This is a genomic window from Pseudalkalibacillus sp. NRS-1564 (assembly GCF_050467905.1).
GTDB lineage: Bacteria > Bacillota > Bacilli > Bacillales > Guptibacillaceae > Guptibacillus > Guptibacillus hwajinpoensis_B.
This window is the reverse complement of the sequence record NZ_JBITPM010000012.1, coordinates 1-57,671: the sequence shown is the minus strand read 5'-3', so window position 1 is coordinate 57,671 and position 57,671 is coordinate 1. Positions and strand designations below refer to the sequence as shown.

Annotated in this window: 54 protein-coding genes, 1 other RNA gene and 1 pseudogene (1 of these 56 running past the window's edge); 48 read left to right on the top strand and 8 right to left on the bottom strand. The window is 40.2% G+C overall.

The genetic code is table 11. The features are described from left to right. Positions 1 to 783, top strand: the 3' portion of a protein-coding gene (locus ACIFPW_RS06295; protein WP_430242930.1) for a helix-turn-helix domain-containing protein. The gene continues 708 nt to the left of window position 1, outside the view; the window shows 783 of its 1,491 coding nt (coding positions 709-1,491); its start codon lies beyond the left edge, outside the window; its stop codon occupies positions 781 to 783. Between the two features lie 79 nt (positions 784 to 862). On the opposite strand, the gene ACIFPW_RS06290 is transcribed toward ACIFPW_RS06295, so the two are convergent. Beyond that, positions 863 to 1,753, bottom strand: coding sequence for a fructose bisphosphate aldolase (locus ACIFPW_RS06290; protein WP_430242929.1), 891 nt, complete (start codon positions 1,751 to 1,753; stop codon positions 863 to 865). Between the two features lie 387 nt (positions 1,754 to 2,140). Between ACIFPW_RS06290 and hutU the strand changes: the two genes are divergently transcribed. From hutU to ACIFPW_RS06205, 17 genes are all read left to right on the top strand, one after another. After that, entirely contained in the window at positions 2,141 to 3,808 is a 1,668-nt protein-coding gene (gene hutU / locus ACIFPW_RS06285; RefSeq protein WP_430242927.1) for a urocanate hydratase, read from the top strand. Positions 3,809 to 3,821: 13 nt separating this feature from the next. After that, positions 3,822 to 5,096 carry an imidazolonepropionase gene (gene hutI, locus ACIFPW_RS06280; RefSeq protein WP_430242925.1) on the top strand — a complete coding sequence of 425 codons (1,275 nt, stop codon included), beginning with the start codon at positions 3,822 to 3,824 and terminating at the stop codon, positions 5,094 to 5,096. Then, a complete protein-coding gene (locus ACIFPW_RS06275; RefSeq protein WP_430242923.1) occupies positions 5,093 to 6,079 on the top strand; it encodes an agmatinase family protein in 987 nt (328 codons plus the stop codon). The genes hutI and ACIFPW_RS06275 overlap by 4 nt, the downstream gene beginning before the upstream one ends. A gap of 101 nt (positions 6,080 to 6,180) precedes the next feature. Further along, positions 6,181 to 6,621, top strand: coding sequence for a hut operon transcriptional regulator HutP (gene hutP / locus ACIFPW_RS06270; RefSeq protein WP_226613503.1), 441 nt, complete (start codon positions 6,181 to 6,183; stop codon positions 6,619 to 6,621). A 105-nt stretch (positions 6,622 to 6,726) separates the two neighbouring features. Then, a complete protein-coding gene (gene hutH, locus ACIFPW_RS06265; protein ID WP_430242921.1) occupies positions 6,727 to 8,244 on the top strand; it encodes a histidine ammonia-lyase in 1,518 nt (505 codons plus the stop codon). Between the two features lie 151 nt (positions 8,245 to 8,395). After that, positions 8,396 to 8,662 carry a hypothetical protein gene (locus ACIFPW_RS06260; protein ID WP_430242918.1) on the top strand — a complete coding sequence of 89 codons (267 nt, stop codon included), beginning with the start codon at positions 8,396 to 8,398 and terminating at the stop codon, positions 8,660 to 8,662. A 163-nt stretch (positions 8,663 to 8,825) separates the two neighbouring features. Continuing rightward, positions 8,826 to 9,389: a DUF6241 domain-containing protein gene (locus ACIFPW_RS06255; RefSeq protein WP_430242915.1), complete on the top strand. Its 564-nt coding sequence runs from the start codon at positions 8,826 to 8,828 to the stop codon at positions 9,387 to 9,389. An 83-nt stretch (positions 9,390 to 9,472) separates the two neighbouring features. After that, entirely contained in the window at positions 9,473 to 11,536 is a 2,064-nt protein-coding gene (locus tag ACIFPW_RS06250; protein ID WP_430242912.1) for a thioredoxin domain-containing protein, read from the top strand. 334 nt (positions 11,537 to 11,870) lie between these two features. Beyond that, a complete protein-coding gene (locus ACIFPW_RS06245) occupies positions 11,871 to 14,168 on the top strand; it encodes a DEAD/DEAH box helicase (RefSeq protein ID WP_430242909.1) in 2,298 nt (765 codons plus the stop codon). After that, positions 14,152 to 15,393 (top strand): ribonuclease H-like domain-containing protein, encoded by a 1,242-nt coding sequence (locus tag ACIFPW_RS06240; RefSeq protein WP_430242906.1) that lies wholly within the window; start codon positions 14,152 to 14,154, stop codon positions 15,391 to 15,393. The genes ACIFPW_RS06245 and ACIFPW_RS06240 overlap by 17 nt, the downstream gene beginning before the upstream one ends. Before the next feature lie 15 nt (positions 15,394 to 15,408). Then, positions 15,409 to 17,313: a DUF294 nucleotidyltransferase-like domain-containing protein gene (locus ACIFPW_RS06235; protein WP_194221821.1), complete on the top strand. Its 1,905-nt coding sequence runs from the start codon at positions 15,409 to 15,411 to the stop codon at positions 17,311 to 17,313. 2 nt (positions 17,314 to 17,315) lie between these two features. After that, positions 17,316 to 18,038 carry a 3'-5' exonuclease gene (locus ACIFPW_RS06230; RefSeq protein WP_283154155.1) on the top strand — a complete coding sequence of 241 codons (723 nt, stop codon included), beginning with the start codon at positions 17,316 to 17,318 and terminating at the stop codon, positions 18,036 to 18,038. A 416-nt stretch (positions 18,039 to 18,454) separates the two neighbouring features. Next, a complete protein-coding gene (locus ACIFPW_RS06225; RefSeq protein ID WP_194221819.1) occupies positions 18,455 to 18,985 on the top strand; it encodes a CotD family spore coat protein in 531 nt (176 codons plus the stop codon). A 55-nt stretch (positions 18,986 to 19,040) separates the two neighbouring features. Next, positions 19,041 to 19,616 carry an SLOG family protein gene (locus ACIFPW_RS06220; protein ID WP_430242902.1) on the top strand — a complete coding sequence of 192 codons (576 nt, stop codon included), beginning with the start codon at positions 19,041 to 19,043 and terminating at the stop codon, positions 19,614 to 19,616. A gap of 90 nt (positions 19,617 to 19,706) precedes the next feature. Continuing rightward, positions 19,707 to 20,027 carry a cell division regulator GpsB gene (gpsB, locus tag ACIFPW_RS06215; RefSeq protein ID WP_048309322.1) on the top strand — a complete coding sequence of 107 codons (321 nt, stop codon included), beginning with the start codon at positions 19,707 to 19,709 and terminating at the stop codon, positions 20,025 to 20,027. A 147-nt stretch (positions 20,028 to 20,174) separates the two neighbouring features. Next, positions 20,175 to 20,570, top strand: an RNA gene (gene rnpB, locus ACIFPW_RS06210) — RNase P RNA component class B. Between the two features lie 208 nt (positions 20,571 to 20,778). Continuing rightward, a complete protein-coding gene (locus tag ACIFPW_RS06205) occupies positions 20,779 to 21,921 on the top strand; it encodes a THUMP domain-containing class I SAM-dependent RNA methyltransferase (protein WP_430242898.1) in 1,143 nt (380 codons plus the stop codon). Positions 21,922 to 22,010: 89 nt separating this feature from the next. Here the strand turns inward: ACIFPW_RS06205 and ACIFPW_RS06200 are convergent, their stop codons facing one another. Next, positions 22,011 to 22,250 carry a hypothetical protein gene (locus tag ACIFPW_RS06200; RefSeq protein WP_194221816.1) on the bottom strand — a complete coding sequence of 80 codons (240 nt, stop codon included), beginning with the start codon at positions 22,248 to 22,250 and terminating at the stop codon, positions 22,011 to 22,013. A 135-nt stretch (positions 22,251 to 22,385) separates the two neighbouring features. Between ACIFPW_RS06200 and ACIFPW_RS06195 the strand changes: the two genes are divergently transcribed. Next, positions 22,386 to 22,682 (top strand): hypothetical protein, encoded by a 297-nt coding sequence (locus tag ACIFPW_RS06195; protein WP_430242895.1) that lies wholly within the window; start codon positions 22,386 to 22,388, stop codon positions 22,680 to 22,682. Between the two features lie 28 nt (positions 22,683 to 22,710). Next, complete coding sequence (locus ACIFPW_RS06190; RefSeq protein WP_430242892.1) at positions 22,711 to 22,986, top strand: hypothetical protein; 276 nt, start codon at positions 22,711 to 22,713, stop codon at positions 22,984 to 22,986. Positions 22,987 to 23,082: 96 nt separating this feature from the next. Here the strand turns inward: ACIFPW_RS06190 and yppF are convergent, their stop codons facing one another. Further along, positions 23,083 to 23,289: a YppF family protein gene (gene yppF, locus ACIFPW_RS06185; RefSeq protein ID WP_194221813.1), complete on the bottom strand. Its 207-nt coding sequence runs from the start codon at positions 23,287 to 23,289 to the stop codon at positions 23,083 to 23,085. A 164-nt stretch (positions 23,290 to 23,453) separates the two neighbouring features. Between yppF and ACIFPW_RS06180 the strand changes: the two are divergent. Continuing rightward, positions 23,454 to 24,976: pseudogene (locus ACIFPW_RS06180) on the top strand (carboxypeptidase M32). A 40-nt stretch (positions 24,977 to 25,016) separates the two neighbouring features. Here ACIFPW_RS06180 and ACIFPW_RS06175 read toward each other — a convergent pair. Further along, positions 25,017 to 25,463 carry a hypothetical protein gene (locus ACIFPW_RS06175; RefSeq protein ID WP_430242888.1) on the bottom strand — a complete coding sequence of 149 codons (447 nt, stop codon included), beginning with the start codon at positions 25,461 to 25,463 and terminating at the stop codon, positions 25,017 to 25,019. A gap of 142 nt (positions 25,464 to 25,605) precedes the next feature. On the opposite strand from ACIFPW_RS06175, the gene ACIFPW_RS06170 reads away from it, so the two are divergent. The 23 genes from ACIFPW_RS06170 to ACIFPW_RS06060 all read left to right on the top strand — a co-directional run bounded on the left by ACIFPW_RS06170 (position 25,606) and on the right by ACIFPW_RS06060 (position 49,911). After that, entirely contained in the window at positions 25,606 to 27,237 is a 1,632-nt protein-coding gene (locus ACIFPW_RS06170; RefSeq protein ID WP_430242885.1) for a class I adenylate-forming enzyme family protein, read from the top strand. 13 nt (positions 27,238 to 27,250) lie between these two features. Continuing rightward, positions 27,251 to 28,789: an acyl-CoA carboxylase subunit beta gene (locus ACIFPW_RS06165; protein WP_430242882.1), complete on the top strand. Its 1,539-nt coding sequence runs from the start codon at positions 27,251 to 27,253 to the stop codon at positions 28,787 to 28,789. 102 nt (positions 28,790 to 28,891) lie between these two features. After that, positions 28,892 to 30,100: an acyl-CoA dehydrogenase gene (locus ACIFPW_RS06160; RefSeq protein WP_430242879.1), complete on the top strand. Its 1,209-nt coding sequence runs from the start codon at positions 28,892 to 28,894 to the stop codon at positions 30,098 to 30,100. A 15-nt stretch (positions 30,101 to 30,115) separates the two neighbouring features. Continuing rightward, positions 30,116 to 30,889: an SDR family oxidoreductase gene (locus tag ACIFPW_RS06155; RefSeq protein WP_430242877.1), complete on the top strand. Its 774-nt coding sequence runs from the start codon at positions 30,116 to 30,118 to the stop codon at positions 30,887 to 30,889. Positions 30,890 to 30,906: 17 nt separating this feature from the next. Next, on the top strand, positions 30,907 to 32,076 hold the full coding sequence (locus ACIFPW_RS06150) for a thiolase family protein (RefSeq protein WP_430242874.1): 1,170 nt from the start codon (positions 30,907 to 30,909) through the stop codon (positions 32,074 to 32,076). A gap of 12 nt (positions 32,077 to 32,088) precedes the next feature. After that, a complete protein-coding gene (locus tag ACIFPW_RS06145; RefSeq protein WP_430242872.1) occupies positions 32,089 to 32,841 on the top strand; it encodes an SDR family NAD(P)-dependent oxidoreductase in 753 nt (250 codons plus the stop codon). A gap of 18 nt (positions 32,842 to 32,859) precedes the next feature. After that, positions 32,860 to 34,476: a long-chain-fatty-acid--CoA ligase gene (locus ACIFPW_RS06140; RefSeq protein ID WP_430242870.1), complete on the top strand. Its 1,617-nt coding sequence runs from the start codon at positions 32,860 to 32,862 to the stop codon at positions 34,474 to 34,476. A gap of 76 nt (positions 34,477 to 34,552) precedes the next feature. Further along, positions 34,553 to 35,122, top strand: a complete 570-nt coding sequence (locus ACIFPW_RS06135) for a TetR/AcrR family transcriptional regulator (protein ID WP_430242867.1) — start codon at positions 34,553 to 34,555, stop codon at positions 35,120 to 35,122. Positions 35,123 to 35,204: 82 nt separating this feature from the next. Then, positions 35,205 to 36,089 (top strand): 3-hydroxyacyl-CoA dehydrogenase family protein, encoded by an 885-nt coding sequence (locus tag ACIFPW_RS06130; RefSeq protein WP_430242866.1) that lies wholly within the window; start codon positions 35,205 to 35,207, stop codon positions 36,087 to 36,089. Continuing rightward, positions 36,089 to 36,865 carry an enoyl-CoA hydratase gene (locus ACIFPW_RS06125; protein ID WP_430242864.1) on the top strand — a complete coding sequence of 259 codons (777 nt, stop codon included), beginning with the start codon at positions 36,089 to 36,091 and terminating at the stop codon, positions 36,863 to 36,865. The genes ACIFPW_RS06130 and ACIFPW_RS06125 overlap by 1 nt, the downstream gene beginning before the upstream one ends. 18 nt (positions 36,866 to 36,883) lie before the next feature. After that, entirely contained in the window at positions 36,884 to 37,288 is a 405-nt protein-coding gene (locus ACIFPW_RS06120; RefSeq protein ID WP_430242862.1) for an acyl-CoA thioesterase, read from the top strand. A gap of 56 nt (positions 37,289 to 37,344) precedes the next feature. Continuing rightward, a complete protein-coding gene (locus tag ACIFPW_RS06115) occupies positions 37,345 to 38,409 on the top strand; it encodes a phosphotransferase family protein (protein ID WP_430242860.1) in 1,065 nt (354 codons plus the stop codon). Between the two features lie 8 nt (positions 38,410 to 38,417). Beyond that, positions 38,418 to 39,170: a 2-phosphosulfolactate phosphatase gene (locus ACIFPW_RS06110; RefSeq protein ID WP_430242859.1), complete on the top strand. Its 753-nt coding sequence runs from the start codon at positions 38,418 to 38,420 to the stop codon at positions 39,168 to 39,170. Continuing rightward, positions 39,151 to 40,899 (top strand): acyl-CoA dehydrogenase family protein, encoded by a 1,749-nt coding sequence (locus tag ACIFPW_RS06105; protein ID WP_430242857.1) that lies wholly within the window; start codon positions 39,151 to 39,153, stop codon positions 40,897 to 40,899. The genes ACIFPW_RS06110 and ACIFPW_RS06105 overlap by 20 nt, the downstream gene beginning before the upstream one ends. A gap of 15 nt (positions 40,900 to 40,914) precedes the next feature. Beyond that, positions 40,915 to 41,685, top strand: a complete 771-nt coding sequence (locus ACIFPW_RS06100; protein ID WP_194221796.1) for an SDR family NAD(P)-dependent oxidoreductase — start codon at positions 40,915 to 40,917, stop codon at positions 41,683 to 41,685. Between the two features lie 22 nt (positions 41,686 to 41,707). Continuing rightward, positions 41,708 to 42,499: an enoyl-CoA hydratase/isomerase family protein gene (locus ACIFPW_RS06095; protein ID WP_430242853.1), complete on the top strand. Its 792-nt coding sequence runs from the start codon at positions 41,708 to 41,710 to the stop codon at positions 42,497 to 42,499. Positions 42,500 to 42,615: 116 nt separating this feature from the next. Further along, the gene (locus tag ACIFPW_RS06090) at positions 42,616 to 43,479 is read left to right on the top strand and encodes a branched-chain amino acid ABC transporter permease (protein WP_430242851.1); all 864 of its coding nucleotides are present in this window, start codon (positions 42,616 to 42,618) and stop codon (positions 43,477 to 43,479) included. Next, on the top strand, positions 43,479 to 44,486 hold the full coding sequence (locus ACIFPW_RS06085; protein WP_430242848.1) for a branched-chain amino acid ABC transporter permease: 1,008 nt from the start codon (positions 43,479 to 43,481) through the stop codon (positions 44,484 to 44,486). The genes ACIFPW_RS06090 and ACIFPW_RS06085 overlap by 1 nt, the downstream gene beginning before the upstream one ends. Then, positions 44,486 to 45,265 (top strand): ABC transporter ATP-binding protein, encoded by a 780-nt coding sequence (locus ACIFPW_RS06080; RefSeq protein WP_430242845.1) that lies wholly within the window; start codon positions 44,486 to 44,488, stop codon positions 45,263 to 45,265. The genes ACIFPW_RS06085 and ACIFPW_RS06080 overlap by 1 nt, the downstream gene beginning before the upstream one ends. Next, entirely contained in the window at positions 45,243 to 45,950 is a 708-nt protein-coding gene (locus ACIFPW_RS06075) for an ABC transporter ATP-binding protein (protein ID WP_430242843.1), read from the top strand. Before ACIFPW_RS06080 ends, ACIFPW_RS06075 begins: the two co-directional genes overlap by 23 nt. Positions 45,951 to 45,979: 29 nt before the next feature. Next, complete coding sequence (locus ACIFPW_RS06070; protein WP_430242841.1) at positions 45,980 to 47,218, top strand: ABC transporter substrate-binding protein; 1,239 nt, start codon at positions 45,980 to 45,982, stop codon at positions 47,216 to 47,218. A gap of 25 nt (positions 47,219 to 47,243) precedes the next feature. Next, the gene (locus ACIFPW_RS06065; RefSeq protein ID WP_430242840.1) at positions 47,244 to 48,911 is read left to right on the top strand and encodes a long-chain fatty acid--CoA ligase; all 1,668 of its coding nucleotides are present in this window, start codon (positions 47,244 to 47,246) and stop codon (positions 48,909 to 48,911) included. Between the two features lies 1 nt (position 48,912). Next, positions 48,913 to 49,911, top strand: a complete 999-nt coding sequence (locus ACIFPW_RS06060; RefSeq protein ID WP_430242839.1) for a phosphotriesterase family protein — start codon at positions 48,913 to 48,915, stop codon at positions 49,909 to 49,911. Positions 49,912 to 49,952: 41 nt separating this feature from the next. Here the strand turns inward: ACIFPW_RS06060 and ACIFPW_RS06055 are convergent, their stop codons facing one another. Further along, positions 49,953 to 50,873, bottom strand: coding sequence for a ketopantoate reductase family protein (locus tag ACIFPW_RS06055; protein ID WP_430242837.1), 921 nt, complete (start codon positions 50,871 to 50,873; stop codon positions 49,953 to 49,955). A gap of 142 nt (positions 50,874 to 51,015) precedes the next feature. Between ACIFPW_RS06055 and ACIFPW_RS06050 the strand changes: the two genes are divergently transcribed. Together ACIFPW_RS06050 and ACIFPW_RS06045 are read left to right on the top strand one after the other, a co-directional pair. Then, positions 51,016 to 51,909, top strand: coding sequence for a hypothetical protein (locus ACIFPW_RS06050; RefSeq protein WP_430242835.1), 894 nt, complete (start codon positions 51,016 to 51,018; stop codon positions 51,907 to 51,909). A gap of 67 nt (positions 51,910 to 51,976) precedes the next feature. Beyond that, a complete protein-coding gene (locus ACIFPW_RS06045) occupies positions 51,977 to 52,918 on the top strand; it encodes an NADP-dependent oxidoreductase (protein ID WP_430242833.1) in 942 nt (313 codons plus the stop codon). Positions 52,919 to 53,083: 165 nt separating this feature from the next. Here the strand turns inward: ACIFPW_RS06045 and ACIFPW_RS06040 are convergent, their stop codons facing one another. Together ACIFPW_RS06040 and ACIFPW_RS06035 are read right to left on the bottom strand one after the other, a co-directional pair. Next, on the bottom strand, positions 53,084 to 54,451 hold the full coding sequence (locus ACIFPW_RS06040; RefSeq protein ID WP_430242832.1) for a YjiH family protein: 1,368 nt from the start codon (positions 54,449 to 54,451) through the stop codon (positions 53,084 to 53,086). 351 nt (positions 54,452 to 54,802) lie between these two features. Next, entirely contained in the window at positions 54,803 to 55,021 is a 219-nt protein-coding gene (locus ACIFPW_RS06035) for a hypothetical protein (RefSeq protein WP_430242829.1), read from the bottom strand. A 259-nt stretch (positions 55,022 to 55,280) separates the two neighbouring features. Between ACIFPW_RS06035 and ACIFPW_RS06030 the strand changes: the two genes are divergently transcribed. Both ACIFPW_RS06030 and ACIFPW_RS06025 read left to right on the top strand, forming a co-directional pair. Next, a complete protein-coding gene (locus tag ACIFPW_RS06030; RefSeq protein WP_430242827.1) occupies positions 55,281 to 56,306 on the top strand; it encodes a GNAT family N-acetyltransferase in 1,026 nt (341 codons plus the stop codon). Positions 56,307 to 56,336: 30 nt separating this feature from the next. Continuing rightward, positions 56,337 to 57,239: a hypothetical protein gene (locus tag ACIFPW_RS06025; protein WP_430242824.1), complete on the top strand. Its 903-nt coding sequence runs from the start codon at positions 56,337 to 56,339 to the stop codon at positions 57,237 to 57,239. Between the two features lie 42 nt (positions 57,240 to 57,281). Here ACIFPW_RS06025 and cspD read toward each other — a convergent pair whose 3' ends face one another. After that, positions 57,282 to 57,482: a cold-shock protein CspD gene (gene cspD, locus ACIFPW_RS06020; protein ID WP_048309367.1), complete on the bottom strand. Its 201-nt coding sequence runs from the start codon at positions 57,480 to 57,482 to the stop codon at positions 57,282 to 57,284. Between the last annotated feature and the right edge of the window lie 189 nt (positions 57,483 to 57,671).

Here is a 57,671-nt window from a genome sequence, read left to right as displayed (position 1 = left end):
ATTTATATGAAGTTAAAGAAAGTTATGGAAATGGTGTTCTTCACTGGCTACCAACAAATTCTTCGTGCTGATCAAGATGAAGCCTGGGAGGAGATAGATCCATTTTTGACGATTACAGAACAGCGGAAGTGGGTTTTCATGCTTGATGAATCTTGTGTAGATGAAATGAAAAAGTGGATGTATGAGCAATTTTATGGAATGGAACCTCCATATCCAGACCCAGGATTGCTTCGAACACGTTTAACAAGCATTCTTGCTCAAATTCGAAGATTTATGGTTCGAAAAGGGTTGACGGATGTCCGTGATGAAACTTTGTATAAAGAAGTGTTTGAATCGATATTATATAGTTCTGTACTCTACCGAATTGTACAGGACTTAATATTATTCATCACACAACTTCTTCATCAATTAGCCGATAACCCACCTTTAAAAAGAAATATCATTGAGGAAACGCTCGCTTACATTGATGATCATTCCAATGATCCTAATCTATCATTAGAAGAAGTAGCTAATCATGTCCTTCGCAATCCAGCTTACCTAAGCCATACATTAACACAAAAATATGGACGGTCGTTTCGTGAAATATTAACGTATACCCGTATTCAAAAAGCAAAAGAGTTGCTCATGACTACACAAGAAACTATTCAATTCATTGCGCGTGAATCAGGCTTTAAGAGCCCGAACTATTTTAGTCGAGTTTTTAAAGAAGTCGCAGGGCAAACTCCAGGAGAGTATCGACGGTTTCAGTCGAATGAACCGAAAGTCAAGAAATTCTCCACATAACAAACGGGTGCGAATACATTCTCGTATTCGCACCCGTTTCATATTGATAAAAGAAATACACTACTATATCTTCTTGTTACTATTTTTTATTAACTGAAGCATCATAAATGGAATCAACCGCACTTTGCAACGCTTCATTAAATTCTGCATCAGACTGATTCGCATTTAAATCAGCTGCTAATGCTCTCGAAAAGCTTGCAATCAGACCATCATTTTCTTTCAGTTTTTCATTGGCTTCATCACGAGAATAGCCGCCTGAAAGTGCTACAACGCGAAGAACGCGTGGATGCTCAATCAATTCTTTGTAAGCATTTGCTCGCGTTGGAATTGAAAGCTTTAGCATGACATTTTGATCTTCAGATAAATCATTGAGTTGCTTCAAAATTTCATCGCGCAAAATCTCTTCAGATTTCTCTTTGTTTTCACTATGAATATTAACTTCTGGTTCAATAATTGGCATAATATCAGTCGCTAAAATTCGTTTGGCGATTTCAAACTGCTGATCTACGACTGCTTTAATGCCACTTGGATTAGGCTCATGGATGACAGAGCGCATTTTAGTTCCAAAAATCTTTCGCTCAGATGCACGACCTAGCGTCTCATCTAAATCATGAATTGGTTTCATAAGCTGTACGCCATTCTCTTGATCTGCTAGTCCTTTATCCACTTTTAGGAAGGGAACGATCCCTTTGTCTGCAAGAAAGTCTGCTGTATACTTTCCTTCGATTTCCCGGTCCATTGTTTGTTCGAATAAGATAGCGCCTAGAATTTGGTCTCCACTAAAAGCGGGTGAAGTAATAATTCTTGTACGCATCTGATGTACTCGGTCAAACATTTCATCTTCGTTAGAGTAGGAATCTTCAGGAACGCCATATTCTGCGAGCGCCTTAGGAGTACTACCACCACTTTGGTCTAACGCTGCGATAAATCCTTTTCCGTTCTTGATTTTGTCAAATTGACTGTTATTCATGTTCTCCACTCCTTTTTGATTCTAAACTTTAATAAAGCAACCACCTATACTCTTCCCAATATTACGTCATACATAACACGGAATTTCTTAGATAACAGAATACTAATAAAACCGATATAAAATATCGCTTTTTCTATTTTCATAGACGTTCTTAAACAGATGGTTCCCTACATTCATGAAACTTACCCGACTCGGCTTACTTTTAATCATGTGATGGAAATAGCTTAATTACTCTTTATAAAATAATTACTATTTGTTTTGATAGCAGCTTAAACTGATATCGTTTTTTATAAATAATGTGCTATTATTCGAAAATTGGTCATCTATTTCCATAGTGATTGTCATGCTACGATTTCAATATGAACGCATTTCGAAAGGATGGGGAGTATGTCGGATATCAAATCAAAGAGAGTGACGCAGTATAGAGGCACAGAGCTTCATACAAAAGGCTGGGTTCAGGAGGCAGCTTTACGGATGCTTAGTAATAATCTACATTCTGATGTGGCAGAAAATCCAGATGAACTTGTTGTATATGGAGGAATAGGAAAAGCGGCACGTAACTGGGATTGTTATGAGGCGATCGTGAATTCGTTAAAAGAGTTGGAAAATGATGAAACGTTGTTAATACAGTCTGGAAAGCCGGTTGCTGTTTTCAGAACTCATAAAGATGCTCCGAAGGTATTAATTGCTAACTCTAATTTAGTTCCGGCATGGGCCAATTGGGAGCACTTTCATGAGCTTGATCGAAAAGGGTTAATGATGTATGGCCAGATGACGGCTGGCAGCTGGATCTACATTGGAAGTCAGGGAATTGTACAGGGGACATATGAGACGTTTGGTGAATGCGCCAAACAGCATTTCAATGGAACTTTAAAGAATACGATTACCCTAACAGCTGGCTTAGGCGGGATGGGGGCTGCTCAACCGCTAGCTGTAACTCTTAATGGTGGGGTTTGTATTGCGATAGAAATGGATCCAAAGCGAATGGAGCGGAGAATTGAAACAAACTATCTTGATACTTCCACTACGAGTCTTGCTAAAGCGATTGAAATGGCGAAGAATGCAAGTGACAAAGGAGAAGCGCTTTCGATTGGTTTACTTGGTAATGCAGCAGAGATGTTACCTAAAATGATCGAAAAGGGTTTTATTCCAGATATTCTAACAGATCAGACTTCGGCACATGATCCCCTTAATGGATATATTCCAGTGAAATTAGATCTAATAGAAGCGAATAAGTTAAGGATAGAAAATCCAACCCAATATAATAAGCTGGCAAAGAAAAGTATCGCTACACACGTTCAAGCTATGCTTGATATGCAAAAACTCGGAGCCATCACCTTTGATTATGGAAATAACATTCGTCAAGTGGCAAAAGACGAAGGGATTCAAAATGCATTCGATTTTCCAGGTTTTGTACCGGCTTATATTCGCCCGCAATTTTGTGAAGGAAAGGGTCCATTTCGCTGGGTAGCTTTGTCGGGAAATCCAGAAGATATTTATAAAACAGATGAAGTGATTTTAAAAGAGTTTAGTCATAATGAACACTTGTGCAATTGGATTCGAATGGCAAGGAAGAAAATTAGTTTCCAGGGACTTCCCTCACGTATTTGTTGGCTCGGCTGTGGAGAACGAGCTAAATTCGGAAAAATTATAAATGATATGGTAGCGAGCGGAGAATTGAGTGCACCAATTGTGATTGGACGTGATCATCTTGACTCTGGCTCTGTAGCTTCACCAAATCGAGAAACAGAAGCCATGAAAGATGGAAGCGATGCTGTAGCCGACTGGCCCATTTTGAATGCCATGATTAATAGTGTAGGTGGAGCAAGCTGGGTCAGCGTTCACCACGGTGGCGGTGTTGGAATGGGATATTCTCTCCATGCAGGGATGGTCATTGTAGCAGATGGCACAAAAGAAGCGGAAAAACGTCTTGAACGTGTGTTAACAACTGATCCTGGTATGGGTGTCATTCGACACGTTGACGCGGGGTATGAACTAGCAAGGAAAACAGCAGAAGAGAAAGGGATTCAAGTCCCGATGCTACGAAAGAAATAGGAGGTGGATGGTAATGACAAAGCGACTATTAATAAAGAATGCGGCCCAGCTAATTACGATGGAAGGTTATTCCAATCATCCTGCTAGAAAAGAAGAAATGTCGCAAATTGGAATGATTGAAGATGGTGCGGTTTATATGGAAAATGGAATTATTATTGAAGTAGGACCAAGCGCCGACATAGTTAATAAGTATCAAGATTCTATTCATGCGTCAGAGATCATCGATGCAACAGGGAAAGTGGTAACTCCAGGGCTGATAGACCCTCATACGCATTTAGTTCATGCAGGGACGAGAGAAAATGAATATGCGATGCGATTACATGGGAAGACGTATATGGAAATCATGGAAGCAGGCGGGGGGATTCATGCAACAACTCGCGCGACCCAAGAAGCGAGTCATGAAGAACTTTTCGAACAGTCTAAAAAACGCTTGAACAAATTTTTGTTACACGGTGTGACAACACTTGAGGCCAAAAGTGGTTACGGGCTAACGCTAGATCATGAAATAAAGCAATTAGAGGTAGCTAAACTATTAAATGAGTCGCATCCTATAGATATCGTTTCAACCTTTATGGGTGCTCATGCTGTTCCTTTATCAGAGAAAAGCGATCCTGAAAAATTCGTCTCGAAAGTGATCACTGAAATGATCCCTGAAATAGCAAAGCGGAAGTTGGCTACTTTTAATGATGTTTTTTGTGAACGGGGTGTTTTCACACCGGATCAATCAAAGCGAATCCTTGAAGCAGGTAAAGCTCATGGACTAATTCCCAAAATTCATGCAGATGAAATTGAACCTTATGGCGGAGCGGAACTAGCTGCATCCGTTGGGGCCATTTCAGCAGATCACCTTCTCAGAGCATCGGATCAGGGGATAAAGGACATGACAGACGCTGGAGTTATTGGCGTATTACTTCCAGGAACAGCATTTTTCTTAATGGCTGATTTTGCAGAGGGGAGAAAAATGATTGATGCAGGAATAGCCATTGCGTTATCTACTGATGCGAATCCAGGGTCATCTCCCACACTTTCTCTGCCATTTATTATGAACTTAGGCTGTTTGAAAATGGGATTGACACCTGAAGAAGTGTTGACTGCGACTACAATCAATGCAGCCCATGCAATTGGTTGTGCAGATGTGGCTGGAAGTCTTGAGTCTGGAAAAAAAGCAGATTTCACAATATTTGATGTTCCGAATTATCTAACTCTCTCCTATCAATATGGAATGAATCATGTCGATACCGTCATTAAAGGGGGAGTGCCACTCGTAGTAGGAGGCTACCTGCAATGAACGATTATCCATACCCAATGTTAAATCGCCCTAGTATGATTTGGTCTAAGCAAACAGATAAACGAGTTGATCTAAAAGTCCATGAATGGATTGAGACAATAGGGGAGAGGAAACCACACTGGGAGGAATATGACGTTACCATTCTCGGGGTACCTTTATCTAAATCGTCTATTAGTACGTCTGCTGCTAGTGAAAATCCTGATGCCATGCGAAGAGCTTGGCGGGCATTTGGCACTTATAACCTTGACGAAGAGGTTGATCTAGCTCGTATAAAAGCAATAGACCTTGGAGATGTCAAGCAGCATGTGACGGATATCAGGTACACACACCAGCAAATTCAGCAAGCGATGGTAGCTATGAGAGAACACCATCCACATACTATACCGTTAATGATGGGTGGGGATCATTCGATTACTGCTATGTTAATTAAAGGCTGGAAGCAAGTTCATAACAACGAAACGATTGGCATTTTACAATTGGATACGCACTTTGATTTACGTGATTTAGCACATATCGGTCCAGCAAATGGAACGCCGATTCGTCAATTAGTAGAAAGTCACACAGTTGAAGGAAAGCATGTTCATACGATCGGATTGCATGGTTTTTTTAATAGTCACGAGTTGAAGAATTATGCTGATCAACACGGCGTTCACTACACTACGATGAAGAAGGTAAGAAAAAACGGGATTCGCCACATTGTGACGGATGCCTTAGCTCAATTAGAAAAAGTGGTTGATACGATTTATTTAACGGTTGATATGGACGTCCTTGATATCGCTTATAACCCGGCAGCACCAGCAGCAACGCCTGGTGGTATGAGTACGGAAGAGCTGTTTGAGGCTGTTCAGTTAGCTGGTGAGCATTCGAAAGTAAAAGCAATGGACATTGTGTGCCTTGATCCCAGAAAAGATGTAGGGGAGATGGGGGTGAAAAGCGCCGTTCATACGATGCTCTCATTTTTAACAGGCGTTTGCAGAAGATAAGGAATACGATCCAAACTAAATCATCTTGACCGCACGTGTTGGTAGCGCTTACAATTAAGTGAGATATTAGTGAATAGTAGAATGATAGACAGGTGAGAGTATTGGCACAAAAAATTTTGATTGGAAAATTAGCGATGCTTGTAGCTTCTTTAACTCCTGAAGAGTTAGAACCATTTTTAGCTCAGCTAAAAGATGTTGATTACTGTCAGGGAAAGTCAGGATCTATGAGCATGCAAAAAGTAATATCAGCTGTCGAAACATCCGCAAAAAGGAATAATATTATTTCGGAAGACCTCTATCGAGAAACGCATGCGTTGTATCACGCCATCTTAGAAGCATTAGAAGGGGTCATGCGGGGGCAAATTGGAGCAGGTGACATGATGAGGACTGTAGGCTTGCGTTTTGCAATAGTACGCGGCTCTCCTTATGAGCATTATGACGAAGGTGAGTGGCTTGCGGTAGCTTTCTATGGAACAATTGGTGCTCCGGTGAAAGGTCTTGAACATGAAACGTTTGGACTAGGAATAAATCATATAGGTTAAAAGCTGCCTAAAGTCATTAGCGATGAGGAGGCGGCAATGGAACAGTCTGTTCCATTGTCGTCTCTTTTTTTATGGCGATCAAATTACTGAAAGAAGGGGATCGACATGATTCAATTAAACGGAACTAATTTAACATTAATCGAAATGAAACAACTTATTTATGGTGGAGAACAGATTACGATTGATCCAGTCAGCATGAATAAAGTGAAGCGGAGCAGAGAGGCTGTAGAACGGATTGTCGCTAGTGGAAAGACTGTATATGGGATCAATACAGGCTTCGGTAAATTTAGCGATGTTCGTATACAGGATAAAGATGTTGATACACTTCAGCTCCATCTCATTCGTTCTCATGCGTGCGGGATAGGTGAATACTTCCCAGAATCAGTGAGTAAAGCAATGGTTGTATTAAGATTGAACGCTTTACTCAAAGGATATTCTGGCGTGCGTCCTTGTATTGTGGAGCGCCTTTGCCATCTTGCGAATGAAAATATCATTCCAGTTATACCAAGTCAAGGTTCTCTTGGTGCTTCCGGGGATCTAGCACCCCTATCTCACCTTGCGCTAGTTCTGGTAGGGGAAGGAAAAGTGCACTATAAGGGCAGCATCGTTCCTACAAAAAGTGTGTATGATGTTCTCTCTTTTCCTGCTCTTTCCTTAAAGGCAAAAGAGGGGCTTGCACTAATTAACGGTACACAGGCGATGACGGCGATGGGAGTCATTAACTATATTGAAGCAGAGCGCTTAATAAATCAGTGTGATTGGATTGGAGCAATGACGTTTGAAGCGCTTAAAGGTATAGTAGATGCCTTCCATCCAGCGATACATGAAGCGCGTGGGTATCCAGAACAAATGGAAGTTGCAGAGCGAATACGAACGCTCACAAACGATAGCAAACTCGTGACACATCAAGGAGAGAAACGAGCACAGGATGCTTACTCGCTGCGCTGTATCCCGCAAGTACATGGAGCTTCTAGACAAAGCTTAGCGTATATTAAAGAAAAACTTGAAATCGAAATGAATGCTGCAACAGATAATCCACTCATCTTAGAGGATGGACAAACGGTTGTGTCCGGAGGGAATTTTCACGGTCAGCCCATTGCAATTGCGATGGACTTCTTAAAAATAGCTGTAGCCGAAATGGCTAATATTTCGGAACGACGAGTGGAGAGGCTCGTTAATCCTCACCTAAATGATCTCCCAGCATTTCTAAGTCCGGACCCTGGTTTGCAGTCTGGCGCCATGATCATGCAATATGCGGCTGCTTCTCTTGTATCAGAAAATAAAACGTTAGCACACCCAGCAAGTGTTGATAGCATTCCATCTTCAGCAAATCAGGAAGACCACGTAAGTATGGGGACAATAGGGGCTCGTCATGCTTATCAAATTATATTGAATGCCCAAAAGGTAGTCGGCATTGAAATGATTTGCGGGATGCAAGCATTAGAAATTCGCGGAATCTCGTTAGCTTCTGTATCAGCTCAGAAGCTTTATGAAGAAGGTCGATTAGTTGTCCCTTCCATCAAGGAAGATCGTGTTTTCTCCGAGGATATCGAAGCTCTTACAAAATGGTTAAAGACAGATCAGTTTGATTGGTCCATTAATCGTCAGTTAATTCCAGGATAAGGCGTAGCTAATCAGAGGAGAACATAGTGAAATAAGCTAAAAAGGACAATGCCTATTAAATAGGATTGTCCTTTTCAACGTCATCTCTTAATCTTCGTAAAATTCGTGGTCCGTTTCAAAGAGAACTTCTTCCTGACAGGATACACAGTCATTGAAGCATCGTGTGAAGTCTAAAGGAAATAAACGACGACAAACGTTAGAGCAGTATCTAGAACAGCTCGGACCAGTTTGGCGACCTCTTGTGTCACTATCTCTTGATCCACATCCTCTAGATCTACGACCAGTTGCTTCACCTTCTGTTTGGTTGTTTCGTTTAACATATGTTCTAGGGTTACTTGCATTACGGCGATTTCCCATTTTAACACCTCCTGTCTCTCAATACTTTATGTCGAAAGAGCTGGACATGCTTATCCATTAGCCTAATAAAACATGCAAATATTCAAGTTTCGAATAAATTTTCAGAAAATAGTTTATTAACCTTGTATTTTTAGAAATGTATGTAAAAATAGGTATAAATGTCCTTTTTGGACTTGCGGAACGTTAAATCTAAACAATCCCTTCCCGATTTGAGAGGGATCGATTTGTTTAAGGAGTTGGAACAGTCAATGCCATCTACAAAAACATTAATCATTTCCATTTCTACTATTTTGGTCTTCATATTTGGATTCACTTACTGGTTTATTTCTGATTTAGGTTGGGATTTAAAAGAAACAACGAATGAAGCGGATACCGTTGATGAAGCGACTGGATCATCTGTTGACCCTGCGCGCTATGTAAGTGACAATGAAGAACCGATTAGCGCTGAAGGCATACCAAAGGAAAGCAAATTTCAGGATTACATTCACGGCATGACTCATCAAAAAGTGGTTGCTAAAGATAAATGGGGAATCTATCAAATTTCAGAAGAACGCATCGATAATATGTTAGAAGTATTAGAGAAAGTACAAGGTACGAATGAAGAATACAAATATCAAGATTTTTACGTTGAAACATTAGAAGAATGGGACGAGGGAGATTTTTCTAATGCGGTAGAAGTTCATAATTACATATGGGATCTAAATGGGGGAACAATTGGAAAAGCAAAAAGATTAATGACAACAGAAGAAGAGCAAAAATATATTGATCAGACATATGATAAGCGGTAATCCCGCTTATTTTTGTTTTTAGGATTATGTAGCTCATTTTGATACACTGAAGAAAGATAAACCAAGAAACGGAGGGTGTAAACGTGAAAAATCAAGCCAATCAGCCATACGAAAATAAGTTAATTCATGAAAAATCGCCCTATTTGCTTCAGCATGCTCACAATCCAGTAGACTGGTATCCATGGGGAGCGGAAGCGTTTGAAAAAGCGAAGCGGGAGGATAAACCTGTTCTTGTTTCGATTGGGTATTCGACTTGTCATTGGTGTCATGTAATGGAAAGAGAAAGCTTTGAGGATGAGGAAACAGCAAAGCTTTTAAACGATCGATTTGTAGCGATTAAGGTCGATCGCGAAGAGCGTCCAGATATTGATTCAATATATATGAAAGTTTGTCAGGGATTAACGGGTCAGGGTGGGTGGCCATTGAACGTTTTTCTAACTTCTGATCAAAAACCATTCTACGCAGGAACGTACTTCCCGAAAGAAAGCAGATACAATATTCCTGGGTTTAAAGATGCTATTATGCAGCTTTATCAGCAATATAAGGAAAACCCTGATCGAATTACAGGAATCGGGGAGAAAATTACAGCCTCCTTGCAAGAGCGGATGAATGCAGAAGGTGGGGAATTAACAGAGGAACCTTTACATAAAGCTTTTGAGCAGATGCAAAATTCCTTTGATACCATCTTTGGTGGTTTTGGTCAGTCTCCAAAATTCCCATCACCTCATATGCTGATGTATTTACTTAGATATTATCGACAATACGATAATGATCTCGCATTAACAATGGTTACACGAACGCTTGACGCGATGGCAAAGGGCGGGATATATGATCATGTTGGCTATGGCTTCGCAAGATATGCGGTAGATCAGGAATGGCTAGTGCCTCACTTTGAGAAGATGTTGTATGATAACGCCATGCTTGCCCTTACCTACACGGAAGCTTATCAAGTAACGGGAGAAGAACACTATAAGAAAGTCGCTTGTGATGTTCTCGAGTATGTGACGCGAGATATGACTAGTGAGCAAGGTGGCTTTTATTCCGCTGAAGACGCTGACTCAGAAGGAGAAGAGGGGAAGTATTATGTTTGGACAGAGAGTGAGGTCCACGACATCCTTGGCGATAAGCTAGGCTCCCTATATTGCAAAGCTTATGACATCACGTCAAAAGGGAACTTTGAAGGGAAAAACATTCCTAACTTGATTCAAACCGATCTTTCAAAGGTTGCTAAATCATTTAGCATGACAGAAAAAGATGTTAATAAGCAGTTAAAAGAGGCTAGAAAGAAGCTGTATGAGGTTCGTGAAAAACGGATTCACCCCTATAAGGATGATAAGATTCTTACAAGCTGGAATATGCTTATGATTGCAGCTTTCGCTAAGGCAGGAAGGGTGTTCGCTCAACATACCTACACACAAACTGCTGAGCAATCATTCAGATTCATCGAAGAAAATCTCGTCATAGACGGTAGATTAATGGCTCGTTACCGCGATGGTGAAGTGAAATTTAAAGCATACCATGATGATTATGCTTATGGATTATGGGCATTAAACGAATTGTATGAAGCTACGTTTAAGTCAGAATACCTCGTCAAAGCGAAAAAACTGTCAGATGAGATGCACGATTTATTCTGGGACGATAGCGCTGGAGGTTTCTATCTTTACGGCCATGATGCAGATGAATTAATTGCACGACCTAAGGATGTGCATGATGGGGCGCTACCGTCTGGAAATAGTGTAGCTGTTCTTCAACTGCTTCGTTTGTCGAAGTTAACGGGGGAGGCAAAGTATGATGTGTGGGCTAACAAGATGTTTACCGCTTTTTCAGGTGATGTATCTTCGTATTCCAGTGGACACGCTTATTTCTTAATGAGCAAGCTTTATACTTTATCCTCTCCAAAAGAAGTTGTTATTGTTGGGAAAAATGGTGATACAAGCAAAGAAAAGATTGCAGAGTTTTTACAGCAGAACTTTTTCCCTGAACTTACAGTGATTAGTACTGAAGATCCTACCTTGTTAAAAGAAGCAGCTCCATTTGCAGCTGAATTTGAAAAGACAGATACGACAACGATCTATGTTTGTGAGAATTTTAGTTGTTCGCTTCCTGAGACGAATGTAGAGAAGGTAATAAAAGAATTGGATAATTAAACAAAGAAGCTACCCAGGTTGTGAGACCATGGTAGCTTCTTTGTCACTAGTAAAGTTGTCGGACGAGAAAAAGTATGGTGATGATAAATTCTCGATAGAAAGCTTCTATTGCACCCTGATTTGATATGTTTCTATTTTGAAGATGAATACGTGTACCTTAAGAGAAAAGTGTGTTCTCTTAAAGAAAGATATGAGCTCGATTATAATAGCATTGACGAAGGTTTTCGATTATTAGTTAGTAGGTAATGGAAAAGCTTTACTTTCAAATCAAAGCGGTATCCATTCGAACGCATATTCGCTACAATAGAAATAGAATAATTTTTGAGGTGATCGGATGGAAAGAAAAAAGAAACTGCCCCAGCTACTGGAGATGTTTCAGCAGGAGGAAAAGTATCGATCCAATATTGTTAATTGGAAAACGATTGAACCGAAAGAAGCTAAAACAGCGCCATATCCTGCAGAATTGCAGCCTGAGTTAAAGAAAGCACTAGAAGATAGAGGAGTGCAACAGCTATATACTCATCAGGCTACAGCATATGAAGAAGCTTCAAAGGGGAACAGTTTTGTCGCTGTTACACCAACCGCCTCTGGGAAAACTTTGTGCTATAACTTGCCTGTTTTGGATACGATCTTGAAGGATCCGTCAAGTCGGGCACTGTATTTATTTCCAACAAAAGCCCTTGCGCAAGATCAAAAAAGTGAAATAAATGAATTGATTGATGAAATGGAAGTGGATTTAAAAGGGTATACGTATGATGGGGACACTTCTCCAACCATTAGACAAATCGTTCGAAAAGCAGGGCACATTGTGATGACGAATCCAGATATGCTGCATTCTGCTATTCTCCCACACCATACGAAGTGGGTTTCTCTTTTTGAGAACCTTAAAGTGATTGTCATCGATGAGCTACATACGTATCGTGGTGTTTTCGGGAGTCACGTAGCCAATGTGATTCGAAGATTGAAAAGGATTTGTCAATTCTATGGGAGTAATCCCATATTTATTTGTACTTCGGCTACGATTGCGAATCCAAAAGAGCTTGCAGAGGAGCTTACTGGTGAAGGAATTACGTTAATTAATAACAATGGGGCTCCTACTGGACGAAAGCATTTTGTTCTTTATAATCCCCCTGTTGTAAATCAAGCCTTGAACATTAGACGATCGGCTACGCTTGAAGCACGAAACTTAGCGGCGGAACTATTAAAAAACAACATTCAAACAATTGTTTTCGCGCGTAGTCGTGTTCGGGTTGAGATCCTTCTCACATACTTACAGCAGCTAGAACAGCGTGAATTAGGACCGCGTTCCATTATGGGATATCGGGGTGGTTATTTACCGAAGCAGCGAAGGGAAATTGAAAGAGGACTTCGAAATGGAGACATTAAAGGCGTGGTAAGCACGAACGCCCTCGAACTTGGTGTGGACATTGGACAGCTTCAAGCGTGCGTACTGACAGGCTATCCAGGCACCATTGCGAGCACGTGGCAGCAGGCTGGACGTGCAGGTCGCCGTCAAGATGAGTCTGTTGTATTTGTTGTCGCTAGCTCTAGTCCGCTTGATCAATATATGATTACACATCCGGATTACTTTTTTGAACGGAACCCAGAAGAGGCGCGAGTGAATCCCAATAACTTAATTATTCTTGTAGATCATGTTAAATGTGCAGCGTATGAGCTTCCATTTCAACAAGGGGATACGTTTGGTGGGGAAGACATTGAGGATGTTCTTGAGTTTTTAACAGACGAACAGCTGCTTCATCATCGGGCAAATCGCTGGTTCTGGATGAACGATGCATTCCCGGCTCACAACGTAAGCCTTCGTTCTGCCTCGCAGGAAAATGTCGTTATTATTGATCAAACAACGGCTGCTAATGTAAAAGTCATTGGAGAAATGGACAGATTTAGTGCCATGACGCTTCTTCATGAAGAAGCGATTTACCTTCACCAGGGTGTGCAATATCAAGTGGAGCTTCTTGACTATGACGAGAAAAAAGCTTGGGTAAGGGAAGTTGATGTAGATTACTATACGGATGCTAATCTTGCTGTTCAACTGAAGGTTCTAGAAGAAGACAAGCATGAACCGCTCCCACACACCACAGCAACGTATGGAGAAGTTATGGTAAATGCTATGGCAACTATTTTTAAGAAAATTAAATTTGAAACTCACGAAAATATTGGATCAGGTCCGATTCACTTACCAGAAGAAGAGCTTCACACGAATGCTTGCTGGTTCGACTTTCCTGAAAGCTTTGTTCAAACAATGGGAGAAAATCGCTTAGAGGAAGGATTGTTAGGGCTTGGTAACGTTCTTCGTAACGTTGCTCCGCTGTTTGTCATGTGCGATGTATCGGACCTCCATGTGACACCACAAATCAAAGCTGTCCATTCAAACAAGCCTACCGTTTTCTTCTATGATCGCTACCCTGGGGGCATTGGGCTATCGGAGCGAGTTTACAAAGAGCTAGGGGTTATATTAGAAGAAGCCGAATCCATTGTTGTTAATTGTGAATGTGAAAGTGGCTGTCCTTCGTGTGTGGGCGTTTCCGGTGAAACGGGTGAGAATAGTAAGCAAACAGCCATCTATTTACTTGAATATTTAAGAGGTGAACATTCTGATGTCACTGAAAGCTAAATTAAATCGAATGAAAAAGCATATGAACTTGAACGAAGGAGAAGAAGTGGAAGCGAAAGTAGAGCAGCCGATTCACGAAGTGCCTCATTTGAACAAGTGGCGTGATTTAGATGCTCACCCGTTTTTCTTTGACGGAGAATATGCGCTAGTGAGAAAAAAACAGTATCCAACTTCCTATCAGCATGGACGTTACACTTTCCAAAAACTTGAGCAAGTTGTCGAACGCTGGAATCGTCACTATCGTGCACATCCACTCTCCTCAAAACACCTTCAGCCATCCGATTTATTGTTTTTTGATACAGAAACAACTGGCTTAGGAGGTGGGGTTGGAAATACTATCTTTCTACTTGGATATAGCCAGTATACAGAAGAAGGAATTTCTGTAAATCAGTATTTCTTGCCTGGCCCAGGTGCGGAAGTTCCGATGTATCAAGCTTTTTTAGAAGATGTAAAAGAATTGAAGAACCTAGTTACCTACAATGGCAAAGCGTTTGATTGGCCACAGGTGAAAACACGTCATACGCTTATTCGTGAACAAGTCCCGAAGTTACCGCAATTTGGTCATTTCGATCTGTTGCACGGAGCGAGGCGATTCTGGAAAAATGATATGGAGTCTGTTAGACTCGCGAACGTAGAAGAACAGCAGCTAGGTTTTGAACGGGAAGAAGATATTCCAGGCTATTTAGCTCCTATGCTTTATTTCGAGTTTGTAAAAGATCCAGATCCAGAGCTGATCGCAGGCGTGATGAAACACAATGAAGAAGATATCTTATCTTTAATCACGCTATATACTCGTTTGTCTAATCTCCTTCTTGATGTGGAAGGAAAGTCCTTAACAGCTGGTGAACAATACCAGTCTGCTCGATGGTGGGAAGCTGTTGGTGAAGAGGATCATGCTGCTTTACTATATGAAAAGACAACTGGTCGTCATGAACAGGACGCAAAAAAGGCGCTTGCACGGATATATAAGAAGCAGGATAACGTTCAAGAAGCCATCGAGATTTGGCTGACGCTATCACAATCCACAAATGATGAAGAGTGCGATATTGAATTAGCTAAATATTATGAGCATAAAGCGAAAGACTATGAGAAAGCCCTTCACTATGCTCTGTCTGCATACCAAAAGTGGAAAGAGAAGAAACGGATTCTTAAAGATAAAGAAGAGAACGAGCGGCTGCAATATATGAAGCGAATCGAGAGAATTGAGCAAAAAGCAGCTCGCTAACGATAGGAGGTTGTTATGCAGGATTTCTATGAAGTGTTGAAGAAAAAGGAACCATTTCATTCTTTGAGCGATGCTGAAATCGAAAGTCTAATGGAATCAGCACATTTCGCAACTTATCAAAAGGGTGAATTTTTATATCACGAAGATGAAGATACGAATACGCTTTATCTCCTCGTCTCAGGTATTGCTAAAAACATTGTGCACAAAGCGAATGGGCAACAAACGACAATGCGTTTCTACTATCCCGGAGATCTAGTTGGGCTCATGATTATGCTTACAGATGCGTCTATGACGTTTTCTGTTCAAGCTAATGAAGATTGCCAGGTGATTCGAATCAAAAAAGAAGTCATGCTAAAGATCATGACAGAAAACCCTGCCTTTTCACATAATGTTCTCGATACCATTGGTGAACGTATGAGAAGCCTCTATGATGAAATTAAGCAAGAGCGAGATCGGGAGGCCGATGGTGAAAACATCGCCTTGTATAGAACACGAGTGAGCGCGATTATGGATACGAAGGTGACGATCCCACCAACTTATACGGTATTAGAAACAGCTGAGCTCTTTCGAACGAAAAATTATGACGGTGTGATAGTAAGTGAAGATCGTGAAAGTGTTCTTGGTACAATAACACCGCTAGAGGTCATAAATGCACTTACAATGGGACAATTTCAAGATCCTATTCATAAGTGGATGTATCAAAAACCTAATATGGTAGAAGAGGATGCCTTTAGTTATGAAGCATTGGCGTACTTAAAATTTCACAAAGTCTCTTTGCTACCTGTTGTAAAGCGAGATCGTATTGTCGGTATGGTTTCAGCAAAATCTTTCTTAGGGATTCAGGAATCGGCCTATTTAGATCTGTCCTATCGACTATCACGAGCTAAAGAGCTTAATGAAATAATGAATCTTTCACCACCAATACATGAAGAATTCCGCTCATTTATTCAAGAGTTACTTGACGCAAATACGTTGGGTTATGAAATATGTGAGATGATGTCCAATTATAATGATGAAATGCATCGACGCATTATTTTACTTGCAGAGAAGGAAATGATCAGTGAGGGATATGGACGGGCGCCAGTGAACTTTTGCTTCATCGTTATGGGGAGCGAAGGGCGCAAAGAACAGGCTTTTAGTACAGATCAAGACAACGGACTTATTATTGATGATTATGAACACCTCGAGCATAAACAGGAAATTGAAACGTATTTCTCGATATTTGCAAAGAAAATCAATACGATGCTTACGACATGTGGTCTTCCTGAGTGTGAGGGTGGCATAATGGCGAAAAATGAGAAATGGAGACGCTCCCTTTCTAATTGGCAAACAGAAGTAAATCGTTGGATTACTGAAACAGATGCTGAAGAGATCCGGAATTTTACAATTTTTATGGATTTTCGTCCTGTTTACGGAGATTTTGATCTCGCACGAACATTAAGAAGTCGCATTACTGCGCGAATTAAGAAAGCTCAAACGCTTCAAATGCTGTTAATGAAGGATACGATTCGTTTTCGCGTGCCGTTAAATCCTCTTGGAAAGCTTCAACTTCGTGGAAAAGAAAAAACGCTTGATTTGAAAAAAGCTGCTATTATGCAAATCGTGAACGGTATTCGAATTTTTGCAATGAAATATGGAGTGGAAGAAGTTAATACAATTAAAAGGCTTCATGAGTTAAAGAAAAAAGAAATTTTTCATCATCGTGATGTGATCAATATCGAAACATCTCTTCATTACCTTTATACGTTCCGTGTTAGACAAAACCTTTATCAACTAGAAAAAGGGGTAGAGATTTCGAATCAAGTAAGGCCAATCGAATGGGAAAAAGAAGAGAGAAGGAAAATGAGGGAAGCGTTGCTTGTAGCAAAACGGATGCAGCAGGTAAGTGAATTAAGCTTTCGAAGGAATCGGAGTATTTAACAATGTCGTCCATAGGTTTGAAATTATTGCGCTATTATCTATATGATCGTGTGAAATGGCAGAAAAAGATCAAAAGGGACAAGGCTTTACCAGTTTATGATCGATTACAGGAGTCACTGTTATTATATCAAGAATCAAGCAGTCGATATTTTACTGTTTACGATCTCGAAACGACGGGTTTTTATCCAGCTATCGGGGATGAAGTTATTTCGATCGGTGCGGTGAAAATCGATCTTGTTGAAGGAAGGATTCTCGAGGAAACTTTCTATCGAATTGTTCGCCCTATTCATAAAGTACCGCGAGTTGTTAGACAGCTAACGGGTCTATCCATTGATGAAATAAGAGCGGGATGGACATTTATTGAAGCGTTTGAAGAATTTATGGCGTTTAGTAAAGGGACGACTCTTATTGCTCATCCCGTTAAATTTGATGTTTATTTTCTACAAACACTCGTTCAAAAATGGGGGTTGCCAGATTATTTACCACCTTATTTGGATTCGGAAGCACTGGCGAAGGAATTATTTCCTCGCAGTAATCCGCAGCTTGATTCGTTGATAAGGAAGTTGAATATTGAACGTCATGAACGTCATCATGCCCTAAACGACGCAAGAATGACAGCGGAACTCTGTTTGAAAATGTTTCACAAATTGGACATGAAAGACGGTCATGAACAAGAAATAAGACGGCGAATTGCCAGAGATAATCTCGTATTTGGTAGGAAATAGCTTCATTTTCCTAATTATTCCCCGGGCAAGCGCACAAAGAGATGATATTCGACGATTTCTTTTAGAAAACATGTAGAAACACCGTTTACAATTGTCGTCTCTTGTTGTAACTTTGAGTAGTATATTGAAGTTTCTGTTTTTTTAGAAAAGGATTCAGATTTGATGTAATGGAGAGATGGTAATTGAAGCAGGTCATTATGGTAATGTTTTTTATGGTAATTGCGTTAACAGTGGTCGTTATGAGTCAAATTAGTGAGTCGGCCCAGATTTATAGTGACAATGAAGTAGTCGTACAAAAATAGGCGTGGAAATTGCGTTTGTATTGAGGAAATAAGGACGAATACACAGTACATGTACATCGTGATCAACATAGGCTAGTAGGGAATTCACCAATTTAAGAAGGGGGAACCTACACTATGTTTCATAGACATCACCGCATGGGCCCGAATGGAAATATGCCAAACCAGGTAAGTCCAGCAATGCAGGGACCTAATGCGAATATGCCAAATCAAGTAAGTCCAGCAATGCAGGGTCCAAATGCGAATATGCCAAATCAGGTGAGTCCGGCCATGAAAGGCGGCATGCCAGGTCAGGTAAGTCCAGCAATGCAAGGTCCTGGAGGTCCATGTCCGACAAGTCCTGTTGTTTATCCGACAAAATGTTGTGTCAAGAATCACTATTATAAGCACAACGTAGATCATATTCATCCTACGCATATTAAAAACGTCCATCATCACATGTATGAGCACAATCATAGTTATCCTTTAACAGAGTCAGAGGAAGTGCTAGCTTCACACATGAACAATTATCCGCCACCACGCCCGACAGGCGCAATGCCGGCTGGATACGCACCTACTAATCCTTCCCAAGTAGCAGGAGCTATGCAAGGACCAAATGGCAATGGTATGCCAGGTCAAGTAAGTCCTGCTCAAAAAAGAAGAAAATAACGAAATAATGAAACGAACTGGTCTTCCAGTTCGTTTTTACATAGGAGGTGTCTAAGTGGCAAACGTTTTACTTGTTACTGGCTATAAGGCACACGAACTAGGAATATTTAACGACGATCATCCTGGACTTCCAATTATAAAGGCAGCCCTTCAGAGTCGCATGTCTCAGCTTATCGAAGAGAGAGATTTTGAGTGGATACTAATCAGTGGGCAAACTGGTGTTGAGCTCTGGGCTGCTGAAGTCGCACTTGATTTAAGAGAAATGTATCCCGATTTAAAGCTAGCCGTTTTAACGCCATTCCTAGATCAAGAAAGTAAATGGAAAGAGCCTACTCAAGAATTCTATCAAATGATCATGGGAGAAGCTGACTTTGTTGAATCAATCACAAGTCGACCTTACGAAAATCCAGGGCAATTGAAAGCAAAGAATGAATTTCTCGTTCGTAAGAGTCATGCTATGCTCGTATTATATGACGAAGATACGCCTGGTTCTCCTGATTATTACTTGAAAGAAGCAAAGAACAGACAGAGAACGGATGAAGGTTACGAAGTTTTTACCATCACACCTATTGACCTTGATTTATTAGAGCAGGATTTACGTGAAAGTAATCCCGATTTCTACAGTCAATAAGGAGAATAGAAGAGATTCCGATTGACAAGAGGAAGCTCTTTTGGAAGAATAAAATAAAGACAATAACTGCATACATACAGAGGTGATAAAATGGCAGAGCAACAACCGACTCAATTAACAGCTAAAGATATTCTTGAAAAAGATTTTAAAAGCGGATTTCGCGGTTATGATCAGGATGATGTCGACAAGTTTTTGGACGTAGTAATTAAAGATTATGAGCGTTTTGAAAATGACATTGAACAGCTGAGACAAGAGAATACGCGTCTTAGAAGAGAGATGGATCGTATGTCTGAGCAACAAAAGAGACAGCAGACGCGTTCTCAAACGCAGCCTGGAAATACCAATTATGATATCCTAAAACGACTATCAAACCTAGAGAAACACGTTTTCGGGAGTAAGCTGTACGAATAAACCACCAAACGGCGGTTTATTTTTTACAGTTTTAAAAATTTCAATTACCGTACTATATTAATAAAAATAAACATAACAATTCTTTAAGCAACCTTGCATCATTGTAGAATATAAGATATAATTGCTTTTGCTGTCCTAACAATGATAACGTTCGGGTAGTCGCTGTATGTCGCAATTAAGTGGCATGTAGAGGAAAGTCCATGCTCGCACGATCTGAGATGATCGTAGTGTTCGTGCCTGATGAAACAATAAGTCAGGGTAGTCCAATTGGGCTAACGGCGGGGAAACGGCCTAAGTTCTTCACGGATAAGGCCCGAATACTCTGAAAGTGCCACAGTGACGAAGTCTTAATGGAAACATTAAGAGTGGAACGAGGTAAACCCCACGAGCGAGAAACCCAAATTATGGTAGGGGAGCTTTCTTGAAGGAATTGAACGGAGAGAAAGCCAGGCGGTGAGGACGCGTCTGGAGATAGATGATTACCACCTGAGTACGAGGGGAGACCCGTTCGCAGTACGATGGAACAGAACATGGCTTACAGAACGTTATCATCTTTGATGAAAAGCCCTTAAGGGGCTTTTTTGTACGTTAAGGCTATGAATGCGCATGGATTGGAAAGCATAATAAAAAGACTTAAAAGAATACATTCTCTCCTCCACGCGAAATAGGTCTAACATGAAACAATTTATTTTTGTATGATAATAGGGTAAACCTACGTTACATAAAAGAGCAAAAGATTGGAGTGGGTAAAATGGCGAAAATGGAACTAATTGCAACGGCCACCATGGGGCTCGAATCATTGGTTGCTCGTGAAGTAAAGGATCTTGGTTTTGAAAATGTACGTGTCGATAACGGAAAAGTCACTTATGAAAGTGATGAAATTGGAATCTGTCGATCGAACTACTGGTTAAGAACAGCTGACAGGGTTAAGCTTAAAGTCGGGGAATTCAAAGTAACGACATTTGATGAGCTTTTCGAAGCAACGAAAGCACTCCCGTGGGGAGATTTACTACCCGAAAATGCTGAGTTTCCCGTAAGTGGTCGATCTGTAAAGTCGACATTATATAGTGTTCCGGACTGCCAGGCGATTGTCAAAAAAGCGATCGTAGAGAGCATGAAGGAAAAATATAACGTTTCGTGGTTTGATGAAGATGGACCACTATTTAAAATCGAAGTTGCGATTCACAAGGATACGGCTATTCTTACAATTGATACGAGTGGCAAAGGCTTGCACCGTAGAGGGTACAGGTACCTCCATAGTGCAGCTCCACTTAAGGAAACTATGGCAGCAGCAATGGTGATGCTAACGAATTGGAATGCAGATAAACCATTCATGGATCCATTCTGTGGATCAGGAACTCTTCCAATTGAAGCAGCTATGATCGGCCAAAACATCGCACCCGGTTTTAATCGAGAATTTGCTTCTGAAGATTGGGAGTGGATCGGGAAGAAGCGCTGGGAAGAAGCTATGATTGAAGCGGAGGACCTTGCAAATTACGATCAACCTCTTCACATTTTTGGTAGCGACCTTGACCCTAAAATGGTCGACCTTTCTAAGAATAATGCTCTTGAAGCTGGATTTGGAGATATGATTCAATTTAAGCAGATGCAAGTTACGGATGTTAGCTCTAAGTTTGAGTATGGTACTCTCATCGGAAACCCACCGTATGGTGAGCGTCTTGGTGAAAGAGAAGAAGTGGAAGACATGTATCGAAAGATGGGAAAAGCCTTCCGTGAGCGTCTTGATACATGGTCTGTTTATATTCTAACTTCACATCCTCGCTTCCAAGAAGTTTATGGAAAGAAATCAACAAAGAACCGCAAACTCTACAATGGTGATATCAAAACGCATTACTATCAATACTTTGGACCGAGACCGCCAAAGAAAGATTAATATAATAAGACTGTAAAAAACACCTCTCTAGTGACGAGAGGTGTTTTAATTTGGATTTTTTGATAGTAATTATCTTTTATAACAGGTCATTATACTTTTTCAACAACATAAGCACGTTTATCCCGAAAGTACTTCTCACCTTCATCAGAAGAATGTTCAAAAAAACCTTCCACTTCATGGGTCACCTTATACTCACGTTCCGGATCAGAAAAAAGTTGTGAAGCATTACTTGAAAGTAAAAGAACATCCGTCGTTGATACAAAGCTATCCAGTTCTTTGGCGGTATAGTGTTCACCTGGTTTTAGCGTATTGATTCGATGTTGTCTCATTTTCATTTTTCCTCCCCTTAACTTATGATGTACTTATTTGTTCCCACGTCTAATAGACATTTAAACGGAATAATATGTATATGGTATAAAAGAGCTAAAGAAACAAGAGAGGGGTGAAATGAATGAAAAAAAACTATGTCTATTATCATCGTCGTATTAGGGTTCGTAATGTTTCATACAAATCCTAATCAGACTGATTATAGTAGGTGGGTAGGGGATCAACTTAAAAAAGACCAAAATGCGCTTATGGAAATAGGCGTCGATTTGGCTGTCATTCCATATGTTGAAGCAAATACCACTAGAACGAATATGTACGTGTTTTCTGTATATCGAACAAAGTTATGGAATGATAAAGAAATAGTAGCTTATGGATTATTTCATCATTTTTACATAAATAAAGAAAAATTAGAAATTATTATAGACGAATCATAAAATATCGTGTATTCTTTCCGGGTCGGGAATGACGGAAGGAGGGTTTACAATCGAGTTTATTGGTCTTATTGTACCTATTGCAGTCGCCATATTTCTAATAATGGACGCTCCAAAGCATGATAAGAATCCCTGGTTATGGGGAGTATTAGGATTCCTATTTACATTTCTTACACTTGGAATTTATCTACTTAAAACGGGACGTAAAGTGGCTGGGTGGATTTTTATAGCGCTTTCTTTATTATCAATTATTGCAACAATTGCCCTTATTGGTCTGGTGATTGCAATTATTATGAATGCCGTATAAAGAAGTTTGGAAATGTAGAAAAGCCATGGGCAGCATTGCCCATGGCTTTTCATGTACGTATCATTAGTAACTTATGGTAGGATAGAACAAGAGGGATTAAAAGGCTTTCATTTCTTCATGCGTGAAGTACTCTGGTTTCTTTGCGCCTTGTGAGTGGAGCTCTTTAAAATAGGTTTGATACTCATATAAAGAAATCGAACCTTGTAAATAATTCACCTGGATAAAGTCGAGTAGTTCGTCTGCACTAGCAGGCTTTCTTCCTTTTACTTGATCAAATGTGTTTATCAGATTTTGAATTGACATCTGAATCCCTCCTTGAACTATTGAGCTTATCCAAAGGATAACATGAGATAGTTCATATCCATTATTTTAGAATTTTTTAACTTCCGACAAATCCTTACATAGTTAAACGAGATATGTCGAATTTATTGTTATGAAGGAAATTACTTTTTAAGGAGTTGAACGATTTGGCAACAGAAATCAAACAAACCGAGCAGGAATTTTTAAATTATGTAAAGAAAATGACGAGTTTTAATGAAGCGATTGGGGTTATGTATTGGGATCTCCGCACTGGCGCACCAAAAAAGGTGCTGAACAGCGCTCTGAGGTTATTGGAATGATGTCTTCTGAAGTTTTTGAAATGTCGGTATCTCCTGAAATGAAGGGGTATCTTGATGAGCTTACAAAGGAAGACCAGCAAACTGAATTAAGTGAAATCACTCGTAAAACGGTAGAAGAGTGCCGTAAAGACTACGATCGGAACATAAAAATTCCTGCAGAAGAGTACTCTGAATATGTCATTTTAAGTTCGAAAGCAGAGACGATCTGGGAAGAAGCGAAGGAAAAAGCTGACTTCGAATTGTTTAGACCGTATCTCGAAAAGCTTGTGGCATTTAATCAGAAATTTGTCGAATATTGGGGATACGATGAAAATAAATATGATACGCTGCTTGACCTATTTGAACCAGGTGTAACAGTGAAAATGATTGATCGCGTATTTAACCAACTTAGAGAACATATTGTGCCACTTGTACAACAAGTTGTTAATGCGAGTGATCAGCCTAAAACTGACTTTTTGTTTGAACATTTCCCACAAGATAAGCAACAAGCCTTCAGTATGGAAGTATTGAGGAAAATGGGGTATGACTTTGACGCTGGTCGTCTTGATACGACGGTTCATCCATTTGCAACTGGACTAAATCCTGGTGATGTGCGTGTTACGACGAAGTATGATGAAGGTGATTTTCGCACAGCAGTATTTGGTACGATTCATGAGGGTGGTCATGCTTTATACGAACAGAATTTATCACCCAAATTGATTGGCACGCCTTTATGTACTGGTACGTCTATGGGGATTCACGAATCACAGTCTCTTTTCTGGGAAAACTTCGTGGGTCGTCATCAATCATTTTGGAAAAACAATTACGACAAGCTTAAAAGCTATTCAACTGGACAGTTTAATGATGTTTCATTAGAAGATTATTACCGTGCCATTAACGTTGCAGGTCCTTCTTTGATTCGAATTGAAGCAGATGAAATGACGTATGCGCTGCATATCGTGGTTCGTTACGAAATTGAAAAAGGATTGATTAATGGAGAAATTGAAGTGAAGGATTTGCCAACGATCTGGAACGAAAAAATGGAGGAGTATTTAGGCATTACTCCAGATAACGATGCGGTCGGCGTTCTTCAGGATGTCCACTGGTCAGGTGGCTCATTTGGTTATTTCCCTTCCTATGCGCTAGGTTACATTTATGCGGCTCAAATTAAGAATGCTATGTTAAAAGACATCCCACAATTTGATGAGCTATTAGAACAGGGTGACTTGGTGCCTATTAAAGAATGGTTAACAGAAAACATCCATCAGTACGGTAAGCTAAAGCAACCAATTGATATTATTAAAGACATTACTGGCGAAGGGCTAAATGCTGAATATTTGATTCAATATCTTGAAGAGAAGTATTCACAAGTTTATCACCTGCAAAGATAATAGATGAAAAATCCTGCCGGCATGGCAGGATTTTTTTCAATTAATCTGTCGATAGAGCTTCATATTCGTTTTCATTAACACCAACGAATCCATTAAGAATGACCGCAGCAAATAGTGGAGTACGCTCTTTCAATTCTTCTACTGTATATAGGCCTGAGAAATATTGAACGATTAACCCATCAATCATCGCTACAAATGCGCTAACGCCTTCACGGTAGTGAAGTGGCCAATATTCTTTGTCTGGATCGAGCGCCATAAATCGATCTCTTAGATATAGGAGCATTTCGTCAAAAGCTCTTTTAAATTCTTCTGGTTCTTGATTCTGAGCTTGTTTTCCCATTTCTTCCGTTAGTTTAGGAAGGTTCTGTTCGTTGTAGTCCATTGAGCCATATATGAAATTCTCTACAAATTCTGGAACGGTTTCACCTTTGCAGTCATCGGTGAATTTTTCATATTCTTGTGTGAGCTGGTATAAGTTTTTATTCATCTTCATTCTTCCTTTCAAAGTGATAAAACACTATTTCCCAATTTTATCTATGTAAAACATGAATTTTATATTGAATAGTGAGAACGGCTACATGTATGATAAACGAAAGACATACCATACGGTCAGTATGAAGGAGGCTATTATGAAAAAAATGAAAACGAGTTGGCCAGAAGCTGTTCCAGTAACGTTAGAATACTTAAATGGGAAAAAGCCGCTTCATGAATATCTTGCATTAAATGCCGAAGTTTCACCAAATCAAACAGCAATCCATTACTATGGTTACGAATTGACATGGAAGGAATGGAATGAGCGATCAAATCAATTGGCTAATTATTTGGCAAGGATAGGGGTAACGAAAGGCGATCACGTGGCAGTATTTATGCAAAACTGTCCGCAATATCTTATTTCCCATTATGCGATCCAAAAGCTCGGGGCAGTTGTTGTACCATTAAACCCAATGTATAAATCATCAGAGCTTTCATATTTAATAAGCGAAGGAGATATCAAAGGTATCGTATCTGGCCTAGAACTGTTGCCAATGCTTCACGAAATGGAAGATAGTCTCTCCTTTATTGTTACGGTTTCTTATCAATCACTTATTCAGCAGGAAAATCTCTCTCTCGTACCGCAAGAATTACTTAACTCCGAGGAAGCCTCAAGGTTTACGACTCTTGAATCACTTTTTGAAACAGAATCGAATCTATTTCAGTCTGCTAATGTTCAATTAGATGAGGTTTCTCTGATGGTGTTTACATCTGGCACAACAGGAAGACCGAAAGCAGCTATGTTAACTTATGAAAACGTTTTATATAAAAGCGTTGCCACAATGACATGTAATCAAGTAGGGGAAGGTGAAAAGCTACTGACCAATGCCCCGTTATGTCATATTGCTGGAATGGTTATGGGCGTCAATCTTCCAGTTTATAGTGGCAATGAAACGGTGTTACTAAGTCGATTTGACCCAGAAACCGTAGTTCGTACAATTGAGGATCATCGTATTACAATGTGGTATAGCATTGCTCCAATGAATGGAGCGATCATGCAAATACCAAATATTGAACAGCGTGATTTTACTTCCCTTCGACTAAACCTAGCGACGAGTTTTGGGCTCCAAGTAACTGAAAAACTAGCAAATCAATGGAAAGAAATAACGGGCGGTTTGCTTTATGAAGCTTCTTATGGATTGAGTGAGACACATACATGTGACACTTTTATGCCAAAAGAAAACATTAAGTATGGGAGTTGTGGCATTCCGATTCATCATACTACCATTAAAATCGTCGGTCTTGAGAGTGGGGATGAGCTACCACCTTATGAAGAAGGAGAAATTATTATTCAAAGCCCTGGTGTGTTTAAAGGTTACTACAATCGACCCGAAGAGACTGCGGCTACGCTTAAAAACGGATGGGTTCATACAGGCGACATTGGTCACCTTGATGAAGAAGGATATTTGTATTTTAAAGGTCGAGTAAAAGAAATGATAAAGAGCTCAGGATATAGCGTTTTTCCAGAAGATGTAGAAGCACTAATGAATGAACATCCAGCCATTATGCAAACAGCTGTTATCGGAATACCTGATCAGCAAAAAGGAGAAATCATTAAAGCTGTCATTGTCCTTGACCCTAACGATTCAAATCGATCTATAGAAGAATTATTAGCATGGGCGAAAGCTCATATGGCAGCTTATAAAGCACCAAAAGTGATTGAAATTCGAAAGAGCTTACCCGCAACATCTTCAGGTAAAGTGTTGAGAAGACTGTTAAAAGATAGATAAGGAGAGTGAGATTATGGAGAATATTGTAGAAGAGTTAAAGAATCGTAGAGTTTTTGCAGAGCGTATGGGGGGACAACATAAAATCGACGCGCTTCATGCAAAAGGTAAAAAGACAGCTAGGGAGCGAATTGCCCTACTAGTTGATGAAGGGTCCTTTCTTGAACTTGGTAAATTAACCTCGTCTGATATTCCAGGACTCGAGGAAAAAAGTCCAGGTGACGGTGTGATCTGTGGAGTTGCTCGGGTAGATGGACGCCCGGTAGTAGTTCAAGCTGGTGATAAAACAGTATTTGCAGGTACAGAAGGTGCTGTCCATATTCGAAAAACAAAAGCTGCTCATGCGTATGCATTAAAGAGAGGTTTACCATTAGTTAATTTAAGTGAAGGGGGAGGTCTCCGAATGCCAGATGGAATGGGCTCTGATGGTATTAGTGATAAGCTTTTCCCTCAAGAAATGTTAATGCATCATCGTGAAGTTCCGATGGTCACAGCGATTTTAGGTGATAGTTTCGGAGGACCAACATGGCTAGCGGTGTCTTCGGATTTTGTGACACAGCTGAATGGGACGTGCATGGGGGTAGCTGGTCCAAGAATGCTTGAGATTGCAACTGGAGAGAAAATAACAGAGAATCAGCTAGGAGGTGTTGAAATTCATCATAAGCACACAGGTCAGATTGATCAATCTGCAGACTCGGAAGAGGAATGCATTGATCAATTGAAGTTATTCTTAAGCTATCTTCCTTCGCATAGTGAAGAGGAACCACCATTATGTCACAATGAGGATTCGCTCGAAAGGCGAGTTGATCAGCTACTTTCAATTGTTCCAGAGAAACGGAATCGTGCGTATAACATGAAAAAGGTGTTGAAAGAGTTAGTCGATAACGGGGAGTTCTTTGAACTTAAACCCGAGTTTGGACCTGCTCTCTTAACTGTTCTATCAAGAATAGGAGGAAGGACAGTAGGGGTTATTGCAAATCAACCGATGAAATATGCAGGTGCTGCTGGTGTACAGGAATGTGAAAAGGCGACTGATTTTATCTGTATGTGTGATTCATTTCATATACCTTTGATTTTCCTTCACGACATTCCAGGGTTCCGAGTAAGTTCCGAAGCAGAAAAGGGAAAAATCCCGACGAAAATTATGATGTGGAATCAGGCTCTAGCGCAGTCCACGGTTCCGAAACTTTCCGTAGTCATCAGAAAAAGTGTAGGGGCAGCTTACGGGAATATGTGTGGCCCAACAATGGGAGCGGATTTTGTCGTCGCCTGGCCATCAGCAGAAATTAATTTTACTGGACCAGAAGTTGGTGTGAATGTCGTTTATGGCAGAGAATTAATGCAATCTGAAAATCCGAAACAGGATCGAGAGAAGCTTTTAGAGAAATGGAGCTTTGATAGTTCTCCTTATAAAGCAGCCGCGAAGCATTTAATCGATGATGTCATTGATCCAGGTGAAACGCGGGTGTTTCTTGCCAGAACCCTTGAACTGGCGTGTTATAAAAACGGTTCAAAAAGCAATAGAAATTTAGCTAATTGGCCAACAGGATTTTAAATTTTAACATTTGTATTGAATATTTTGAATAATAAATTTATACTTATTACAAGAACATACCAACCGGTTAGTTAGATAACTGGTAAAAGGAGCCAACAAATGATGAATTTCGACTATTCAGAGCATTGCTTATCGTATCTTGAAAAATTAACGGCATTTATGGATGAGAATGTATACCCCAATGAAAAAGTCTATGAAGAACAGCTTTCAGCGCAAGATAGTAGGTGGTCTGCCATTCCACCAATTATGGAAGAGTTAAAACAGAAAGCGAAAGATGCTGGATTATGGAATCTTTTTCTTCCAGATAGTGAGTATGGCGCAGGTCTTACCAATGCTGAATATGCTCCTCTTTGTGAAGTAATGGGGCGTTCTATGATTGGGCCTGAAGTATTTAACTGTGCGGCACCTGACACTGGAAATATGGAAGTATTAGTCCGTTACGGAACAGCGGAGCAAAAGAAACAATGGCTTGAACCTCTTCTTTCTGGGGATATCCGCTCCTGCTTCTCAATGACAGAACCTGATGTTGCGTCATCTGATGCTACAAATATTCAAGCACGAATCGAACGTGATGGTGATGAGTACGTTATCAACGGAACAAAGTGGTGGTCGTCAGGTGCAGGTGACCCTAGGTGCAAAATTGCTATTGTAATGGGCAAAAACAATCCGAACGCATCAAAGCACGAACAGCAGTCGATGATTCTTGTTCCTCTTGATACGAAAGGCGTTACAATAAAACGTGTTCTTCCTGTCTTTGGGTATGACCACGCACCGCACGGACATGCTGAAATTGAATATAAAGATGTTCGAGTACCTGCTACAAACATGCTATGGGAAGAAGGAAAAGGTTTTGCAATTGCTCAAGGGCGACTTGGTCCTGGTCGAATTCATCACTGTATGAGATTAATCGGTACGGCAGAGCGCGCACTTGAAGATTTATGTAAGCGCGTACAAGAACGAGAAGCGTTCGGGAAGAAAATATCTGAGCAAGGTGTTGTTCGAGAATGGATCGCTGATTCTCGTATTGAAATTGAACAGGCAAGACTTCTTACCTTAAAAGCGGCATATATGATGGATACAGTTGGGAACAAAGAAGCGAAAGCAGAAATTGCGATGATCAAAGTAGTGGCTCCTAATATGGCGCTTCGTGTTATTGATCGCGCTATCCAAGCTTTTGGCGGTGCTGGAGTTAGTGATGATTATACGCTAGCTGCTCACTGGGCTAATGCGAGAACGCTAAGACTGGCTGATGGTCCGGATGAAGTGCATCGTAGCGCAGTAGCAAGACAAGAATTGAAGAAGTATAGATAACGAGGGGGATATAGGATGAATGTTATGCAACTGTTTGACTTAACTGGTAAGACTGCGATTGTTACAGGAGGTGGAAGAGGACTTGGTAAGCAAATCGCAGAAGGATTTGCAGAAGCTGGAGCTAATGTAGTTATTTGTTCAAGGAAACGAGAGGCTTGTGAAGCTGTTAGTGAGGAGCTACAGAAAGCCAGAGTAAAGTCTCTAGCTTTTGAATGTGATGTAACGAATCAAGAGCAAGTTCAGCATGTTGTAGATGAAACGATGAAAGAATTTGGTCGCATTGATATTCTTGTCAATAACAGCGGTGCATCATGGGGTGCGCCAGTCGTTGAAATGCCACTTCAAGCATGGCATAAAGTTATGGAAGTTAATGTAACTGGGACATTTCTCTTTGCACAGGCCGTAGGAAAAGAAATGATTAACCAAAAAAGTGGAAAAATCATTAACATTGCTTCTGTCGCAGGTCTTGGTGGTGCTGATCCACGCTATATGGACGCGATTGGTTATAACACGAGTAAAGGAGCCGTTATCACATTTACAAAAGATCTTGCTGTAAAGTGGGGTGGCTATAACATAAATGTTAATGCGATTGCACCAGGATTCTTCCCTACAAAAATGTCGAAGGGATTGATTGATGCAGGTGGCGAAAAAATGTTAGAAACGACTCCACTTAATCGCTTTGGTTCAGATGATGATCTAAAAGGGGCAGCACTATTTCTAGCATCAAATGCTTCTAATTATGTAACAGGAGATATTTTAATTGTTGATGGTGGACAACATGCAATGTAATGGGGGAGGAAACTAATATGAAACGTGATGCAGTTATTGTCTCAAGCGTAAGAACACCTATTGGTAGGCAAGGAGGAGCGTTTGCTGGGATTCAAGCACACGAGCTTGGGGCAATCGCTCTTAAGGAAGCCGTTGCTCGAATCAATTTGGGGGTTGAATCAATCGATGATGTGATCTTTGGAAATGTTATTGGCGGTGGCGGAAATATCGCTAGACTGACAGCATTGCAGGCTGGTCTTCCGCTTTCTATACCAGGTTTAACAATCGATCGACAGTGCGGATCCGGACTGAATGCGATTAATCTTGCTGCACAGGCGATTAAATCGGGAGACGGAGACGTTTATATTGTCGGAGGGGCAGAAAGTATGAGTCAAGCGCCTTATTTAATGGAAAAGCCTTCAAAACCATATAGTACAATGCCACCACGCTTTATGAAATCCAGGCTTTCCCCTGATGAAATTGGAGATCCTCCAATGGGAATTACAGCCGAGAATTTGGCAGAGAAATATCAAATTTCTAGAGAAGAACAAGATGAGTTTGCACTAAGAAGTCAGGAACGAATGAGTAAAGCTATGGTAGAGGGATATTTTGACTCGCAGATTGCTTCTGTTCATGTTCCTGTTCGTAAGGGTGACCCAATTGAAGTGACAAAGGATGAACATCCTAGACCTGAAACTACTTTGGAACGGCTTTCTTCCTTGGCACCTGTCTTTAAGAAGGGAGGATCGGTGACAGCTGGATCTAGCTCAGGCTTAAATGATGCGGCATCCGCTCTCATTGTCATGTCGCGTGAAAAAGCAGGGCAGCTCGGTTTGAAACCACTTGCCGTAGTTAAAGGATATGCTGTAAGCGGAGTAGATCCTAATATTATGGGAATTGGACCTGTTCCTGCTACAAATAAAGTTATACAGCAAACTGGATTATCTCTTGAGGAAATGGATTTAATTGAAATTAATGAAGCGTTCGCTGCACAGGTACTTGCATGTGATCGAGAACTTAACATGAACCATGATGTGCTGAACGTCAATGGAGGCGCTATTGCTCATGGTCACCCATTAGGTGCAACAGGAGCGATTTTAGCCACAAAGGCAGTTTATGAGCTTGATCGTAGAGATGGAAAATATGCGCTGATTACAGCTTGTATTGGTGGAGGTCAGGGGATCGCTACAATACTTGAAAGAGAATAAGGGAGGCGTAAAATGAGGCTGCAGGATAAAATCGCGATTGTTACTGGAGGCGGAGGAGGAATTGGAAGAGCGACTGCCATTCGCTTTGCAAATGAAGGGGCGAAAGTAGTTATCTCAGATATTCACTCTGAAACTGGAGAGGAAACTGTCGAACAAGTGAAGGAAATGGGAGGTGATGCCATTTTTGTAAAAACAGACACAGCAAATGAAGGAGATATGAAAGCGCTTGTAGAAGAATGTGGAAAGCATTATGGTGGACTCGACATTCTTTTTAATAATGCTGGTGTTAGTAATGAAGAAGTAAAGTTAGCTGATATGTCCGTTGATGAATGGGACCGTGTCGTGTCGATTAATTTACGAGGCGTTTTTCTAGGAATGAAATTCAGTATTCCATTAATGGAAGAAAGAAACGGTGGTTCTATTGTAAACACATCTAGCTTATTAGGGCTTAAAGGGAAAAAATTCATGGCTCCTTACAATGCATCTAAAGGCGGTGTGATTACATTAACGAAAAATGCTGCACTTGAATACGGAGGTAAGAATATTCGAGTGAATGCTGTGTGTCCAGGTGTTATCGATACGAATATTGTTACACCGTGGAAGGAAGACGATCGTAAATGGCCCATTATCTCAAAAGCCAATGCACTAAAAAGGGTAGGACAACCAGAAGAAATTGCAAACGCCGTGCTGTTTCTAGTCTCGGATGAGGCCTCATACGTAACAGGAACTAGCCTTCTTGTTGACGGAGGAGGATTAACGTTTTAATTATTCGGAGGTGTAAGCATGAACGAGCAAAAGAGTTGGTTTAAGCATTACCCTGAATCGATTTCCAGTACGATTGATATCCCGAACATTTCACTTCAAGATATGTTAATGAAAACAGTGAACGATTATCCAGATCATGTTGCGTTATCTTTCTATCAGAAAAAAATAACGTACCGTGAGCTGGGGCACTTTTCTTCAGCATTTGGTTCTGCGCTTCAGAATACCTCTCAAATGAAACCAAAAGATCGTGTCGCCCTCATGCTGCCTAACTGTCCACAGTTTGCTATTAGCTACTATGGTGTATTAAGAGCAGGAGGAACCATTACACAAATTAATCCAATGCTCGTTGAACGCGAACTTCAGTACATATTAGCGGATTCAGGTGCGGAAACGATTGTGATCTATGATGCCCTTTATCCAAGATTAAAAGCGATACAGAATGAGACGAATGTGAAAAACGTTATTGTTGTTTCCCTTCAGCTTACTGAGGCATCTTTCGCTCCAGATATGACCTTCGACCAATTTATTCAAAGCTCAACTCAGCAACTAAACGAAATTTCTGTCGATCCAAAGGAAGAAATCGCCGTGCTTCAATATACTGGCGGGACAACTGGGAGATCAAAAGGAGCAATGCTCACTCATCGTAATCTAATTGCAAATGTAGAGCAAAGCCTTGAATTCTTTAAAGGAGAGTTTATCTTTGGTGAAGAGAAGTGCCTAACGGTCATTCCGTTATTTCACGTTTTTGGAATGACTTCTTGTATGAATTTGTCAATTCGAATTGGTGCGGAGAGCGTGATTTTACCAAGATTCGATGTTGATGAAGTATTGAAGACGATCGAAACCGAAAAACCAACAATGTTTCCAGGCGTCCCAACGATGTATGTAGGACTTACAAATCATCCTGATGCAGAAAAGTATAATCTCGGTAGCATTCGGACCTGTAATAGCGGAAGCGCGCCAATGCCCGTTGGATTAATGAAGGAATTCGAGAGAAAAACTGGGGCCAAAATACTCGAAGGATATGGATTGAGTGAAGCTTCGCCGACGACTCATGTAAATCCACCATTCGGTGAACGTAAGCCTGGTAGTGTTGGAATTGGGTTTCCTTCAACAGAATATAAGGTTGTCGATCTAGGTGAAGGGAAAACAGAGCTTCCGTTTGGTGAGTCAGGGGAGCTGGTGATTAAAGGACCACAAATTATGAAAGGGTACTGGAACATGCCAGAAGAAACAGCTAATACATTGCGAGATGGTTGGCTATATACAGGCGATATTGCAAAGATGGACAGCGATGGGTATATTTCCATTATTGATCGCAAGAAGGACCTTATTATTGCTAGTGGATATAATATTTATCCGCGTGATATTGAAGAGGTTCTTTATGAACACCCTGCTGTTATGGAAGCTGTCATAGTAGGTGTTCCGGATCCTTATCGTGGTGAAACTGTCAAAGCGGTTATCGTTAAGAAGCCAGGAGCTGAATTAACAGAGCAAGAAGTTGTTTCTTATTGTCAGGATGAAATGGCTCCATACAAAGTGCCAAAGATCGTCGAATTCCGTAGCGAGCTCCCTAAAACTAGCGTAGGGAAAATTTTAAGAAGATCCATTCGCGATGAAGCACGTCAAGTATAGCTAAGGATGCTTCTGAGTAGCCTCCATATGATATAATCTTAATCAATGAACATTGATAGATTGAGAGGGTACTAGCATGAAACACAAACTGACTGTCAAAAGTATTGAGCTTTTTGAGAAGCAAGGCTTTAGTGAAACGTCAATTCAAGATATTGTCGATGCCATTGGCGTAACGAAGGGCACATTTTATTACTATTTTAAGAGTAAAGAAGAATTGCTGATGGATATTCACTCTTCTTATATTGACGGAATGATTAAGCAACAAAAGGAAATTTTAGAAGATGTGTCGAAAGATTGTAAAACTAAGCTATACGATATGGTGTACATGTTAATTCACAACGTCGAATTAGAAGGTCATAGTGCACGAGTTTTCTTCCGTGAGATGAAAAACTTGAAAGAAGAAAACTTAGCCGAAATTCTTCCAAAACGTGATCAAATTCGCTATTACTTTCAGGATCTCTTAAAACAAGGTGTTGAAAACGGAGAATTCAAAAGTGATCTCAATATTGGGATTGTGACGTTTGCCATTCTTGGCATTACAAACTGGACGTATCAGTGGTATAAACCAAACGGTCCAGTTTCAGATAAGGAAGTAGCTAGCATTTTGGTTGATATGGTACTAAACGGAATAGAGGAAAGCGAATAAGCTTTCCTTTCTCATTTCACTATAATGTAAACGCTTTCGACCCGAACATTCTAACCGGTTAGTTAATTAAGGAGGAAAAGGTATGAAAATCGATGAAGTCAAGAACATTACAGTATTGGGAGCAGGTTCAATGGGTCACCAAATTGGGATGCTTTGTGCACTTGGTGGCTATGAAACAACCATTCAAGATATCAATGAAAAAGCACTAAAAGAAGCTGGAGAAAAGCTTGAAGGAATTATGTCAAAGTGGGTATCAAAAGGGAAGATAACCGAAGAACAAAAATCAGCAGCATTTGAACGGCTGCAATTCACGACTAGTCTTGAAGAAGCTGCTGTTCAAGCTGATTTCATCATTGAAGCAATTGTAGAGAAGTTAGATGTGAAGCGAGAGGTATTTGAAAAGCTTGATCAACTAGCTGATCCGAATACAATTCTTGCTACGAATAGTTCAACGATTGTGAACTCGTTAATTGCGTCCGCAACGAATCGTAAAGATAAAGTTGTCAATATGCACTTTTTCTTCCCACCACTAGTGATGGATTGTGTGGAAGTTGTTATGAGCGATGCAACGTCGGAAGAAACAGCTAAGCTTACAATGGCTGTTTGTGAGCAAATTAATCGAACAGGTGTATTGTTAAAGAAAGAGATTTCCGGTTTTGTTGCGAATCGCATTCTTGGTGCCTTACAAAAAGAAGCGATGTATTTATATGAGGAAGGCATCGCTGATTTTGAAGATATTGACCTCATCTGTAGAAAAGCCTTAAATCATCCGATCGGTCCGTTTGAATTGATGGATTTATCAGGAATTGATGTAGGTTATTACGTGATGCAGCAACGCTATAATGAAACAGGTAATCCAGAGGATAAACCTTCAAAGGCGATAGAAGATAAAGTGAAAGCTGGAACATTAGGAAGAAAAACAGGTAAAGGCTGGTATGACTATACAAAAGAAGGAGTGAAGAATTAATGAAAATGGTAACGTATGAAATTCATGAGAAAACAGCGGTTGTGACGATTAATAATCCCCCTTTAAATGTGTTGAGTAAGCAAGTATCTACAGAACTTTTTGAAGTATTTACAGAGTTAGAAGCCAATCAAGATGCTGTTGCAGTGATTTTAACAGGTGCTGGTAATAAAGCATTCATGGCTGGTGCAGATATTAAGGAATTTCCTGAGTGGATTGGACATACAGGGTTTAAAGATATCGTGATGGAAACTCATCAGGTATTAAACTATCTTGATCACTTTCCTAAGCCAACAATTGCGGTTCTTAATGGTTTAACATTCGGCGGTGGATGTGAACTTGCGATGACATGCGATATGCGTATTGCTGAAGAGCATGCTCAACTCGGACTTCCTGAAATAAAGCTAGGTCTTTTCCCAGGTGGTGGGGGAACTCAGCGGCTCCCTAGACTGATTGGAGAAGCAAAAGCAAAAGAAATGATGTTTACAGGAGAACCGATTTCTGCAGAAGAAGCCGATCGATATGGCCTAGTAAATCACGTTGTACCGTCGGGCCAGGGAATGGCTTATGCGCAGGGGCTTGCTGCCAAAATAACCGGACAATCCCTACAGGCTTTATCACGAATTAAACACGCTGTGAATAAAGGAGCTCATCTTCCAATTGAATCAGCTGTTGAGCTTGAGGCGGAATTATTCGAGGAAGTTTTCCAAACAGATGACATTAAAGAAGGCGTTCAAGCATTTATCGAAAAGAGAAAGCCTGCTTTTACTCATAAGTAATAGAAAAGAGGAATCGATATGAGCGTTCATACAAGTGTGAGAGTAAGATTTTGTGAAACGGATGCGCTTGGCCATGTTAATAACACAAGCTACTTTATATACCTCGAGGAAGCACGTGTACAATTTTTTGATTATCTAGGTAAACGTTCTGGAACAGACGCTTGGCCATTTATTCTCGTTTCTACGAAATGTGATTTTCTAAAACAAGCTTATTTTAAACAGTCACTTCATGTAGAAACGACTGTTAAGCGAATTGGCACAAAAAGCTTTACGCTCATGCACTATATAAAGGATACGGAAAGTGATGGTGTAGTAGCTGAAGGTGAAGCGACTGTCGTCTATTATGATTTTAAGAAACAAGTAAGCGAAGTTATACCGGACGAATTGCGAAGTAAGCTTGAGGAATCTTATCAACTGCTATAAGCGTGGTGTTTTTTAAGGGTAAATGACTGAATATTACGTAATCAGGAGAGTGGCGTATGACCTATTCACACGATACGATACCTGTCCGAGATGGAGAACAGCTCGATCTAAAGAAACTAGAGAGGTATATTAAGGAAAACATTGAACATCTGAGTGATGATCCTCTCATAGTTGAACAGTTTGGAACAGGTCACTCAAATTTGACGTATCAGCTATCGATTGGTGAGTGGGAAGCAGTTCTCAGAAGACCGCCTCTTGGTCCAGTTGCTCCAAAAGCGCATGACATGGAACGAGAGTATACGATTTTAAGAGAATTACATCCCGTTTTCCCACTAGCACCAAAACCATACATCTATAATGAAACTTTACTTGATGCCCCATTCTTTCTTATGGAAAGAAGAAGGGGAATTGTGCTTGACACCTCGTTTCCTGATGGCGTTCAACCTACTGAAGAGTTGTGCAGAAGGATCTCAGAAACGATGGTAGATACGCTAGTTGATTTGCACAGTGTTGATTATAAGCGGACAAATTTAAGTAAAGTAACTCACCCTGATGGTTTCATGGAACGTCAGGTGCACGGCTGGATCAAACGATATAACCGCTCGAAAACAGATGATATTCCTGGTATTGATGAATTGACGACATGGATGGCTTCGAATATCCCTAAATCACAAAGCCTTACTGTGATTCACTACGACTATAAATTAAACAATGCGATGTTTGATCAGGAAGACTATAGCAAAATGGTAGGTTTATTCGATTGGGAAATGACAACCGTTGGTGATCCTCTGGCTGATCTTGGTGCCGCAATGGGGTACTGGTTGCACCAAGATGACCCAGAAATCTTAAAAAAGGGCATGGGTAAAGCACCGGTAACTGTTATGAATGGATTTATGACGAGAGAAGAATTTATTGCGTCTTATGCTACTAAATCAGGGCGTGATGTCTCGCAAATGAAATTCTATTTAACATTTGCTTATTTCAAACTTGCTGTCATTTGTCAGCAAATCTATTATCGCTGGAAAATGGGTCAAACATCGGATGAACGCTTTCGTCATCTTAATCAGTTTGTAGCGAGTTTAATTGCACATGCTCGTGACAATGCCAAAGTAAAGCGTTAGGAGTTCATATGGGAAAAATACATGTCGTTTTAAAAAAGGAAGATATTGATCAGGCAAAAATTAGTGAAGAAAAAATTGCGGTTGTGCTTGATATTCTTCTAGCAACATCAACCATAACCTCAGCACTTGAATTTGGTGCAGAACGGGTTATTCCTGTTCTAGATCAACACGAAGCATTGCAAGAAGCGAAAACGTTACCTGAAGGAAGTTATTTGCTTTCAGGTGAGTATGAAGGGCGAACAATTGAAGGGTTTCTAGATCCTAATCCATTGCAATTAAAGAAAGCTGTTAAAGGAAAAACGTTAATATTATCAACTACAAATGGAACCGTAGCAATTAAACGAACGAGAGAAGCTAAACGAGTGTATGTGGCTTCGTTACTGAACGGTCATGCCATCGCAAAAAAGCTCAATGATAGTCACCGAGAGGAAACGATTGTGATTGTTTGCTCGGGTTCATCCGGTGAATTTGCCTTGGAGGACTTCTACGGTGCTGGATATCTTATACATCATATGCTTACTACTCACGATTGGGAGCTTACTGATTCCTCACGTGCTGCTGTTTCATTTTATGAAGGTAGTTCGAAAAGCGGTGAGGACGTGTTACTTTCCTCGCGAGTCGGTGAAATGATTAAGAGGTACGGATTTGAAGAAGAAGTAAGTTTTGTTGCTTCCGAAGGGATTTTCTCAATCGTCCCTTATGTGAAGGCGCAAAAAACGGTGGTTCGAGAGGAGGTTCATCATGACACAAACCAAGTCTAGTCGTTCTGGTGCGGATTTTATGTTTCAACATTCTAGTTCAGAAGAAATATTCACACCAGAAGATTTTACCGATGAACATAAAATGATTGCCAAAACAGCTCACCAGTTTATTACTAAAGAGGTTGAACCGCATAGAGAATCGATTGAAAATCAACAGTTTGACAAGGTTGTAACTTTGATAAAAAAAGCTGGTGATCTTGGTCTTCTCGGTCATAGCATTCCTGAGAAATATGGTGGTCTTGGACTAGATAAAGTTTCCAAAGGGATTGTAGGAGAAGTGGTTGGCCGGACAGGTAGTTATGGCGTTGCTCAATCCAACCACACTTGCATCGCTACGCTTCCAATTACACATTTTGGAACGAAGGAACAAAAGAATCATTATTTACCGAAACTCGCTTCAGGCGAATACATTGGTGCTTACTGTTTAACTGAACCTAACGCAGGCTCTGATGCCCTTGCATCCCAAACCACGGCTATTTTAAATGAGGAAGGCACTCATTATATTTTAAATGGGACAAAGCTTTATATCACGAATGCGGTCTTTTCAGATACTTTTATTATTTATGCCAAAATAGACGGAAAGCACTTCTCGGCATTTATCGTAGAAAAGAATTTTCCAGGTATTTCTCTTGGGCCAGAAGAAAAGAAGATGGGTATAAAAGGATCATCGACAAGATCGGTTATTTTAGAAGATTGCCTAGTTCCAATTGATAACCTTCTTGGTGATAAAGGGAAAGGTCACGTTATTGCTCTTAATGTCTTGAATTTGGGAAGGTTTAATCTGGGATCTGCTTGTACTGGAGGAGCAAAACATGCTCTAGGACTGGCGTTACAACATACAAGTGAGCGTAAACAATTTGGTCGAACCATTGCCGGTTTTTCAGCTACTCAAGAAAAAGTAGCGATGATGATGGCTAAAATTTATGCTTCAGAATCACTACAATATCGGACAGCCTCTCTACTTGAAGGTGCGATGGAAGGTTTATATGACGAAGAAGACCACAGGATTGTTGGAAAGCAAATGATGGAGTATGCCGTGGAGTGCGCTATTTGTAAAGTATTTGGATCTGAAACGCTCGATCAAGTTGTTGATGAGTCATTACAACTTCATGGCGGGGCAGGATTTATTCAGGAATACCCAATTGAGCAGATGTACCGCGATTCCAGAATCAACCGAATTTTTGAAGGAACGAATGAAGTGAATCGTTTGTTAATACCAGGAAATTTATTTAAGAAAGCGATGAAAGGCGAAATTCTTCTTGAAGAGCACATTGAAAAAGCGAAGCAGGCATTAATGCAGCCGAACAATCGTTTATTAAATGAAGAAGCGGCTATTCAAAGCATACGAAATGTATTTCTTGTATGTGCAGGTGTAGCCTACAAAGAGCATGGTAAAGAACTGATGGAGCATCAAGAATCCCTTATGAAGCTTGCGAATATAGCGATTATGCTTTATGCAAGTGAAGCTGCAGTTCTCCGAGCATTTAAGAAGGATGAATCAGTCGGTGATTTGAAGCAGATGCTAGCTAGAACTTTCCTTGAAGAAGCTCTTTTGCAAGTAGAAACGTCAGCTCGCAAACTGGTTATGAGCGTACTCTCTCAAGATGAAAAGGAACAAACATTAGGATTAATTATTCAAGAACTTTCGAAATATGACTTTGGAAGTTCGCTAGAACGAAATCGACTAATTGCAAAACAAAGCTACAATAAATTAAAGTACGAAGTTTAGAAAGCGGTGAAAGAAATGGGAAGGTTTTCAGGACGAACGGCAGTGATAACCGGGGGTGGCAGCGGAATCGGTGCCATGACTGCAAAGCGGATAGCGAGTGAAGGAGGAACGGTTATTCTTGTTGGCCGTACAGAGGCTAAGCTGTTGCAAACGGCTAACGAGCTTAAAGAACTTGAAGGAAAAGTTCTTACTTTTGTAGCTGACGTAACAAAGCAGGAACAAATTGATCACCTAACAACATTCGTTAAAGAAAGTACTGAAACTCTTCATGTATTAATTAATAATGCTGGAGGGTCTCAAGGTTCCCCCATTCTTGAAATGACGGAAGAAAATTGGGATCATGCACAAAATGTGAATTTAAAAAGTGTTTTTCTCGTTTCGAAGGCGCTGGGGAAATTAATGCTAGAAACCGCAAAGAAAGAGGAAGAAATGGTAGATTTCTCTATCGTGAACGTAGCCTCGTTATCAGGGCATAAGGCTGGTGCACAAATTCCTCATTATAGTGCAGCGAAAGCAGCCGTTATTAATTTTACAAGAGCACTGGCGGTAGAACTTTCCCCATACATTCGAGTGAATTCAGTTTCCCCTGGATTTGTTGAAACTCCGTTAACAGAAGACGGTTTGAAGAATGAAAGGTTTGAGGCGTCAATTAAGCGAAATACCGCTTTGAATCGAGTGGGACAGGCTGAAGAAATTGCAAACGTTATTTCATTTGCTGCTTCACCTGAAGCGAGTTATATGACTGGATCTGATCTATTAGTCGACGGTGGCTGGCTCATCGTATAAAAAATAAGGAGAGTGTTAAAAAATGGAAACAACAGTAAAAACGGATCATCTTAAAGTAAATGTACATGGTGCTGTGCTTCATCTTACACTTAATCGACCTGAAGCGCTAAATGCGTTTAGTCCCGAAATGATCTTAGGACTAACAAAAGCAATTCAAGATGCGAAAGAAAACGACGACATTCGAGTTGTTATGCTTTCAGGTGCTGGCCGTTCTTTCAGTGCCGGTGGTGATGTAAAAACGATGGGGGATACTTCTTCAAAAGAAGTTTATGAACATATTGGTAAGTTAAATGAACTGGTTATTACGATGAGGGACCTTGAGAAGCCGATTATTTCAGTTATTCATGGTTTTGCTGCTGGAGCAGGATTTAATCTAGCGCTCGCTAGTGACATTATTCTAGCAGCAGAAGATAGTAGTTTCGTATTAAGTTTCTCTCAGGTCGGATTAATTTCAGATGGTGGGGGACTATCTTTCCTTCCGCGTTTAATCGGTCCTTATAAGGCGAAAGAGCTTTTCTTCTCTGCCCAGCCTATTACTGCAAAAGAAGCGAAACAATTAAATATTGTAAATCAAACTTATCCTTTAGCTAGCTTAGAGGAAGAAGCAATGGCATATGCTGATAAGCTTTCTAGAGGTCCTGGTAAAGCATATGGTTTTATTAAAAAGATTGCCGATGCTTCACTCACTTCATCTTTATCTGAAGTGCTTGAACAAGAACGTATTACTCAGGCTTTAATGGTAACGACAGAAGATCACAAAGAAGGCGCAAATGCGTTTAAAGAAAAACGTGCTCCTCAATTTAAAGGTAAATAAACTTATTAATCTGGATTGAAGATTTCTTCAATCCAGATTAATTCCCACATCTTGAATCCTCTTCATAAGTCCGCCGTCCCCTTAGTCTGGATCCTATCTAATAGAGGAGGAATAACATGGAGCTCCTTTTCCAGCAGATTTTTAACGGACTTACAATTGGAAGCGTTTACACGCTTGTCGCCCTTGGTTTAACACTGGTTTTCGGTATTTTACATGTTCCCAATTTTGCTCATGGTGCTTTTTATATGGTGGGTGCTTACGTTACTTTAATGATGATGGTAGGTTTTGGTTTTCACTATTGGATCGCTATCATTGCATCGATTGCTGTCGTTGCTCTTCTTGGAGTAGTGACGCAACAGCTTATTTTCAAAAAGTTAGAAGGCGCTGATGGGATGAGAATGATGGTTGCGGCCATTGGTATCCTTCTTTTTCTAGAAGCATTTGGTCAATTTATGTGGGGTACAGAATACCACAGAATGGACACCCCATATGGTTCTGTCGTTAACTTATTCGGTTTAACAGTAACTCTGCAAAGACTCTTAATTATCGTGGCAGCCGTGATCCTTATGCTTGCGCTTCATTTTTTCTTAACCAAAACAATGATTGGGGCAGCTATTATTGCCATGGCTCAAAATCGAGAAGGGGCCTTTCTAGTAGGAATTAATGCAAATCAGGTAGCGTGGCTCACGTTCGCGATTGCTGGTGGTTTAGCGGCTGCAGCAGCTTCACTTGCTTCGCCAATTAATCTCGTATTCCCGACTATGGGAAACCTCGTCATCATGAAAGCATTTGTCATCATCATCATTGGTGGAATGGGGAGTATCCCTGGTGCCATACTTGGAGGTTATTTACTTGGATTAACGGAGAGCATTGGAGCAACGTACATATCCTCTGACTATAAAGATGTGATTGCGTTTCTCTTACTCGTTGTGATTCTCACAGCCAAGCCGACCGGGTTGTTTACTAAGGGGGTTCAGTAATGCTAAATGTTCTCTCAAAACGAACCCTCTTACTTTTGGTAGCGTGTGTTGCTGTTCTTTTTCCGCTAATTTTTCCAAATATGTATGTGCTGCAATTACTGACACTTGTGTTTATTTGGTCCATTGCAGTCTACGGTTTTAACATCATTTCGGGGTATGTGGGTTATTTATCTCTCGCTCATGCAGGATTTTTTGCAATAGGAGCATATGGAGTTGGATTACTAACAACAAAAGCTGGAATGCCTTATTGGGTGGCTTTATTTCTTGCTGTCGCGATCACCTCTATAGCAGGCGCTATTGTCGGTGTGGTTGCTCTTCGAACGAAATCACATTTCTTTGCTATTTATACGATGTGTGTAGGCGTTATCATCTATCTCCTAATAGATAAATGGGATAGTTTAACTGGAGGAGTTCGAGGGTTAATTGGAATTCCCGCTCCTGGGAGTATCGGTCCCGTCACTTTTGATACGTTAACATCTCAGTATTATCTGGCTCTATTTTTTCTATCATTTACGATTTTTCTTTGTTATCGCATCGTACATTCATTACTTGGTAGGACATTTATTGCGATCCGTAATAGTGAAGAGCTTGCGAAAACGATTGGTATTTCAATCATGAAAAATCAGTTGCTTGCTTTTACCCTATCAGCATTATTTGCTGGATTATCTGGGGCTTTGTACGCGTCTTTTATTCGGTTTATCGGCCCACAAATCTCAGCTATTACCGTTACGTTCGAGATGTTGATGTACCTTCTTGTGGGAGGGATTGGAACTCTAGCAGGTCCGATTGTTGGCACGCTCATTGTCGTCTCTCTTACGCAATCCTTGCAGTTTCTTGAAGAGTATCGAATGCTCATTTTCGGTCCTGTAGTTGTTTTATTAGTCTTATACTACCCTCGTGGAATAACAGGTAGTATTCAAGCGTATATGCAAAAAAAGCGGCAGAAAAAGGTGAAAACCGCTAAGGAAGAGCGTGATGTTAAAAGGAACGTAGGGGAGGCAGGATAATGTTTTTTTCAACAGAAGGAATCACGAAGCGCTTCGGGGGACTAGCGGCTGTTGAAGATGTGAATGTGTCTATAGAAAAAGGGACCATTACAGCAATCATTGGACCTAACGGCGCCGGGAAGTCAACTTTTTTTAACTTGATTAGTGGGATACACCCACTGACATCTGGAAGAATTAATTTCAAAGGAAAAGAGATTACAAAGTTACCTCCACAGCAAATTGCAAGACTAGGAATAGGAAGAACTTTTCAAACAACAAACTTATTTGAGCAATCGACTGTTCTAGATAATGTGCTGATCGGCCATAGGCTTCGTACCAAATCCGGAATATGGGATGCGCTTTTCCGTACGAAAAGAGAAAAAGATGAAGAAAAAAAGTCCTACGAAAAGGCATTAGAAGCGCTAAAGTTTGTTGAAATGATGCATGTTGTTGAACATCCTGTAACCCTTATATCACAGGAAGAAAAAAAGAGACTCGCTTTTGCTCTAGCTTTAGCGACTGATCCCGAAATGGTTCTTCTTGATGAACCAGCTGCCGGAGTGAATCCAGATGAAACAGATGGACTTGCGTATTTAATGAGGAAGATGGCTGACCACGGCATTACGGTTTGTCTTATTGAGCATAAGATGCCGATGATTATGAGTCTAGCTGATCAAATTGTGGTCTTGAATCACGGGAAGAAAATTGCAGAAGGGCGACCAGAGGAAATTCGCCAAAATGAAGCTGTGATTCAAGCCTATCTAGGGGGTGCAGCGCATGCTCCAGCTATCCACAATTAACGTCAACTACGGTGCATCGAACGTTCTTCACCAGATTTCCTTAAATGTTAACAAAGGAGAAACGGTTGTTTTACTTGGAGCTAACGGGGCAGGAAAGAGCACTATATTTAGAACGATCAGTGGTTTGATGAAGCCAGTATCTGGTGATGTTCTATTTATGGATCGCAAGGTAACGGGAAAACCGCCTCACTCTCTTGTGAAGGAAGGCATAGTCCAGTGTCCTGAAGGGAGAAAGTTATTTCCACAAATGTCTGTCTATGAAAATCTGAAGATGGGTAGTTATGTTCATCGAAAGCATCGAAAGGAAATGGAAAATCAGTTAAAGGAGGTATATTCTCTTTTTCCTATCTTATACGATAAGCGCCATCAAGCAGCTGGATCTCTTAGTGGTGGTCAACAGCAGATGCTTGCCATAGGTCGCGCATTAACGGCCAAGCCGAAAGTCCTTCTCCTGGATGAACCATCATTAGGTCTAGCACCATTGATCGTTGAGCAAATGTTCCACATTATCGAGGATATCAATGAGCAGGGAACAACGATTCTGCTGGCAGAGCAGAATGCAAATGCAGCACTCCAGATTTCTGATCGGGGTTATGTCATTGAGAGTGGCAAAATTGTACTAGAAGGAAGTAAGGAAGAACTTTTGTCTAATGATGAGATTCGAAAAGCTTATATTGGAGCATAATTGGAATCGATTAGTATAGGGGGATAACGATGAAAATTGGGATGAAGCTTTTTGTATTCATGATGGTGTTAATTGGACTGATGGTTGTGGGCGGTTGTGCGGCGGGGTCCGTTAGTAACTCCAGTAATTCAGAAGGATCTTCTAATGAAAATAAATCAAAAGACACTAGTACAAATGCAGATGCAACATCTTCTGCAGAGAACACGGTCAACATTGGGTTTAGTGGCCCACTAAGTGGACCTGCAGCATATTATGGGGAAAATACGTTGAGCGGATTAGAAATGGCCGTAGATGAGATTAATCAAGAAGGTTTCGAAGTGAATGGCAAACAATATGGCATTAACCTTGTGACACTAGACGATCAATATCTACCGAATGAAACAGGTACAAATGCGAGAAGACTTGTACAAGAAAATGATACACCAATTATTTTCGTTCCTCATAGTGGAGGCGTATTCGCTACTCAAGTATTTAACGAACAAGAAGACTTTCTTATTGCAGGCTATACGAGTGAACCGAAAATTATGGAACAAAATAATTCGCTGACATTAGGGATTCCGCCAGCTTACAATGCTTATCCTGAGCCTTTTACAGACTATCAAATGGAGCGATTTGGAAAGAAAATAGCTCTTCTGCCTACTTCCTCTCAATACGGTAAAGATTGGACAGAAGCATTAAAGCCGGTATGGGAAGAAAATGGCGGAGAAGTTGTATTTGAAGGCTCTATTGATTTTAGTAAGGATACAGATTTCTTCTCTATCGTTACAAAAGCATTAAGCAACAATCCTGACGTAATGTTTGTAGGAGGACCTTCGCAGCCTACAGCGCTCGTGATTAAACAAGCAAGAGAGCTTGGTTTTGAAGGCGGTTTCATGCTGATGGATCAGTCAAAAATTGAAGAAATTGAGCCTGTACTAGGCGGGCTTGATCAGTTAGAAGGTACGATAGGTGCTCTTCCAATTATTGATAGTGATGCTCCAGGGGCAGAGAATTTTATTAGTCAATACAAAGAACGATTCGAGCGGATTCCTACTGCTGAAGGTGCATTTAACTATCAAGCGATGCATGTCATCGTAAATGCGATGAAAGAAGCCGGGTCAGTTGACGATCCAGCCAAAATCATGGAAAGCATGGATGCAGGCGTTCAATCACTTCCCGACGAGCAAATGGTTTGGCATTTAACTGGCATTTATAACGGTGGTGCATTTGACTGGAAACCAGCTATCGGAGCTGTTGAAGACGGAAAAGTAGTTAAGATAGAAAATTAAGTGGACTTGAAAGGGGATCGAAAAAATGCAAACAAATCATTTTAAATTCTGGCCTAAACGAGTACCATATTCACTTACCGTTCCTGAAACGACTATCTATGATAACCTCGCTGTTTCTGCCAAAAGATATCCGAATAAAGAAGCAATAATTTATTACGGAGCAACACTAACATACAAAGAGCTACTAGCGGAAGTTGATCGTACGGCTGCTTTTCTTGAGCAGCTGAAGGTCACTGAGGGTGAAAACGTTCTTCTTTTCATGCAAAATTCTGCACAGTTTATCATTTCCTATTATGCGATCCTAAGAGCGAATGCTGTCGTTGTTCCCATTAATCCGATGTTAACAGCAGAGGAACTCTCTTTCTATATTAAGGATTGCGATATTAAAACCGCAATCGTAGGTCAGGAGCTCTATGAAAAGGTAGAACCTTTAGTAGGGTCAACCACACTTACTAATGTTATCACGGCAGCTTATTCTCACTATGCCGGTAACGAAAGCGATATACCAGCAGAAGTTTCACTAGAAGCTAAAAGAGTGGACAAGCCGAATCGTTATACGTGGGAAGATGCCGTCAATCACCAACATTCACCCGGAGAATATGTAAGATCTATTCATGACGTTGCGGTCATGCCTTATACATCTGGTACAACGGGTCTTCCAAAAGGATGCATTCATCCAAACCGCACGCTTCAAGCAAATGCTGTAGGAGCATCTCAATGGATGAATATCACAGCAGATGGCATGCATCTTGTAACGCTACCTTTATTTCATGTGACAGGTATGCTTCACAGCATGCATGCCCCCATTTATAGCGGGGCTCCAATGGTAGTCATGACACGTTGGGATCGGGATTTGGCTGCTAAATACATTGAAAAATATGAGGTTGCTAACTGGGTTAATATTAGTACAATGCTAATTGATTTTCTATCAAACCCTAATCTACCAAACTATTCAATTTCATCCCTAAAAATACTAGCTGGGGGCGGTGCTCCATTACCAGCAGCTGTTGGGGAGAAATTATATAACTTAACAGGCTTACGATTTATAGAAGGGTATGGTTTATCTGAAACGATATCTCACACTCATTTCAATCCACCTGATTTTCCAAAACTTCAATGCTTAGGCGTTCCTTCATTCGACGTGGATGCTCGTGTAATCGATCCTAATACAATGAAAGAGCTTGGACCAGGTGAGCCAGGTGAAATCGTAGTGAACGGCCCACAAGTGTTTGATGCATACTATAATCGAGAGGATGAAAATCGCAATTCGTTTATAGACCTTGATGGGAAGTCTTTCTTCCGAACGGGTGATATAGGACGCTATGATGAAGAAGGATACTTTTTTATGATTGATCGCGTAAAGCGAATGGTCAATGCTTCGGGCTTTAAAGTGTGGCCAACAGAAGTCGAGTCAATCTTATATAAGCACCCAGCTGTTCAGCAAGCTTGCGTTGTCGGTGTTCCTGATCCTCGTCGAGGTGAAACAGTTAAAGCTTTTGTCATTCTAAATGAGGGTGATAAAGGAAAAGTCACGGAAGAAGAGATTATCGAATGGTCAAAAGAACAAATGGCAGCTTATAAATATCCAAGAATGATTGAGTTTATGGATGCATTTCCAACTACGAGTAGTGGAAAGATTTTATGGAGAAAACTCCAGGATAACGAGCGCCAAAAAGCAGAAGGAGTGAAATAATATGGGGAAAACAGTAGAAACAGTGACGGGTCCAATTCCGGTAGATCAGCTCGGGAAAACGCTAGTTCATGAGCATTTTGCATTTGGTTATCCAGGTTTTAGTGGGGATGTTTCTCTTGGCGCATTTGATTTTCAAGAAGCACTTCAGGTAGGTATATCAGTTGCCGAAAGTGTCATGGCACACGGTGTGAAAACGGTAGTGGATCCTACGCCGAACGAGTGTGGTAGAAATCCGGAACTTCTTCGAACAATATCAACTGAAACAGGACTACAAATAATTTGTGCGACCGGATACTACTATGAAGGGGAAGGTGCGACCCCTTATTTCAAATTTAGACAGGGTCTTGGAACGGCAGAAGAAGATATTTATGAGATGTTTAGCAAGGAAATTTCGGATGGGATTGGAACAACTGGAATTAAACCAGGGGTTATTAAACTAGCCTCTAGTAAAGATCAAATCACAGATTATGAAATGATGTTTTTTAAAGCCGCTGCACGTGTTCATAAAGAAACGGGCATTTCAATTTTAACGCATACACAAGAGGGGACAATGGGGCCAGAGCAAGCACAGCTTTTGATTGAAGAAGGTGTCCACCCACAATCCATCATCATTGGTCATATGTGTGGAAATACAGATGCTGCTTATCATTTGAAGACATTAGAAATGGGGGTAAATATCGGTTTTGACCGCTTTGGCATACAGGGACTCGTTGGGGCTCCTTATGATAAAGAACGTCTTATTACATTAATTGGGTTATTGAATAGCGGATTTGAAAACCAAGTCATGCTCTCACATGATACCGTAAACTATTGGATGGGCCGCCCACCAGTTCTTCCAGAGGCAGTGGAAAAAATCATGGCTAATTGGCAACCAGCGTATATTTTTGAAGAAATCATTCCTAAATTGAAGGCAGCTGGAATATCTGACGAAACGTTGACGATTTTGTTTGAAGAAAATCCAAAGAAATTATTTTCCTCAGAAGCAAAAGTAAAAGCATAAGAAAAAAGCGAGGGTGAATCCTCGCTTTTTCTTATGCTGTTTTATTTCATTTGGTTTTCGTACGGTTTCATTAAACGATATAGCGTCTCTGTATAAGGAAGTTTCATCTGCACCTGCTCAGCAAGACGAAGTGCCCCTCCTTGAAGATGCTCGACTTCTAGCTTGTTCTTTTTTCTTTTATCTTGATGCATGGAGGAAGTCGCTTCGTAAGGAAGGGATTGGAATGACTTCATGCGGCGATCAATATCTTCTTGATTGATGTGTATGTCATACTGTGATGCAAGTGTTCTGATCTCACTCATCACATTTTCAACTAGTTTGAGGGTTTCGGGTACATCTCTTATGATGCCCGTGTGAAAATCTCCAGCCGTAGTTACACCAGACATCGCTGAAATGAACATATACTTTTTCCACATCTCTTCTTCGATGTTTGAAGTTAATTGAGAATTAAAATTCGCATGCTCATTTATTTTGCTTAATGAAGCACAGATTTCTTCTTGAGAAGGGTGGAGCGGACCGAAGATTAGTTCATGTAGTTCACTCGTGTGTTGTACGTGTCCATGGTCATCAAGAGTAGCAATAATGTACGATAATCCACCGAGTACTGCTTCTTCCCCGAGTTCATCTTTGAGGATGGAAATATGTTCAATTCCATTTAGTATAGGAAGAACCTTTGCTCCTTTCGCAACAAGCTCCTTGAGAACTGGAAGACTATCTTCAAGATGATACCCTTTAACGCCCAGAAGAACAAGGTCAACGGAAGATACTTCAGACGCATTTGTGATGAGTTTAGGAGAGCGCACCTTCGTATTACCTTTTACACTTATTATTTGTAGCCCTTCTTGTTCAATTTGCGCTTTTCTTCCTTCACGAACATAAAAGGAGACGTTTTCACCAGTTTCAGACCATCTTGACCCGAAATATGTACCAAGTGCACCAGCACCAAAAATTATAATATTCATAAGTATCCTCCTTGTCGAAATCTTCTTTCTAATAACACTCTACTTATTCTTACAAATAAATTCAAGTAGGGATAAAAGGAAATGACAACGTTGTCCAGAAATTAGCTATAAGTGACCGAAAAAGTAGAAAGGGTTGATTAATGTGAAGATATTATCACAAGAACGTTTTGAAGCAGCGTGTTCCTTTGTTCGTAATCATGCGAGGCCGGTTGATCGAGAGTATTTTGCTTTTTGGAAAGGAAATGGCGACAAAGAAAGTGTGCTGAAAGAACTGGAAGAATTCCGAAATAAAGATGGGGGATTTGGGAACAATCTTGAACCTGATTTTCGCCTGAAAGAGTCTTCTCCTATGGCAACCTCAGTTGCTTTTCAATACATGACTCAGCTTGACCTCGATTCTGATCACCCGTTTGTTAAGGATGGTCTTCACTATTTGAGAAGTACATATCAAGTTGAAAAGCAGAGTTGGCAAGCTGTACCTCATTCAGTGAATTCAGTGCCACACGCTCCGTGGTGGAAGGTAACGGAAGGAGATGTCGCTTATTCTGCCAATCCCGATGCAGAAATTGTAGGGTATTTTTTACACTATGGGAGTAATTATTCGATCACTTCAGAATCATTGGCTAAAGTGATGAATCACCTGGATAGCCTAAATGAATACGAAATTCATGAGGTACAGTGCTATCTTCGTTTAGCTCAGTTAGCTGGTGGTAAGATTAACAAAAAAATTCACGAGAAAATTAAGCAGAAATTGCCATATATCATAGATCGTCCTGAAAAATGGGATCATTATGGTGTACAACCCGTTGTTCTTGTTGAGTCTGATCAATCTCCTTTTGCTAAAGAGCTCAATCAAGAGCTTCAAGTGAATTTGGATTATTTAATTCAAAAACAACTTTCTAATGGCAGTTGGGAACCAAGTTGGTCATGGGGACAATACGAAGACAGTTGGGAAGGCGCAAAAAAAGAATGGCAGGGATTTTTAACAGTTCAGAACTTAATAACACTGTCAAAATTCGGTCGTATTGAAAGTTAGTCTGTTTAGAATGAGGGATATAACGGGAACATAGTAGAGAATCAATGATTGAGAGGAGTTTTCTACTATGAAAGCAGTTGTTATTGAACAGTATGGAGGAAAAGATCAGTTAGTTGAAAAAGAGGTAGCCTCACCTTCTCCAGGAGAAAACCAGGTTGTTGTTGAGAGTTATGCAACGTCGATCAATCCAATTGATTGGAAATTGAGGGAAGGCTACTTGAAAGAAATGCTACCTTTTCAATTTCCAATTATCCTTGGTTGGGATATTGCAGGTGTCATAAAAGAAGTAGGCTCAGCCGTAGAAGATTTCAAAGAAGGAGATCGAGTATTTGCAAGGCCAGCAACAACTGCAAATGGTACATATGCAGAAGAAGTCGTGGTAGATGATCATTTGCTTGCCTTCATTCCAGATAATATTTCTTATGAAGAAGCAGCATCGGTTCCGCTTGTAGGTTTAACCGCATGGCAGTGCTTAATTGATTTCGCTGATCTTCAAAAAGATGAAAAGGTGTTAATTCATGCTGGGTCCGGTGGTGTCGGTAGTTTTGCCATCCAGCTTGCAAAACATAAAGGGGCATATGTTGCGACAACAGCGAGTGGCAAAAACGAAGCCTATCTAAAGTCACTTGGAGCAGATCGAGTTATTAATTATCGTGAAGAGGACTTTTCAGAAGAATTAGAAGAATATGATGTAGTTCTTGATACGATGGGTGGCGAAATCCAAGAAAAAAGCTTTACAGTTCTCCGTGGCGGAGGTCGATTGGTTTCGATTGTAGGAGAACCTGATAAAGAGAAAGCCAAGGAAAAAGGCATTCGCTCAGGAAATGTATGGCTTGAACCAAATGGAGAACAGTTAAATGAAATTTCTTCATTGATGGAAAATGGTCATATTAAAGCGACGATCGGTCACCGTTTCCCATTTAGTCAAGAAGGCATTCAGGAAGCACACGAACTAAGTGAATCACATCATGCTAAAGGGAAAATTGTTATTTTGTTTGATAAAGAATAAGGGAACAGCGGCTAGTATGCCGCTGTTTTTTTACGCAAACGAAAAATTTCATATACCGTATTTATAATATAAAATATATAAATGGTTTATAAAAGTATCAATTATATAAATAATAGCAAGAAACAAAATAAAAAATCCGGAACTATTTGTCCCGGATTTACTAATTTAAAAAATAATATGTGCCATGACTACAATAATAGGTAAAGAAATAATCGTACGTTCAATGAAAATAATAAATAGGTCAATAAAACGTACAGGAACTTTTGATCCTAAGAGCAAGCCACCAACTTCAGACATATAAATTAACTGAGTAACAGACAGACTCGCGATAACAAATCGAGTAAGATCGCTTTCGATATCTGCACCAATTATGGCTGGTAAGAACATATCTGCAAAACCTATTACCATAGTTTGAGCTGCTTCAGCGGCTTCAGGAACTTGCATTAAATTTAGAATAGGAACGAACGGAGCACCAAGGTAACTGAATAGTGGTGTTGTTTCAGCAATAATTAAAGCAATGGTCCCGATCGCCATAACAATTGGAATAACGCCCATCCACATGTCGAGTACATTTTGAAATCCGCCTTTGATAACGTTCGAGGCACGATTATCTACCGCTGTTCTTGTTGCTTGGATTACTCCCCACTGAAAACGAGATTTGCCTTCAGGTATCGTATCATCAGGCGCATCTGATTCTGTTTCGTAAGTAGTATCGGGTTTCCTCGAGAGGGGTGGGATTCTCGGCATAATAACAGCTGCCACAACTCCAGCTAACACAATCGTTAAATAATATTGTAAGAAGTATTCCTCAAGTTTCATTTGTTGAAGTACAACAATACTAAAAGTGATCGATACTACCGAGAATGTTGTGCCAATGACGGCTGCTTCTCGTTTCGTATAATAACCATCTTCATATTGTTTACTCGTTAGAAGAACACCGATTGTACCATCGCCCATCCAGGAAGCAAGACAGTCAATTGAAGAACGACCTGGTAGAGTGAAAATCGGACGCATGATTTTCGTAAGAAGTGTTCCGCAAAATTCTAACAAACCGAAGTTTAGTAGAAGAGGTAAGAAAAGCCCCGCAAATAAAAATACAGAAAAAAGAATAGGAATAAGATCATTTAGTAATAATCCTCCAGTCGCGTCTGACCAAACCCATTCTGGACCAATTTTAAATAGTGTTAATATCGCGAAAATCATACCCAGAATACGAGCAAGCAACCAAATACCTGATACTTGTAATAGACTTGTCAGGAATGAACTCTTCGTAATCCAATCAGGTTTAGCTACTACTGCTAGGAAACTAAGTACTGCTGTAATTGTAATAACAATGGTCATAATTGCGGGAAGAGAGAAAGGGATAGCTGTCCCAAATAGGCCCTGGAGCCAACCAGCTAGTTTTGCTATTGGAATCGTAACACCTTCATCATTTGGTATGGGAATCATGAATAAGAAAATACCAATGAGAGATGGGATAATAAATTTTAATAATCCTTCTGAAGTTACTTTTCTTTGATGAGTACTGTTCACGTAGTGTCACCTCTGTCGTTTTGCAACGGATTTTCTATCAACTAAAACGTATTTTTATAAAAACATAATTATGAATATAACATATCAACCCCTTTTATGTAACATGAAAATACAAACTCTTGAATAGAAAAAGTGTTCAGAAAAGAGCGACCAATTGCATTATATCTTGAAAACGCTCACAATAAAAGGGTGAAACAGATATATAACGCTTCTTTCAAATTAATCAACCTTAAACTTGAGAAATGAACGATCATATCTAACTATTCCAAAATAAAAAGACAGGGATCAGCTGATCCTTGTCTTTGACAAATTTATCTATTGATTTATTTGCTTTATATAGTCAATGAACGTTTATACGTATCTTGGAGGAGTGTCAAATTCATAATGTTCTTCAAAAGTTGAGCCAAAGAAACAGGATGCACATTTGCGATAGCCTTTTTGTCTAAGAAAAACGAGAAGTTCTTCTTCATGGTTGGCTTCAGAACGATCTTTGATCGGCGTCTCGGGTAAATGACATTCATCACCAGCGTAGGCTGTCCTATGGACAATTTGTTTTTGGTGGTCAATCATGTATTTTCCCATATATGTTTATCAAGTCCCATCTCTAATAAGTTCCTCTAAGTGTAACACACTCATCTTTGTATTGATACAACCTAAACTTACTAGTATACCCTAAAACGAGGAGAAGTATTACTGTTTATGCGTATTTTTTTAATTTTTTTTGAATGATCAACAATCAGGCATTCACTCTAATGCGAAAAGTACCGATAGTAGTAGGGTTAGGAGTTTACATAAGTTGTAAAATGAAGCGTGTGGTGGAGGTTAAAAAATGAATTTCATTATCCAACATGATGAGTTAAGTATTCGTTATCTTCAAGAAGGGGATGAGCTCTTTCTATTAAAATGGTTAACAGATCAACAAGTTCTTGCTTATTACGAAGGAAGAGACCGGCCATATACAAGAGAAAAAGTTTTGGAAGATTATTTTATAGAAGACGATGAAGTAAGGTGCCTTGTGTTGTTTCATGATATTCCGATCGGATACATACAGTTTTATTTGTTAGCAGAGGTAGAGGGGATCAAGCTCCCTGATCAGTCATATGGCATGGACCAGTTTATCGGGGAAACCTCATATTGGAATAAAAATATTGGGAAAAAGCTCATTCGATCAGTTGTGTATTATATTGAAAGAACTTTAAAAGGTTCTCTTATAGTCATGGATCCACAGCACTGGAATAAGAGGGCGATACGATGTTATCAGCAGGTAGGTTTTGCGAATTTAGGTATCCTTCCTAAACATGAATTGCATGAAGGTTCTTGGAACGACTGCACCCTAATGGCTTATGATTTTGCTGGATACCGTATTGTGCCCATTAATTATTGTAATAGAAAGACGTTGTCCCGATTATTTGTTCAATTGTGGGGCAGCACAGAAATGGTGATCTCTACCGGAACGTATAATTTACGTGAATTAGATGGATTCTTAGCTTATGATTCAGCTGGAGAGATAATAGGTGTTGCGACCTATCGATTGTATGAAGATCATGTTGAAATTATTTCTCTTGATAGTTTGATCGAAAAGGAAGGGATTGGCGGTCGATTATTGATGAGAATAGAGCTTGTGGCAGTCGAGAATGAATGTTCAGAAATAAAGGTAATCACAACCAACGATAACCTTAGCGCTCTTAAATTTTATCAGCGAAAGCGATACAGAATGAAAGATGTTGCTAGGGGAGCGGTTGATTTAGCTCGTCAAGTAAAGCCCGAGACTCCATTAACCGGTCATCAAAACATACCTATTCATGACGAAATACTCCTTAGTAAAAAGCTCTCTTCTAATAAGCAACGTAATTGATAAGACTTTGATTGAAAGGGCGGGTGAGAATTGGAAATAAAACAAGTGAAAAATAACCGATTATCAGAAGAAGCTCTTGAAGAATGGGACGCTAAATTTGTACCTAATTATGATCTCTTATTCTTTGAAAATAAACCGAAGAAATTCACAGCTGTTTCTAGAGAAGATGGATACTCCCAATTAAGTCTTGATGAGCGAACGTCTTTCTTAACATGGAATGTTCATCCTAAATGCAAGTGGATTGCAAAGGTATCGAATGGATCATTTTTATCACTTCATAAAGCCGTGCAAATAGAACTTCTTCTCGACCAAGTAGAAAATGGACGTGGTTTTCATTTTAGATTTCGGGAGCTCTTAGAGATTAATCCTGAACCAAGTGCTTTAGCCATTTTGGAGGAAATTTCACTAAACTATGAAGGAGAAGAAATCGTAGTGTTTCAAGGTTGGAGTTGGAACCTGCTACCTATTTCCTTTAGGTTTAAGCTACTAGAAAGCATCTCAAAAAGTTTTATTTCATCTGCATCTGTTTCGATACAAACAAACGAAGAAGTAACAACAAATTCAGCCTTGATTAATACCTTTACGGGATGCAACGGACCGAATTGTTTTGCTTTTACATTGATGAATCTTGAAAAGGAAGCTGTTCGAAGAAAACACTTAGCACAATCGTGGGTAGTGGGCGATGAGTTTCTTTCCTCTTTAGAATCGTATGGATATAAAAAAGTGAGCAGTCGAAATACCGTGAATTCTGAGGATGTATTTGTGTGGTTCAACAATGACACGCCTGTTCATGGCTGTTATGCGATTAATGAGAGGGTTTTGTTAAATAAAAATGGTCAAACGATGTTCCATCCTTATCAATGTCAGTCTGTGCATCATGTATTGGATGATTGGTCTAATAAAGGATTAAAGCTAATCATTTATAGAAAATAAACAAGCCCCGGACGAAAGATCGTCTGGGGCTTGTAAAGCGATTTATGCTTTTGTTACGTTAGCTGCTTGTGGTCCGCGGTTACCTTCTACGATTTCGAAGTTAACTTCTTGGCCTTCGTCAAGTGTTTTGAAACCTTCACCATTGATTGCAGAGAAGTGTACGAATACGTCGTCTCCACCTTCAACTTCGATGAAACCGAAACCTTTTTCAGCGTTGAACCATTTTACTTTACCGTTTTGCATAAAAAATTGCCTCCTAATGTACCTCATCGTACATAATTTAAAATTCACCATTTACCATTGTAATACGTTTACATTAAAAAACTGCAGCTTTTTAAGAGGATTTAACTTTGTTACCCTCTTTCGAAGCTACAGCTAATTTAAATCCTAAATATATTAATAGTAAAATGGTTGTATTTTGCAATAGAAAAG

Coding starts and splice junctions, on each gene's coding strand:
- ACIFPW_RS06190 (WP_430242892.1), top strand. CDS start 22,711: ATGACGGAAGGAGGGTTTACAATCGAGTTTATTGGTCTTATTGTACCT.
- hutU (WP_430242927.1), top strand. CDS start 2,141: ATGTCGGATATCAAATCAAAGAGAGTGACGCAGTATAGAGGCACAGAG.
- ACIFPW_RS06055 (WP_430242837.1), bottom strand. CDS start 50,873: ATGAATATTATAATTTTTGGTGCTGGTGCACTTGGTACATATTTCGGG.
- ACIFPW_RS06275 (WP_430242923.1), top strand. CDS start 5,093: ATGAACGATTATCCATACCCAATGTTAAATCGCCCTAGTATGATTTGG.
- hutH (WP_430242921.1), top strand. CDS start 6,727: ATGATTCAATTAAACGGAACTAATTTAACATTAATCGAAATGAAACAA.
- ACIFPW_RS06070 (WP_430242841.1), top strand. CDS start 45,980: ATGAAAATTGGGATGAAGCTTTTTGTATTCATGATGGTGTTAATTGGA.
- ACIFPW_RS06145 (WP_430242872.1), top strand. CDS start 32,089: ATGAGGCTGCAGGATAAAATCGCGATTGTTACTGGAGGCGGAGGAGGA.
- ACIFPW_RS06170 (WP_430242885.1), top strand. CDS start 25,606: ATGAAAAAAATGAAAACGAGTTGGCCAGAAGCTGTTCCAGTAACGTTA.
- ACIFPW_RS06120 (WP_430242862.1), top strand. CDS start 36,884: ATGAGCGTTCATACAAGTGTGAGAGTAAGATTTTGTGAAACGGATGCG.
- ACIFPW_RS06200 (WP_194221816.1), bottom strand. CDS start 22,250: ATGAGACAACATCGAATCAATACGCTAAAACCAGGTGAACACTATACC.
- ACIFPW_RS06230 (WP_283154155.1), top strand. CDS start 17,316: ATGTCGTCCATAGGTTTGAAATTATTGCGCTATTATCTATATGATCGT.
- ACIFPW_RS06060 (WP_430242839.1), top strand. CDS start 48,913: ATGGGGAAAACAGTAGAAACAGTGACGGGTCCAATTCCGGTAGATCAG.
- ACIFPW_RS06080 (WP_430242845.1), top strand. CDS start 44,486: ATGTTTTTTTCAACAGAAGGAATCACGAAGCGCTTCGGGGGACTAGCG.
- cspD (WP_048309367.1), bottom strand. CDS start 57,482: ATGCAAAACGGTAAAGTAAAATGGTTCAACGCTGAAAAAGGTTTCGGT.
- ACIFPW_RS06160 (WP_430242879.1), top strand. CDS start 28,892: ATGAATTTCGACTATTCAGAGCATTGCTTATCGTATCTTGAAAAATTA.
- ACIFPW_RS06165 (WP_430242882.1), top strand. CDS start 27,251: ATGGAGAATATTGTAGAAGAGTTAAAGAATCGTAGAGTTTTTGCAGAG.
- hutI (WP_430242925.1), top strand. CDS start 3,822: ATGACAAAGCGACTATTAATAAAGAATGCGGCCCAGCTAATTACGATG.
- ACIFPW_RS06155 (WP_430242877.1), top strand. CDS start 30,116: ATGAATGTTATGCAACTGTTTGACTTAACTGGTAAGACTGCGATTGTT.
- ACIFPW_RS06135 (WP_430242867.1), top strand. CDS start 34,553: ATGAAACACAAACTGACTGTCAAAAGTATTGAGCTTTTTGAGAAGCAA.
- ACIFPW_RS06095 (WP_430242853.1), top strand. CDS start 41,708: ATGGAAACAACAGTAAAAACGGATCATCTTAAAGTAAATGTACATGGT.
- ACIFPW_RS06125 (WP_430242864.1), top strand. CDS start 36,089: ATGAAAATGGTAACGTATGAAATTCATGAGAAAACAGCGGTTGTGACG.
- ACIFPW_RS06140 (WP_430242870.1), top strand. CDS start 32,860: ATGAACGAGCAAAAGAGTTGGTTTAAGCATTACCCTGAATCGATTTCC.
- ACIFPW_RS06150 (WP_430242874.1), top strand. CDS start 30,907: ATGAAACGTGATGCAGTTATTGTCTCAAGCGTAAGAACACCTATTGGT.
- ACIFPW_RS06195 (WP_430242895.1), top strand. CDS start 22,386: ATGTCTATTATCATCGTCGTATTAGGGTTCGTAATGTTTCATACAAAT.
- ACIFPW_RS06175 (WP_430242888.1), bottom strand. CDS start 25,463: ATGAATAAAAACTTATACCAGCTCACACAAGAATATGAAAAATTCACC.
- gpsB (WP_048309322.1), top strand. CDS start 19,707: ATGGCAGAGCAACAACCGACTCAATTAACAGCTAAAGATATTCTTGAA.
- ACIFPW_RS06030 (WP_430242827.1), top strand. CDS start 55,281: ATGAATTTCATTATCCAACATGATGAGTTAAGTATTCGTTATCTTCAA.
- ACIFPW_RS06235 (WP_194221821.1), top strand. CDS start 15,409: ATGCAGGATTTCTATGAAGTGTTGAAGAAAAAGGAACCATTTCATTCT.
- ACIFPW_RS06085 (WP_430242848.1), top strand. CDS start 43,479: ATGCTAAATGTTCTCTCAAAACGAACCCTCTTACTTTTGGTAGCGTGT.
- ACIFPW_RS06045 (WP_430242833.1), top strand. CDS start 51,977: ATGAAAGCAGTTGTTATTGAACAGTATGGAGGAAAAGATCAGTTAGTT.
- ACIFPW_RS06225 (WP_194221819.1), top strand. CDS start 18,455: ATGTTTCATAGACATCACCGCATGGGCCCGAATGGAAATATGCCAAAC.
- ACIFPW_RS06100 (WP_194221796.1), top strand. CDS start 40,915: ATGGGAAGGTTTTCAGGACGAACGGCAGTGATAACCGGGGGTGGCAGC.
- ACIFPW_RS06035 (WP_430242829.1), bottom strand. CDS start 55,021: ATGATTGACCACCAAAAACAAATTGTCCATAGGACAGCCTACGCTGGT.
- ACIFPW_RS06115 (WP_430242860.1), top strand. CDS start 37,345: ATGACCTATTCACACGATACGATACCTGTCCGAGATGGAGAACAGCTC.
- ACIFPW_RS06130 (WP_430242866.1), top strand. CDS start 35,205: ATGAAAATCGATGAAGTCAAGAACATTACAGTATTGGGAGCAGGTTCA.
- ACIFPW_RS06240 (WP_430242906.1), top strand. CDS start 14,152: ATGTCACTGAAAGCTAAATTAAATCGAATGAAAAAGCATATGAACTTG.
- yppF (WP_194221813.1), bottom strand. CDS start 23,289: ATGTCAATTCAAAATCTGATAAACACATTTGATCAAGTAAAAGGAAGA.
- ACIFPW_RS06075 (WP_430242843.1), top strand. CDS start 45,243: ATGCTCCAGCTATCCACAATTAACGTCAACTACGGTGCATCGAACGTT.
- ACIFPW_RS06205 (WP_430242898.1), top strand. CDS start 20,779: ATGGCGAAAATGGAACTAATTGCAACGGCCACCATGGGGCTCGAATCA.
- ACIFPW_RS06105 (WP_430242857.1), top strand. CDS start 39,151: ATGACACAAACCAAGTCTAGTCGTTCTGGTGCGGATTTTATGTTTCAA.
- ACIFPW_RS06290 (WP_430242929.1), bottom strand. CDS start 1,753: ATGAATAACAGTCAATTTGACAAAATCAAGAACGGAAAAGGATTTATC.
- ACIFPW_RS06245 (WP_430242909.1), top strand. CDS start 11,871: ATGGAAAGAAAAAAGAAACTGCCCCAGCTACTGGAGATGTTTCAGCAG.
- ACIFPW_RS06065 (WP_430242840.1), top strand. CDS start 47,244: ATGCAAACAAATCATTTTAAATTCTGGCCTAAACGAGTACCATATTCA.
- ACIFPW_RS06090 (WP_430242851.1), top strand. CDS start 42,616: ATGGAGCTCCTTTTCCAGCAGATTTTTAACGGACTTACAATTGGAAGC.
- ACIFPW_RS06110 (WP_430242859.1), top strand. CDS start 38,418: ATGGGAAAAATACATGTCGTTTTAAAAAAGGAAGATATTGATCAGGCA.